Below are 55,578 nucleotides of genomic sequence, written 5' to 3'. Positions count from 1 at the left end.
GAAGTCGTGCGCACGGCGACGGAACGCCCGCGATGCTGCGTCGATGAGGTGCCGCGACGGCGATGGACGGCTTTTGAGCCATGGGGGCAAAGGCCAGGACCAAACGGCGCGTTTGGCCGAAAGCGCAAAGACCGGCTGCTGGAGGTCCTTGCAAAGAAAAAGAGCGTTCCTCAGGCCGGCGCGGCATAAGGGGAACGCTCATTTCTTTCTTTTTAAAAACCGCTCACGGACGGCAGAGCAGCTTGACCTTGAAGCCCATGTCTTTCAGCTTTTCTGCAAGGCGCGGGCCGTTCTGGTCGGTGCCCTCCATGTAGCCCGCGTAGTGATAGGGCACCACCACACCGGGCTTGTGGTCCATGGCCGCCAGCTGGTCGGGGATCTGGTCCATGTAGTGCAGCATGTTGTAAAGCCCGTCGCAGGGCACGAACAGCACGTCGCACGCCACATCGCTGAGCACGTCGGTGTCGCCCGCCACATAATAGGAAAAACCACCCATCTCCAGCAGCGCGCCGAAGCCAAAGCCCAAAGGATGGTTCTTGTTCTCGGCGGCCAGCGGGGTGAGCACCACGCCGCACTCGAACACCAGGTCCGGGGCCGCGGGGGTCAGCAGGCTGATGTAGGCCGGGTTCACGCCCATCTCTCCCGTGAGCCAGTCGGCCACCGGCGCGGTCACCGCGAAGCAGGTGTCCGGCCCCGCCGCCTTGCGCAGGTCATCGGGGGAGAAGTGGTCGGAATGGCTGTGGGTCACCACGATGAGGTCCGCGTCGTGGGGGGCTTTCTCCAACTGGAAGGGGTCTGTGTACACCACCGGGCCGCCGGGCACGCGAAAGCGCACCATGCCGTGGCGCACCAGATCCACACAGTCGAGGGCATCCATCATAAAAACTCCTTTCGGGGCGGTTGGCCTTGTAAGACGGCCGTTTTTGGATTATAATAAAACAGTATCCACCCTTCGCCGCACTTTTGCGGCGGGGTATTCCGCTTGACCTTATTGTAACACGGCGCGCGGGTTTGTCAAAGCCCACCGCCTTACGGAGGAAAACTATGAAGCGCAAAAACCGTTTTCTGGCGCTGGCGCTTGCCATGGTGCTGGCGCTGAGCCTGCTGCCCGGCTGCGGCGGCAGCGAAGAAGAGCCTGAGGCCACCACCAAGAACGAAGCCCAGCTGGGCGGCAGCATCACCTGGCCCGAGGAAGGGCTGGACACGTCCGCCACTCTGGCCTCCACCATCGTGGGCGACACTCTCTACATGGTGTTCAACGGCGTGCAGGCCCGCACCAGCGGCTACTTCACCCCCGCGGGAGACACCATCACCATCACCAGCAGCGCCACCACCACCAGCGAGACCCGCTTTGCCTACCGCGTGACCCTCTGGAAGGAGACCTACGGCGGCCGCGAATATGTGGACGGCGGCATCATGTACTTCACCGCCGACGGCGAGTGCCGCACCGGCACCTTCACCGGCCTGGAGGCGGGCACCCGCTACAAGATCGGCCTTGCCTACGACGGCGGCAGCCACTACATGAGCGGCGGCGTGACCATCGCCGGCCTGGCCCAGGCGGACGCGCTGGATGACGAGGACACCTCGGCAGCGTAAATAAAAAAGCGAACGGCCCGGAGCCTGCAAAACGCAGGCCCCGGGCCTTTTTTTCATCTTCCGCGGGGAGGCTCACTCCGCCCCGACGATGTCCCGGATGACCTTGCCCGCCAGGATGAGCCCCGCCGCCCCCGGCACAAAGCTCACGCTGCCGGGGGTCTGGCGCCGGGGCGCGCCGCCGCGCTGAGGGCCCGGTCCCTCGTTGGCGGCAAACTCCGCCGCGGGGGCCAGAGGCTGCTCGGGGGAATAGACCACCGGCACGTTCTTGAGGCCGCGGGCGCGGCACTCCCGCCGCATCACTCGCGCCAGGGGGCAGCCCTCGGTCTTTTCCAGCACCGAGAGGCGCAGCAGCTCCGGGTGCAGCTTGTTGCCGGTGCCCATGCAGCTGATCACCGGCACCCCCGCCGCCCGGGCCCGGGCGATGATCTCAAGCTTGGCGGTCACGGTGTCCACCGCGTCCACCACATAGTCCGCCCCCTCCAGCGGCACCTGGTCCGCCGTCTCGGGGGTGTAGAACAGCGCCTTCTCCACCACCTTGCAGGCGGGGTTGATGGCCAGCACCCGCTGCGCCGCCGCCTGGGTCTTGGGCATGCCCACCGTGGTGGTGAGGGCGATGATCTGGCGGTTCAGGTTGCTCTCGGCCACCCGGTCGTCGTCCACCAGGGTGAGCGCGCCCACCCCGGCCCGGGCCAGCGCCTCGGCCACATAGCCGCCCACGCCTCCCAGGCCGAACAGCACCACGTGGGCGCGGCGAAGTTTTTCCACTCCCGCCTCGCCCAGCAGCATGGCGGTGCGGCTCTCAAAGGCAGTGGACATAAAAAGCCTCCTTGTTCAAGGGATGAAAAGGCCGTGCGCGGGCGCACCGCGCACGGCGCTTTGTGTTTTCAGACTCAGCGCTGGAAGGTGATGGCCAGGGTGGTGTCCCACTTCTCGCCGGGGGCCAGGGCCGCGGCGCAGGGCTTCTCGGCCCAGTCGCCGGAGGCGTCCGCCTTGTCCTGCAGGCTGCGCCAGGGCTCCACGCAGAGGAAGTGGAGCTTCGGGTCGCCCACCGAGCTCCAGATCAGGGTGTAGGGATAGCCCTCGATGTCAAAGGTGATGCGGCGGCCGGTGTCCTTTTCCACCAGGCACAGGGTCTTGGCGGAAAGGCCGCCCATGCAGATGGAGTCGTTGTCGAACATGCGGTCGTTCATGGGGATGACCTGGCTGTTCTCCATCATCGGATGGGTGCCGCCGGTGAGGTAGCCCGCCTCCACATCCTGCACGATGGGGGTCTGGGGCGCGTCGAAGCGCAGCTCGTAGTCCTCGGTGGTGTGCTCAGCGTCAAAGGGCAGGTTAAAACCGGGGTGATAGCCGATGCCGAAGCGCAGCTCCTTGCTGCCGGGGTTGGTCACCGCCAGGGTGTGGCGCAGGGTGCGGCCTTCCAGAGCGTAGGTGCTCTCCAGAACGAAGTCGAAGGGGAACAGCGCCAGGGTCTCGGCGCTGCTGGCAAGGCGGAAGCGCAGGGCCGTGCCGTTGCAGCCCAGGAACTCATGCTCCAGGTCGCGGGCAAAGCCGTGCTGCCCGCCGGCGTAGGTCTTGCCCTCCACCGTGAAGCTGCCGTTCACCAGCTTGCCGCAGTAGGGGAACAGGATGGGCGCGCGCCGGGGCCACACGGCGGGGTCGCCCTGCCAGAGCATCTCCGCGCCGGAGGCCTTGTCCACCACGCTGGCCAGCTCGGCGCCGAGGCTGTCCACCTCCACGCGCAAAAATTCATTTTCCACAGTGTATCGCATTTTTTTCGGCTCCTTTCAATGGGAAGACTTTGTTGCAATCAGTATAATACACTTTGCCCCAAAAGCCAAGAGGAACGGCCCGCCGCCCCGGTGAATAAGGTGGGTCAGCCGCCCTTCCATCTTGAAGAAAAGGAGCATCAGCCTATGTGCAACGGAACCCTGCGGGTGCAGACCTACGCGGCGCGGGAGAGCGCGCCGGTGGGCAATGTGCGCATCCGCCTGCGCAGCGCCGACAGCCAGTCGGCACAGGAAATGGAATTTTACACCGACGGCGAGGGCAACGCCCTGGATCTGGAACTGCCCGCGCCGCCCGCCTCCCTCTCGCTGGACGAGAACGCCACTCAGCGGCCCTACAGCGTGTGGGACCTGACGGCGGACAAGGAGGGCTATCAGACCCTGACGCTGGAGGGCCTGCAGCTGTTCGCGGGTCAGATGACGCTGGCGGAGCTGGAGATGCGCCCTATGCAGCGCCTGGGCGCGCCCGCCCCTCTGCCGGACAGCTTTGAAACGCCGCCCCATCAGCTTTACAGCCCCGGCAGCGAAGCGCCCAGCAGCGCGCCGGTGCAGTTCTGCGAGCCCGCCCCGGCGGTGCTCACCGCGCCCATCATCCCCGAGACCATCACGGTGCACCTGGGCAAGCCGGCGGCCAGCGCCCAGAACGTGACGGTGAGCTTCCGCAAATACATCGCCAACGTGGCCTCCAGCGAGGTGTATCCCACCTGGCCGGAGCAGGCGCTGCGGGCCAACATCCACGCCCAGATCAGCCTGGCCCTGAACCGCATCTTCACCGAGTGGTACCCCAGCAAGGGCTACAACTTCAACATCACCAACTCCACCAGCTACGACCAGTACTACGTCCACGGGCGGGAGATCTTTGAGCCGATGGAGCGCATCACCGACGACATCTTCAACACCTATGTGCGCCGCGAAGGCACCATCGAGCCCTACTACACCGAGTACTGCGACGGCAAGACCGTGAGCTGCCCGGGCATGAAGCAGTGGGGCACCGTGGACCGGGCCAACGAGGGCAAGAACGCCCTGCAGATCCTGCGCTACTACTACGGCAACAACATCGAGATCGTGCGCACCAACAACATCCAGGGCATTCCCCAGAGCTACCCCGGCACCGCCCTGCGCCGGGGCGATTCCGGCGAGGACGTGCGCATCATCCAGCGCCAGCTGACCCGCATCGCCAAGAACTACCCCGCCTTCGGCAAGCCCGGCACCGACGGCGTGTTCGGCGCGGCCACCGAGGCCTCGGTGAAGGCCTTCCAGAAGCACTTCAACCTCATCGCCGACGGCGTGGTGGGCCGCTCCACCTGGTATAAGATCAGCTACATCTACGTCAGCGTGAAGAAGCTGGCGGAGCTGACCAGCGAGGGCGAGGAGCCCACCGGCAGCCAGGACACCATCACCGGCAGCGGCTATCCCGGCACGCCTCTGCGCCGGGGCGACCGGGGCACCAGCGTGGAGCAGGTGCAGTTCTGGCTGCAGCAGCTGGCGGAGTTCGACCCTGACCTGCGCAGCCTTGCGGTGGACGGCATCTTCGGCTCCGGCACCGAGGCTGCGGTCAAGGCATTCCAGGAGAAAAACGGCCTTGCTGCCGACGGCGTGGTGGGCCGCATGACCTGGGACGCCATCTGGAGCCAGTACCAGAGCCTGCAGAGCGACATCAACCAGTCGAACAACGGCTATCCCGGCAGCCCGCTGCGCCTGGGCAGCCGGGGCGACGCGGTGCGCAAGGTGCAGTTCTGGCTGCGCATCGCCGCCACCAACTACTCCTCCATCCCCAGCCCGGCGGTGGACGGCATCTTCGGCTCCGGCACCGAGACCGCGGTGAAGGCCTTCCAGCGGGAGTTCGGCCTCACCGCCGACGGCGTGGTGGGCCCCGCCACCTGGCAGAAGCTCTATGAGATCTACGCCGACGTGACCAACCAGCTGCTGGCCCCGAACCAGCGCCCGGGCGTCTACCCCGGCACGCCGCTGCGCCTGGGCAGCACCGGGCGGGCCGTGCGGGAGGCTCAGTTCTATCTTGTGCTGATGAGCGCCTATTACTCCTCCATCCCCCGCATCAACATCGACGGCGAGTTCGGCCCCGCCACCGAGACGGCGGTGAAGGCATTCCAGAAGCTGTTCGGCCTCACCCAGGACGGCGTCATCGGCCCCGCCACCTGGGAGAAGCTCTACCAGCAGAGCCAGACCCTGCGCACCCGCGACGGGCTGGTCCACGCCTACCGCCTGCTGCCCTGGCCGGGCTTCGCGCTGGCCCAGGGCGCCATGGGCAGCGACGTGGCCTGGATGCAGTTTTTGCTGGAGTACATCGGCTACTTCTACGACCAGGTCCAGTCCCCCGGCGGCATCGACGGGGTGTTCGGCTCCAAGACCAGGGACTCGCTGGAGAGCTTCCAGCGCGAGTTCAGCCTGCCGGTCACCGGCACGGCGGACGAGACCACCTGGAACGCCCTCACCGCCACCTTCTTCAGCCTGGCGGCGGCGGGCAGCGAGCAGACCGCCTTGGCCGCCGGCCCGGAGTATCCCGGCTATGTGATGAAGCTGGGCAGCGCGGGCGACGCGGTGATGCAGCTGCAGCAGCTGATGAACCAGGTGGCGGTGCTCTACTGCGCGGCAGAATTCGTGCCGGTGGACGGCGTGTTCGGCGAGACCACCGACCAGGCGGTGCGCCTGTTCCAGGAGGGCCTGGGCCTGCCGGTCACCGGCGTGGTGGACGAGGAGACCTGGCAGCGCATCTACGAACTGCTCAACCCGCCCATCCCCGCGTCCTGCGCAAACTGCGCCAAGTAACGAAAGGAGAGAATCAGCATGCCCAAAGTATTTGTCTACGACTCGTTTGAAAACCGCATGATGACCTACAACCTGAACGAGAGCGACTCCATGCCCTTCTCCACCGGTACCACCCTGCGGGTGCGGGAGTTCCGGGGCAGCTCCTCCAGCCCCACCCTGTGGACCACCACCGCCGCCATGGAGGCCTGGAACCTCACCCGCCGCAGCTACGGCAAGGGCATCCACGTGGGCTACGCCTTCAAGCGCATCTGGGAGGGCGGCCACGGCACCGCCAGCCAGCACTACGCCGGCGTGGCCTTCGACGTGGGCCAGGGCCAGGGCTCCACCGCCCGCAACGCCATCTGGAAGGCGGCCAAGAACACCGGCGCCTGGGGCTATGTGGAGCCTCAGAGCATGACCCCCACCTGGGTCCACTTCGACCGCCGCTACGGCAAGCCCGCCTGCTCCGGCACCACCTCCGGCTATCCCACCCTGCGCCGGGGCGCCGTGAGCACCTACGTGCTGGTGCTGCAGGACGCGCTGAACGCCCTGGGCTACTCCACCCGTACGCTGGACGGCAAGTTCGGCCCCAACACCGAGAGCGCCCTGCGGGGCTTCCAGCGCTCGGTGGGCCTGTCGGTGGACGGCATCTGCGGCTGCAACACCTGGAAAAAGCTCACCGCCGCGGTGGTGGGCATCGGGCGCACCCGCACCGTCATCGACTGACCGCCCGCAAACACGCAAAAGCCCCCGGGGCAGCCGTCAGGCCGCCCCGGGGGCTTTTCTTGTCTCGGGCTCAGGCGTTGAACACGTATTTGTCCAGCCGGTCGAAGGCTTCCTGCACCCGGCTGAGAGGCAGGGCCAGATTGATGCGCAGGTGGCAGGGGCCGTGGAACGCCCGGCCGTCCTGCACCGCCACGCCCACGTCCCAGCAGGCCTTCTCCACCTCGTCGATGGTCTTGCCGTGGGCCTTGCACCATTCGGTGCAGTCCACGAACAGCATGTAGGTGCCCTGGGGATGGAAGGTCTCCACGCCCTCAAAGTGCTCTTTGATGTAGCCGCAGGCGAAGTCCACGTTGCCGGTGAGCACCTGGCGCAGCTCCTCCAGCCACTCGCAGCCCTCGGGCTGGTAGGCGGCGACAAGCGCGTGCATGCTGAGCACGTTCATGCTGTTGTAGTGGCTCAGGCTGGATTCCTTCCGCACCCGGTCCCGCAGGCGCTTGTTGTAGATGATGTGGTAGCTGCCCACAAGGCCCGCCAGATTGAAGGTCTTGCTGGGGGCGTACATCGCCACGGTGTTCTGCCGCGCCCACTCGCTCACCGACTGGGTGGGGATGTGCTTGCTGCCCTCCAGGATGATGTCGCTCCAGATCTCGTCGGACACCACGGTCACGTCGTACTTCTCGAACAGGGCCATGGCCTGTTCCAGCTCCCGGCGCTCCCACACCCGGCCGCAGGGGTTGTGGGGCGAGCAGAGGATGGCGGCATGGATGTTCTGGGTGCGCAGCTTTTCCTCCATGTCTTCAAAGTCCATCCGCCACACGCCCGCCTCGTCCCGCTTCAGGGGGCTGAGCACCATGTTGTAGCCGTTGTTGGTGAGGGCGCTGGTGAAGCCCACGTAGGTGGGGGAGTGGAGCAGCACCTTGCCGCCCCGGGAGCAGGCCACGTTCAGCGCGCTGATCACGCCGCCCAGCACGCCGTTCTCGTAGCCGATGCACTCCCGGGTCAGCCCGGTCACGCCGTTGCGGTTTTTCTGCCAGGCGATGATGGAATCAAAGTATTCATCGGTGGGGTCAAAGTAGCCGTAAGCCGGGTGCTGCGCCCGGCGGATAAGCGCCTCGGGCACGGTGGGCACGGTGGCAAAGTTCATGTCCGCCACCCACATGGGGATGGCGTCGAAACCCGCCTTGGGCGCGGCGGGGGCAAACCCGTTCGGCTTGCCCAGACCGTCCACCGCGATGGCGTCCTTCCCGTGGCGGTCCATAATGGAAGTGAAATCGTACTTCATATTCTGATGTTCCTTTCCGAAAAATGAAAGAATTGCTTTGCCCCCATTTTACTCCATCCCGGCGGCAGCTGCAATGCTGCCGAAGACGGGCGGGGAGAGAAGGTGTTCCGCACCTGCGGGGCAGTGCGGCCGGGACGGAAAGCGCGGCCCCTCTTGCGGTGCCCGGCGCGGCCATCGGCGGGCGCAGCCGCCTTGGCCTTGCCGACCGCTGCGCCAAAAGATTCTTGCTGCACCTGCCGCGGCGGCGGGGCGAGAAGCGAACTCTGTTTCAAATGCTTCCAGGGCAGTGCGGCCGGGACGGAAAGCGCGGTCCCTCTTGCGGTGCCCGGCGCGGCCATCGGCGGGCGCAGCCGCCTTGGCCTTGCCGACCGCTGCGCCAAAAAATCCTCCCTGCATCCGCCGCAGGCGGCGGTCGGATTTTTTGCCCGCGCCTTTCGGCGCTCGGGTCCAAATCCCGGCGAACAAAGTGAAAAGCCCCGCACTTTCGTGCGGGGCCCAACCGGGGCCCCCGCAAAAATTTGCGAAGCAAAGTTTTGTGGGGAAAAGGAGCCGCAGCAGAATGAGCGCGCGGCGATTTTTGCAAAAAGAATCGCCGCAAGCGATATACCGCTTGCGGCGACGTGGCGGAGAAGGAGGGATTTGAACCCTCGCGCCGGTTTCCCGACCTACGCCCTTAGCAGGGGCGCCTCTTCGACCTCTTGAGTACTTCTCCAGAGCAAAGTTTGTGAAAGGTGATTCAGTTGTAAATGGCGGAGAGGGTGGGATTCGAACCCACGGCCCTTGCGGGTCACCGGTTTTCAAGACCGGCTCCTTAAACCACTCGGACACCTCTCCATAGTGGCCGCCTTGCGCGTTCGATGGCGCGCTATATATATTATCATACTTTGCGGGACCTGTCAAGAGATTTTGACCGTGTCATAGCCAAAAAGACATGGAAAAAGCGGGCGGCTGTTCTGCCTGCCCGCTTTGCTGCGTTTGACACCGTATCCTTCGGCGGTTCAGGCCGCCCGCAGGCTGCCGGATTTTTTGGAAAATCCAACCGCAGGGCTGGTGTGCCGCCGCACCCGCCGCGCCCGGCGGGCAGGCTGCGTACCCAAACGATAAAAGCCCCGCGCGGCCAGCGCACATGCCGCCAACCCCAGCAGCAACAGCGCCGAAAGCCCGCCCTCAATGAGGGCCCCGGCCAGCATCACGACGCCCAGCCCCGCAAAAATAGCCAGCATCATGCACATCGTCTCTTTCATATCGATTCCCTCCATTTTGCCGCACAGCGCGAAGGTTCGTCTCTGTGACTTTATTCTATAACAACCAATGGTTGTTGTCAAGCGAAAATAACAACTTTTTTTACATTTTTCTTTACAAAAACATCCTGCGGTTGTATAATGGTCCCATACAGGAAAGGAGCGGAATGGCCATGTTCCCACAGCGTTTAAAAGAACTGAGAAAGCGCAGCGGCTTCAGCCAGAAAAGCCTGTCGGTCCAGCTGGGCGTCAGCCAGCAGGCGGTGGGCAAATGGGAGACCGGCCGCTCCTCGCCGGACCCCGACACCCTGGCGCGCCTTGCGGCGCTGCTGGGCACCTCCATCGACGATCTGATGGGCCTGGCCGCGGTCGCTCCGGCTGCCGCCGCCCAGCGTTTTTTCGGCGGCTACGAAGAGAGCCCCATCCCCGTGGTGGGCACCGTGCGCGCCGGTTTCGGCGCTCTGGCCTTTGAGGAAGACTACGGCGTGGAGTATGCCCGCGTGAAGGACCCCGCCAGCTATTTCTATCTGGTGGTCAAGGGCGACAGCATGGAGCCCCGCATCAGCGACGGGGACCTGGCTCTGGTGCATCGTCAGCCCACGCTGGAAAACGGCGACCTGGGCGTGATGGTTTACGGCGACGAGGGCGAGGGCACTTTGAAGAAGTACGTCCTGCGGGGCAATGCCGTGGTGCTTCAGCCCTTCAATCCTGCCTACGAGCCCAAAGTGCTGCGGGGCGAAGAGCTTGACAAACTTTTCATCGCCGGCAAGGTGGTGGAGACCAAAGCCAAGTGGTGATCTTCCCGCCACATCTGCATCTTACCAGACAAAAAGGCCGATAATCCGGCCTTTCAACGAAAGAGGGCCTTTTTTTGCCACAAACACAGTTGTATCTCATCCGGCACGGCCAGACCGACTGGAACCTGCGCGCGATGCTGCAGGGGCGCACCGACATCCCTCTGAACGAGACGGGCCGCCGTCAGGCGATGGAGGCCCGGGAGCGTCTGGCCGGCGTGCATTTTGATGCGGTGTATTCCAGCCCGCTGCGACGTGCGATGGACACCGCGCAGCTGGTCAGCGGCTGGCCGGGGGAGAAGATCTGCCCGGACGAGCGCCTCACCGAAATCGCCTTTGGCCCCTACGAGGGCAAAGACCCCCACACCTTGGGCCCGGCGTTTGCTTGCTTTTTCACCGACCCCGAGGCCTACCGTCCGCCGCAAGGGGCGGAGAGCCTGCAAAGCGCGTTGGAACGTACCGGCGATTTTCTCGCCTTCGCCGCCGAAAAGCATCCGGGCCAGACTCTGCTGGTGGCGGGGCACGGCGCGGCGCTCCATGCCATGCTCACAGCGGCGCTGGCGAATCCGTTGGACCAGTTCTGGTCCGTCAATCTGGACAATTGCCGGGTGGCGGTGCTCACCCGGGACGAGAGCGCCCCAGGCGGCTGGCGGCTGACAGCGAGCGACGGCACAGGCGCCGGCGCATACCTGAAAAAGTATCTGGGCTGAAGCCTGTGCGAAATATCGCGTCATCACGCAAAAAAATCCTTGACAACCCCGGCACTGTGTGATATATTAATAAAGCGCCCTCAAAAGAGGACGCTGATATCGCGGGATGGAGCAGTCTGGTAGCTCGTCGGGCTCATAACCCGAAGGTCGGTGGTTCAAATCCGCCTCCCGCAACCAAGTTGCCTTAACAAAAAAGATATAAGGCCGAAAAACCCCGTAAACAAGCCGTTTACGGGGTTTTTTCGTGCCCAAAATTAAGCTCCAGATTGAAAGATATTTTTCACCTATTTCGGGCTTTGGTGAGGACTTGAACTAACGACTACCGATTTTGCGACTAATTTTGACTGATTTGGATCGCTTTTTTCGAATTTTGACCCGGAGAAATTGTAAACAAATTATGAATTTTTCAAAATAAACTCAGGTGGCTGGTTAATTCTACCCGATTCGCTCCCGATCACCCCCTTTTTTGAGAAAAATATTGTAGAAAAAATTGGCTTCTTTTTGTTTAGGATGCCGAAATATAAGTTTTTTTGCGTCTGTTTTGGATTTGTCCAAGCAGGCGCTTTTTTTATTTCCCGAAGACAGCATCACATATGGGCAGAAATTCCTCATCACACCCAGGGGGGAGTGCGTCTTTTACCTGCTCTCGAAACAGTGGGGTGCTGCTCCCCCCTCTCACACTCTCCCCCCAAGTAACACTTACCTGCTGGGAAGAAGATATCAATGCTTACAGAATGCACTCTTCCAGTCCCCAGCAATGCAACTATCAATGCCGAAATGGAAGTCATCGCCTTTCCCAGCCGGTGATTTCCCTGAATAACCGAACCAGAAGGAGGAACGAAATGTCGATTAAATTCAAAAACAAAGAACATGAGAAATTCTATGAACAGTGCCTCGGACGAACCGGCAGTCTTGATCCTTACCACAAGGCTTTTTTCTACACCATGGGCATCAGCGGCGATACCCGGAATCACATTGAGGATGTTTTCGATTTTCGGGACGATGTGATCAGGCCGGAGGGGCTGAACAAAGGTTGGCAGACCAGCGGCAGTATGTCTTTGACCCGACTGGCCTTCAACTTGTGGAACGGCTGGAACAGCGACAATGGTGCAACCCCTTACGATTTGTTCGGCAATTCGGATGCGGCCTACATGATAGAAGCGGTTCGGCTTCGGTACCCAGGGTACTTCAAGGAACCCCAGTCCCTTAGTATGAGTCGGTCCAGATAAGATGGGAAGGGGCCGAAAGAAAAAACTCAGGAATAAAGGCAAAGGCCAGAAAGGACTTGAAACTATGATCATGGGCATTGATCACGGGTATGGCCAATTTACGGCGCTGGCAGAGCGAAATAAAGCCCGTACAGAAGCTTCAGAAGGATGGACAGCAATGATTACCAAAGAGACCTTTTGTGCGGCGTTGGGCCAGATTATGGAGCAACGGGAGATCGACGAGAAGGTCGGCGCGGCGCTCGAATCTGTAGGTGACGGTCACTTTGTATTTGGATGTAAGAACCGATACCTGACTGCGCTCCTTCTAGTTTTGAAAGAGGCTGTCAACGACCAGTATGATTACATCGACTGGTGGCTATATGATGCCTCTCCAGACTATAAAGTCTGGACTGACGATGGAACAAAAGAATGGTGCCTAAAAGAACCAGGAGCCTTATATGACTTCATTGTTGCCGGCACTTGAAAAGAAGGTGAAAAACAAAATGAATCAAGCGGAAACCCTGCGGCAACTCCTGAAAGAAATCGAGGAACTGCTGGAACGTAACATAAACGAAGACGGCGAGTGCCAATTCAGTTATCTCAAGGAAAAGATTGTACTTGAGATGGCCAAGGAAATAATCACAGACGGAGTTCCCGACCCTCCGATGTGCTTTACATCTTGCTGAATGAAGAACATCATAGATGGGAAAGGATGATTGCGAATATCGGATGAAGTGCTGAAGCAAGTGGTCTTTGATTCGGGCGATTGGGCCTCGATGCGTGAATTGTGTAAGAATCACGAGCAGTACCCTGTACCGCTCCTTGGGAAAACATCAATCGGAGAGGATATCATTATTGAGGTTCTATCCGATCGTATCATTACGGAAGTCTACCAAGAAAACGGCTGGGTGCGAAAAAACTTCTATTACCCTGAAGAATGTACTACCGAAGAACTCTTCCAAGGGAAGTGGAAGCAGAGTCAGCAGCCCAGCAAAAAAAGGGCTCGTGGAGAACTGAATGGGAGTCAAGTTCTGAACGATCCGGCGAGATCGAATGAAACTTGACTCCCATTTTTTATTGTCATATCAAGGCTTTCCGGCATTTGGCCTCCTGCGACACAAATATTCAAACTTTCTCATTTTTGATCACAAACAGCTTCAAGCCCCCTTATTTGAACCGGCTGCCGCAACGGATTCAGCCGGCATTCTTTTCATAAAAGGCCTTCTCCGCTTCATCTGGTGTTTTGTACTGGTTGGCGCGATGAGGACGCCTTTTGTTGTAGAACTTCATATATTCGGAAACCCTTTTCTTGAATTCGTTTTCAGACCGGTAGGAGCTCCGGTACAGTTCTTCCTGCTTCAGAGTGGAGAAGAAGGACTCCATTATCCCGGTGTTTCGATTAACCCTGCGTACCACTTCCCTTATGCTGTCGTAGCAATAACTTCCTCTCAGCGTGCCGACACAGCCCGTCCGGTATGCTCATAATACACAAGAACCGCAGTTCCATTTCCTGTCTGGCTCATCATCGTATAGTCATCTGCTGATATTTCCACACGGGTCCTTAATCCCTGAGAATCCGTCCCCATCAGATAATAATGATGCGAAAAAATGCTGGTATGCGCTTGTGTTTCACTTACTTCTATATCTGTCAGCGTGACCGTCTTCGTACCCGACGCCAGATCAGCGGCAAAATCCTTCGTAAACCACATGCAGACTGCCGCACAGAAAACCGCGATGATCACTCCTGCTGTTTTGTTACTTTTTTCCCCTGTTTTCCAGTTATGTATGACCCGCACGACCACATAGATGCACACGATCCATATGACGGATATATTGCAGAATTCATCCAGTAACACCAGCTCTCCTGTCTTAGGCAGAAGCAGACCGGCAACTATGACCGCCAGTACAAGAACACAGAGAATGATCTCATATTTTGTTATTTTTCTTCTCACTTTGCTCATGATTCGGTTCCTTCCATTAGACTTACAAGATCATTTCTCCATGAAAATTCCTTTGCATAATCAATGCATGCTTTCCCAAAATTGTCTTTTTCATAGATATTTGAACCGTGATCTATTAAATATTGATATACCGGCATAGCCGTCTCTGTCGGCAGCTTTACAACAGTAATCGCATAATTAAGTGGAATTGCCCCATATTTGTCTTTGGCGTTTATGTCCACCCCAGCCTCAACCAGCAGCTGAGTTACTTTTAATATGTACTGTGGGTCGGGCCTCATAACCGAAAAGTAAAATATATGCAGTGCATTTCTTTGATCTTTTGGACTTTTAAAGTTAACATCCGCCCCCTCAGATATTAAAAATCGAATCATCTTTATTTTTTCGTCTGTGTTGTGGTCATTGACAAACAGTAACTGAAACAAACTTAATCCTGTATACTTATGGAATAGATTCGGATCACCTGTATAAAACTTCCGGAAGTCCGAATAAGTTGCGTCTCTTACCGCATCAAAAATGTCTGCAATCCTCATAAATCTCACTCCTAAAATCACTCAATCTTGCTCAATAACTTTATCGTCCGTTTCCTGCAAATATCTTTCTGTATCGAAATGTGATTCAAGAATGTTTTTCAAGAATTCAGTTTCTACAACTCTGTCATTCTCATAAGATCACAAGTTCTTTCGGGATATATCTTCCATTGATCCGGAGCCAGCAGGCACTTTCAGCAAAATCTGTCCGCCGCAGCGATCCTGACTTTAACTCGGTGATCGTCTCAAAATTTTCACATTCGAGCAGCTCCTCCTGCTCTTTTTTTGTAAGCCGCCGGTTCAAAGCGGGCAGACACTGATATGTAGTTCTGTAATATCCAAGCAGGCGCGACAGCGAAAGGACTGCGCCCGCCAATGCAAGAACACACGCTGCCAGCGACGGAATATTCTCCGGACGCGCCAGTATCCCGGCGAAGCCTGCGAGCGCCAGCACTCCCCATGCACACAGGGCAAGGTTTTTCTTTATGGGGTATCCTCTCCGCCATTCTGTTTTTCTCAACTGTTTCATTATTTTCCCTCTGACAGCTTCGCAATTTTATCTATCTCAAAGAGTATAGGACTTTGATAATCCGTCGTTTCGTCAGCAAAACACCGCGCTAGGCTGTTCCAGTGGATATCCGGGAGTTCATTAACATTATCGCAGGATATGATCTGCAGCATAACGTCGTATATTTTTTTGATTATTCCCGAATACTGTAACTGCGTACTATAATCGGAACGGAGTATCTGTATGACTTTTTCACAATGCTGTTTTATCTCTTCCATGTGCTTTGGCGAACCTCATCTAACCACTTCATAAAAATCTCGCTTGAATCTGTCCCCGTCTTTGCGGAACAGATACTTTCATACTTATATTCCGTGTCTATTTTACCGCTTTTACAGTCATAAATCATTCTTAATTCCGTGGGGACAGGTTTTTCGTAATGTATGCATATTTGTCTTATCTTCTCAAGATCCGCTTCCCCAAGATCCAGAAAATCCCATATCGCGTCCGGATCGGCAGCTATATTATTTGTTGTTCTTATCTGACCATCAATCTTGAAAAATGCATTGAACGAAATACTGCTTTCTTCGATAGAGCCATAGGCATAAACTTTATCAGTCCTATTCCCCGCAAATTCGACACATAGTGAAATAATCCGTGACTGCGCATCCATAAATTCATCTTCAAACACTCTATCCATAGCGTCCCCCTTTGAAACAAAACTCTTTTTTAACTTCCGCTGTATTCTCCTGACAGAAGCATTTCTTTCACTTCATCGTATTCGTCCGGCAGCGCCTGCGACAACAAGCCGGACGCTTCTACACGGAAGACCGTTCCGTCATCATATAATACAGCCAGCACCATATGCTGGGGATCTGTAATTTCCTCTTCACCCGTTCCGGATTCCCAGCCAAAAACACCATACTTGTCTAACGCCTCAATGATCTGCTGTCCGTCCGCATAATATCCGCCCTGTATCTGGTAGAGGTCATCAAAGAGATACGCGTCCGACGTTTGATACCTTTTTCTGTCCGGCAGATCATAATATACACATTCTGTACTTGTATTCTTATTTTCCATAAAAGCTACAGCATATACATTTTCTGTAAAATCAGATGTGCGTTCTTCTATGCCGTCTTCAATGAGATAACTTACATCATACATGCCGAATTTGCGTTCCGGTTCGTATTCTTCCAGGAGCAAAGGTATGTTGAGCGTATCCACATCTTCTGTCGTGATGTCAAAATCCTCAATAAACTGTTCCAGATCAACTTTGCTGTACTGTTCTTTTGTAAGTCCTGCCGCCCGGATCAGTTCTTCCGGAGTGATCAGCCTCTGTTCCGAATACGTCTCTTCCCCGGTTTCTGTCACATAGATACCCGGTTTCTGATCCAGACTCCAGAGAAATTCATCCTTGTTAAAAGTTTCTTCCGTAGTGATCTCTATCGCAGTAAGCCCTTCTTTATCCGGTTCTTCTCTGTAAAAAGGAATATAAATATATGCGATTTCATATTGTGCTTCATCTGTAATAACCGAATAGTGCCCTCTCAATTCCCGCCATGTTATTTTTCCGTGTTCACTTTTTTCATGGGAACTTGCATTTCCTTTCCAGCTTTTACATTCGCCCTGAAAAAACTCTATGAATTCTTCCGCCTGTTCCGTTAAGTTTAGCGTACTGTCCCCGGCATACTGCGAAAATAATCCCGTCAGCGCTTTTGCATCTTCCTTCTCTGCGCACCCGATAATGTTTTCTATCATTTCATCCGCCAATTCTTTATCAGAACGATATGCATTGGATGATCCCCGCCTGAAAACGATGCATCCGCTCAAACTGCATACAAGGGCGCAGCATACGATAAGCAGTAATACCTTCCTCATAAATTCTCTTCCTTTCAGCTAATATACGGTCACTTTCCCGCTCCCGGATATCGCGCACTCCGCCTCTTCGGTATAGATATCTTCCCGGAGCTTATCCTCATAATCAGATCTGCCAATCTGTTTCCACGCTTCAGACTCTGCCATGCGCAGATAGATCCCGGCCGGCACGCCCTGACAGTTCTCCGTCAGCCAGTCCGGCACAGCCTCCAGAAACGCCTCGTACTGTTCTGAACACAGGGCGTCGTCCATAAAAATATACGTCACGGCGGAAACCTCGTTCAGTATCGCTTCTTCTTCTGCCGCGCCGCTGCCGCCGTTCTTTATCTCCGTGTATATCTTTATCCCTTCGGAAGGCAGATACTGCTCTGCAAATGCGCGTACCTGCTCTTCATAGGCGGGGCGCATCAGGATCGCCCCGTAATCGTCTTCATACCGGTACATGCCGTTTTCATATGTGCGGTACACTGTCACAACATCCGATTCACCGCCCTGTTCCGGATACCCCTTTAGGTGTTCCTGCTCGACGGCGTCTCCCGGCGCGTAGGATATATAATAAAACTGCTGCTCATATTTCCCTTCGATCCAGTCCAGCATCTGCACGACAGAAGCAACAACCCCTTTCTGGGTATCGCTCAGGTCCTCATAAGGCCCGGTAAGGCCTGTCATGTCCATAACCTCTTTCTGTCTGGCTTTGAGCCATGCGCCATCGTCATAGCTTGCCTGCCATTCATCCGGTCCGAAGGTGATGCTCCCGTCCGGAAATGTGCCTTCACCGACAGTCAGCCCCGTATGGCAGTTCACGATCTTTGCGCTGACACTCCAGTTTGGATCCCCTGTTTCCATGATTCCGGTCAGGACATCCGATGCCGTGATCGTCAACAGCATCTTTGCCTGTAGAATACCGTCGATATTCTCGTCGATATGATATATGAAACGGCTGTGATCGGTATCCGCCTCTACATAATAGCCCTGTTCGTCTTTCTCCATATCTTCCAGCACATCGTCAATGGACCCGGCGTACATCTCTATAAGTTCTTCTTTCTGCGTCGGCGTCACTTCCAGAATTAGATCATCCCCGTCACGCCTTACATCGGTACAGTAATCTTCAAAAGCCTCCATGTTGTCCTCGATATCTGTATTGGCAAACTTAAATATCGAGGCAGGTATCCAGGCCTCTTTCATGAACGCATGGCAAACCAGGCGCACTTTCCTGGAAAGTTTTGCGACATCCGCGTTGACACCAGTTTCAGCCTTTTCCCTGCGAAAAGCAGGTCCCGCACCGGCCCCAAAGCCGGGTGCCAAGGTTTTCCTTCCGGATGTCCGTCACCTGCCGAAATACTGGTGCGCCCCGGATGCAGGCCCCCACAAAATAGAGAGCGCCGCATCTGCGGCACCGCACATAGTGGCAAACGGTATAATGCTGCTCGGCATCCAGCACCGCATCGGTATCCTCCAGTGGGCAGTCACCGGCAAACAGTTCCATACAGCCTTGCCGCTCCAGTTCCATGAGCCTGCGAAGGATCTGGTCATATTGGCGGTAGGAATCGTTGAGAGGCTCTTTCGTCTGTGCCGCCAGCGGGCCGCAGATGGGGCAGATGAGATTCTCCTTTTCCATCGGTATCCCTCCTTACTTTATGATCTCCTGTTCCAGATTCATAGTATCACGGTTCGCGTGAAATATCATCTCGACATTTTACGGATTTGAAATATCTTTTTTGTTAAGCCATGCCATATTGTCTTAACAAAAAAGATATAAGACCGAAACAGCCCGTAAACAAGCCGTTTACGGGCTGTTTTCGTGCCACAAAACAGGTGCAATTTAAAAAGATATATTTCGCCCTTTTCGGCCTTTGGTAGAATATTTCAAATCGTCAGGCATTCTGTTTGATGTAAGAGGAATCCCTGAGGTAGGGGGTTCAGTTTTTCGATCTGTTCCTTCAGGCCCATGCTGTATTTCCTCCTTCGCTGAATTTTGTTCCGCGCCCCCGGCGGGAAAGCGCGCGCTCCGCAATGCTTTTTTCATTGTAGCACTGCACTGTGCAAAAGCCAAGGCTCCAAGGCGCGGCGCCGCCGCGTTTTGGCCCCTTTTCTGCGTGCCGCCCCCTGCGCTGAAAGCGGAAATAAAGTTGACAATTCAACATTCCGAGGCTATACTGTAGAAGTTGCGTTTTCAATTTCTTTGAAACAAGGAGGGGAGCGGTCCCATGGTGGAACGGTTCGAGCGGTTTTCGGTGGCCATTGCGGAGATCAACCGCTGCTGGCACAAGCTGGCAGGGGAGGAGATGAAGGCCTACGGCCTCAAGGGAGCCCACGCCACCTATCTGGTCATCATCGGGCGCTACCCTCAGGGCATCACGGTGCCGGAGTTGTGCGAACAGTGCGCGAAGGACAAGTCCGACGCATCCCGCATGCTGGCCATTCTGGAAGAGAAGGGCCTGGTGCGCAAGGAGGGCCCCCACAAGAGCGGCTACGGCGGCACCATCCACCTCACCGAGGCGGGCCGGCAGGCGGCGGAGCACGTGCGCCGGCGGGCGGGCCGGGCGGTGGAGGTGGCCGGCAAGGACCTGACCGACGCCCAGCGGGAAGCCTTTTACGGCGCGCTGGATTCCATCATCGGCAACCTCCGGGTGCTCACCAAAGAAGGCATCCCCGAATAAGCGGCAAGACTGAAAGGAGACAAAGGCATGAACGAACGCTACGAAGCCCTGTTCACCCCCTGGAAGATCGGCAATGTGGAGATAAAGAACCGCATCGTCCTGTGCCCCATGGGCGGCACCTCCCTCTTTGGCTGGATGGAGCCCAACCACTTTGACAAGGAGGCCGCCAACTTCTTTCTGGAGCGGGCGAAGAACAACGTGGGCCTTATCATCCCCGGCATCGCCCCCATCCGGGACACTCTGGGCGGGCGCTGGCTCTACCAGAACAAGAAGATGTTCCGGGAACTGAAAGACTTCATGGAAGAGATCCACGCCACCGGCGCGAAGCTGTTCGTGCAGCTCACCGCGGGCATGGGCCGGGCCTGGGGTATCTCCGACGAGGTGCTGCCCATCCACAAGAACCCGGTGCTGAAGGTGCTGGCAAAGCCCATCCTGGACACCGACTATCAGCTGGCCAGCCCCAGTCCGCTGCCCTCCCGCTGGGCGGAGGGGGTCACCTGCCCTGAGATGACCCTGGCCCAGATCGAGGAAATTATTGAGGCCTTTGCCAAAACGGCGGCCCTCTGCAAGGAGGCCGGGGTGGACGGCGTGGAGGTGCACGCGGTGCACGAGGGCTATCTGCTGGACCAGTTCGCCTTGAAGTACACCAACCACCGCACCGACAACTACGGCGGCAGCTTTGAGAACCGCTACCGCTTCGCCGTGGACATCGTCAAGGCCATCAAGGGCGTCTGCGGTCAGGAGTATCCCGTCTCCATCCGCTACAGCGCCGTCTCCAAGGTGAAGGACTTCTGCTACGGCGCGATGCCCGGCGAGGAGTACGAGGAGATCGGCCGCGACCTGGAGGAAGGCCGTCTGGCCGCAAAGTACCTGCAGGACGCGGGCTACGACATGCTGGACGCGGACAACGGCACCTACGATTCCTGGTACTGGTCCCATCCGCCCATGTACATGCCGCTGAACTGCAACCTGGAGGACGTGGCCGCCATCCGTGAGGCGGTGGACATCCCGGTGGTGTGCGCCGGCCGCATGGAGCCGGAGGACGCCGCCCGGGCCATCGAGGCGGGCCGCATCGACGCCATGGGCGTAGCCCGGCAGTTTCTGGCGGACGGCGAGTGGGTCACAAAGCTGCTGGAGGACCGGCTGGAAGAGGTGCGCCCCTGCATCTGCTGCCACAACGGCTGCTTCAACCTGTCCCACTTCAAGGGCCACGCCAACGCCCAGTCCCTGCCGGACACCCGGGGCATGTCCCGCTGCGCGCTGGACCCCCGCACCATGCAGTCCCGCAAATACCGCATCGAGCCCGCCGCCCGCCCCAAGAAAATCGCGGTCATCGGCGGCGGCATCGGCGGCATGGAGACCGCGCTGGTCTGCGCCAAGCGGGGCCACAGCGTCACCCTCTATGAAAAGAGCGGCCAGCTGGGCGGCGTGTTCAACGCCGCCGCCGCCCCCTCCTTCAAGGAGAAGGACCGCCAGCTGCTGGCCTGGTACGCCCGGGAGGTGGCAAACTGCCCCGGCCTGACCCTGCGCATGAACACCGAGGTGAAGGACATCGCCTCCCTGCACGCCGACGAGGTGGTGGTGGCCACCGGCTCGGTGCCGGTGCAGCTGCCGGTGCCCGGCGCGGACAAGGCCGTGGAGGCGGTGGACTACCTGCTGGGCCGCAAGAGCGTGGGCCAGAAGGTGGTCATCGTGGGCGGCGGTCTCACCGGCTGCGAAATCGCCTATGACCTCTACCTCCAGGGCAAGGAGCCGGTGGTCGTGGAGATGAAGAACGACCTCATCGCTGTGGCCGGTGTGTGCCTTGCCAACGCCAGCTACCTGCGGGACTTCTTCCGCACCAACAAGGTGCCGGTGCATCTGGAGAGCACCGTGGCCGAAATTCGGGAAAACGGCGTGACCGTCACCGGCAAAAACGGCGAAAAGCAGGACATCCCGGCGGACTCCGTCATCCTGTCGGCGGGTTACCGCCCCGCGCCGCTGGCGGCCAAAGGCCGGCACGTGCACATCGTGGGCGACGCCGCCAGGGTGGGCAACCTGCGCACCGTCATCTGGCGCGCCTGGGACGTGGCCATGAAGCTGTGAGGGAGGAACAAACATGAAACTGACACAGGAACAGCAGGCCCTTTTGAACGGCGAAAAGGGCCAGACCATGGCCAAGGTGATGAAGACCCTGGTCATGTACGGCGAAATTTTCGGGGCCGAGAAGATGGTGCCGGTCACCAGCCGCTACAACCATCTGGTCACCTCCTTCGGCCTCAAGGCCCTGGGCCCGGTCTACGACCTGATGGACCAGCTCATCGCCGCGGGGGCGGTGTCCGGCCAGAAGTTCTCGGCGGACCCCCGGCCCCTGGACCCCAAGGTGCCCGCCAACTTCTTGCAGAACCTGGTCTTCAAGAAGTTCATGTACAGCAAGCAGGGCTTCTACGAGGGCCAGCTGAAGGCCCTGGGCCTGAAGGACGAGGATGCCTTCAGCTGCGCCTGCTACCTGGACGAACAGGGCAACCGCCCCGCCCAGGGCGAGGTGCTCAGCTGGGCCGAATCTTCGGCGGTGGTCTACGCAAACTCGGTGCTGGGCGCGCGGTGCAACCGCAACTCCGGCATCATGGACCTGATGGGCTCCATCGCCGGCTTCGTGCCATCCTTCGGCCTGCTCACCGACGAGGGCCGTAAGGCCACCTGGGTGGTGAAGGTCCAGACCACCGAGAAGCCCGAGGCCCAGCTGCTGGGCTCCGCCATCGGCATGAAGGTGATGGAGGACGTGCCCTATGTGGTGGGTCTGGACCGCTGGCTGGGCAATGAGCTGGACGATTCCGCCTGCGCCTATCTGAAGGACTTCGGCGCGGCAACTGCCTCCAACGGCGCGGTGGGCCTCTACCACATCGACGGCCTCACCCCCGAGGCAAAGCAGCAGGGCAAAGACCTCATCCTCCCCGGCGCGAAGGAGTACGTCATCGACGACGCGGAGCTGCGCCGGGTGAAGGAGAACTACCCCCTGGTGTGGAAAAACCCCGACGCAAAGCCCAAGCTCTGCTTCGTGGGCTGCCCCCACCTGAGCCTGCAGCAGCTGAAGGACTGGACGGACGCGCTGGAAGAGGGCCTCAAGGCGGCGGGCCGCAAAAAGCTGGCGGTGCCCACCGTGTTCACCACCGCCCCCGGCGTGAAAAAGGCCTTTGAGGCCACCGGGTACGCCGCCCGCTTTGCGGCCACCGGGGCCATCCTCTCCTGCATCTGCCCGCTGATGTACATGAACAACCCCCTGTGCGGGCCCATGCCGGTCATCACCTGCTCCAACAAGCTGCGCACCTACACCACCGCCCGCTACTACACCGAGGCGGAAATCCTGGACATCATCACGAAAGGAGCGGCAGGCAAATGAAAGAATTCCACGGACGCGTGGTGGCTCCCGGCTGCGTGAGCGCACCCGCCCTCGTCTCCCACGGGGGGCTGAACACCCTGGCCTCCTTCCAGAAGGCCCTGCAGTTCGGCGACAAGACCGCCACCTGCGGCGACCAGAACAACCCCGACCTCTACGGCAAGCCCATGGCGGGCAAGGCCCTGTGCCTGCCCCAGACCATCGGCTCCACCACCGGCGGGCTGGTGCTCTACTGCGCTTGCTCCATGAACCGCCAGCCGGCCTGCCTGCTGTTCTCCAACCCCATCGACTCGCTGGCCGCCGCCGGCTCGGTGCTGGCCGCCGTCTGGCTGGAGAATGTGCAGATGCCGGTCATCGACTGCCTGGGCGAGGAGTTTCTGGACTTTGTGCAGGACGGAATGACCATCACCGTGAAGGAAGACGGCACGGTGCAGGTGGGCGGGCCCGCTTCCTGAGGGCGGCAAACCGTTATTTTGCCGGGAAGCGGCGCCCCAAATTCGGCGAACCGCCGAAAACCGCCGCCCCGGCCCGGGGACGCCCGGCGGCCCTCTTGACAACCCAAAACGGGCAGGGTATAGTGGACCTTGCAGCACAGCGCATACTCAGAAAGGAGGCGGGCAGAATGACCGAAAAGCGTTTCAGTGAACATGCGAGATCTCTGAAAAGCCGGAACGGACTGTCCGCGCCTTCGCCCTGCCCTGCGTGAGGGGCAGGCTTTTGCGGGATGAACGCAGCGCCTCCGGCCTTTGTGCCGGGGGCGTTTTTCTTTGGGAAAAGGGAGGGAACGGTTTGAAACGAACGAAACGGGCGCTCATCTGGCGCTTTTTGCGGCCGTATCTGTGGCTCTTCGCGCTAACGCTGGCGTTTTCCATGGGCAACACGGTGCTCTCTTCGCTCACGCCCCAGGTGGTGCGGGTGGCGGTGGACTCCATCCTGGGCGGAGAGCCGCTGCCCAAGGTGGTAACGGCCCTTGCGCCCCCGGCGCTGCTGGCCGCCGGGCCCATGACCCGGCTGCTGGCGGCGGCGGGCTTTCTGCTGGCGGTGGCGGTGCTGGCCGGCCTTTGCACCTACGGCAGCCGCATGGGCACGGCAAACGCCTCCGAGAACTTTGTCAAGTCCCTGCGGGACGAACTCTACCGCCACATCCAGCGCCTGCCCTACGCCTGGCATGTGCGCCACAGCACCGGCGAGATCATCCAGCGCTGCACCTCCGACGTGGAGGTGGTGCGCAACTTCGTCACCAACCAGCTGCTGGAGGTGTTCCGGGTCGTCTTTCTGGTGGGCTTCTCGCTGGCGGTGATGCTGTCGATGAACGGCAGGATGACCCTCATCGCCGCGGGCTTTCTGCCGGTCATCCTGCTCTACTCGGTGCTTTTCTATTCGAAAATCGCGCGGCGCTTTCTGACGGCGGACGAGGCCGAGGGTGAACTGTCCGCCACGGTGCAGGAGAATCTGGCGGGCGTGCGGGTGGTGCGCGCCTTCGGCCGGGAGGCCTTTGAGGTGGAGCGCTTTGACAAAAAGAACGAGCGGTTCGCCTCGCTGTGGATCCGCCTGGGACGGCTGCTCAGCGCCTACTGGGGCGTGGGCGACTTCATCACCGGCCTTCAGATCCTCACCGTCATCTCGGTGGGCGTGGTGCAGACGGTGAACGGGGCCATCACCCTGGGCGAGTTTCTGGCCTTTGTGTCCTATAATCAGTCGCTGGTCTGGCCGGTGCGCGGCCTCGGGCGCATCCTCTCGGAGATGAGCAAGGCGGGCGTGTCCATCGAGCGGCTGGCCTACATCCTGGACTCCCGGCCGGAGCAGGAGCCGGCGAGCGCCCAGACCCCGCCCATGGACAGAGACATCGTGTTCGAGCACGTCTCCTTCGCCTACGGCGGGCAGCCGGTGCTGCGGGACGTGAGCTTCACCATCCCCGCCGGCAGGACCTTTGCGGTGCTGGGGGCCACGGGCAGCGGCAAATCCACCATGATGCACCTGCTGGACCGGCTTTATGACCTGCCGCCGGGGTGCGGGCGAATCACCGTGGGCGGCGTGGACATTCAGAACATCAGCCGCCCCTGGCTGCGGCGGAACATCGGCATCGTGCTGCAGGAGCCCTTCCTCTTCTCCCGCACCATCCGGGAGAACATCGCCGCCGTGCGCCCCGGCGCGCCGCTGGAGGAGGTGCGCCGCCACGCCGGCACGGCCCACGTGGACGAGGCCATCCTGGAATTTGCCGACGGCTACGACACCATTGTGGGCGAGCGGGGCGTGACCCTTTCGGGCGGGCAGAAGCAGCGGGTGGCCATCGCGCGCACCCTGATGCAGGACGCGCCCATCCTCATTTTTGACGACTCCCTCTCCGCCGTGGACGCGGAGACCGACGCGCAGATTCGCGCCTCGCTCCATCAGGCCAAGGGCGCGGCCACGGTCATCCTCATCTCCCACCGCATCACCACCCTCATGCAGGCGGACCTCATCCTGGTGCTGCAGGAGGGAAGGGTGGCGGAGCTGGGCAGCCACGAGGAGCTGATGGCGAAAAACGGCCTTTACCGCGAAATTTACGACCTGCAGATGACCGGGGAGGACCGGGACCTTCTGCTTTCGGAGGAAGGAGGGGAGAGCCATGGGGTTTGACGAACAGGAATACACAAGATCCTTCGACATCCGCTCCTGGAAAAAGCTGCTGCCCTTCCTGCGGCCCTACCGGGGCCTGGTGGCCGTGGTGCTGGTGCTGAACGTTTTCTGCGCCGTCATCGACATCGCCCTGCCGCTGTTCCAGCGGTACGCCATCGACGAATTCATCGAGACGGGGGATGTGGACGGCCTGCCGGGCTTCGCCCTCTTCTACGGCTGCGTCATCGGCCTGCAGGCGCTGGCGGTCATCCTGTTCACCCGGCGGTCCATGCGCATCGAGATGCAGCTGGGCCGCGACATGAAGCGCGCCTGCTTCGTGCACCTGCAGACCCTCTCCCTCTCTTATTATAATGTCACCCCCGTGGGCTATCTGCTCTCCCGCATCATGAGCGACACCAACCGCATCGCCGCCATCATCGCCTGGAACATGGTGGACGTTCTGTGGGCCGTGTTCTACGTGCTGGGCGTGTTCGCCATCATGTTCGCGCTGGACCCCGGCCTTGCGGCGGCGGTCATCCTCATCGTGCCGGTGATGGCGCTGCTCACCGCCTGGTTCCAGGACCGCATCCTGCGCTGGAACCGCCGGGTGCGCAAGATGAACTCCCGCATCACCAGCGCCTACAACGAGGGCATCATGGGCGCGCGCACCTCCAAGACCCTGGTCATCGAGGAGCAGAACAGCCGCGAGTTCGAGGCGGTCACCCAGGACATGCGCCTGTCGTCGGTGCGGGCGGCGCGGCTCTCGGCGGTCTACATCCCGCTGGTGATGTTCTTCAGCTCGCTGACCACGGCCATCGTGCTGGCCCGGGGCGGCGCGCTGGCGCTGGAGCACCTGATGCTCATCGGAACGCTGTCGGCCTTCACCTCCTACGCGGTGGGCATCTTCGAGCCCATCCAGCAGATCGCCCGCAACATCGCGGACATCCTGGCCCTGCAGGCGAACATCGAGCGGGTGATGGGCCTGCTGGAACAGCAGCCCCTCATCACCGACACGCCCGAAGTCATCGAAAAATACGGCACCGTCTTTGAGCCGAAGCGGGAGAACTGGGAGCCCATCCGGGGCGACATCGAGTTCCGGGACGTCTCCTTCCGCTACCCGGACGGCAGCGAGGACGTGCTCTCCCACTTCAATCTGAAGATACCCGCCGGCTCCACCATCGCCATCGTGGGCGAGACGGGCGCGGGCAAAAGCACCCTGGTCAACCTGGCCTGCCGCTTCTTCGAACCCACCTCCGGCCAAGTGCTCATCGACGGAAAGGACTACCGCGAGCGCAGCCAGCTCTGGCTGCACAGCAGCATCGGCTATGTGCTGCAAAGCCCGCACCTTTTTTCCGGCACGGTGATGGAGAACATCCGCTACGGCCGCCTGGACGCCAGCGACGAGGAGGTCATCGCGGCGGCAAAGGCCGTCTCGGCGGACCAGGTGGCCATGAAGCTGGAAAAGGGCTACGCCAGCGACGTGGGCGAGGGCGGCGACCGCCTTTCCACCGGAGAAAAGCAGCTCATCTCCTTCGCCCGGGCGGTTCTGGCGGACCCGCGCATCTTCGTGCTGGACGAGGCCACCAGCTCCATCGACACCAAGACCGAGCGCCTCATCCAGGAAGCGACGGAGCTTCTGCTCAAGGGCCGCACCTCCTTCCTCATCGCCCACCGCCTGTCCACCATCCGCCGCGCCGACCTCATCCTGGTGGTGCGGGACGGCGCCATTGTGGAACAGGGCACCCACGACGAGCTCATCCGCAAAAAAGGCTATTACCGCGACCTCTACCGCCGGCAGTTCGAGCAGGAGCAGATGCAGAGGATGTGAGGCGCACCCGGGCTTGCAAAACACCGAAAGGCCGCAGGTCATCCTGCGGCCTTTTTTTGCGCTCCCGGCGCAGAAATTTTTTCAACCGCTTGCAAACAGGCGGGAAACAGTGTATCATGATAAATAAATAACAGGTGTTATTTATAACCGGGGAAAGGGGAGGGACCCATGCCGCGAAAACGCATTTTTCGGGAGGACATTCTGAACGCCGCGGTCGGGCTTGTGCGGGAAGAAGGGCCGGCGGCGCTTTCGGTGCGCAACATCGCAAAAAAACTGGGCTGCTCCACCCAGCCGGTCTATTCCGAGTTTGAAAGCATGGAGACCCTGCGGGAAGAGCTGACGGCCAGCGTCCGGGAGCGCTGCCTCCGGGAGGACGCCGGCAGCTACAAGCAGGTGGCCCTTTCCTTCCTGCAGTTTGCCCGGCGGGAAAAGAACCTGTTCCAGCTGGTCTATCTGCGCCGTCGGGTGGAGGGGGAAAAACTCTTTGAGGATCCCAACGAAGCGCAGACCATCCGCAAGCTGGAGCTGAACCTGGAACTTCCCGAAGGGCAGGCGGCGGAAATGCACCGCAGGATGCAGTATTACTGCTACTCCATGGCGGTGATGATGGCCACAGGATATCTGGATTTCAGCGAAGAAGAGATAAGCCGGGAACTCACCGAGTATTACCGCATCATTTTGAGCTATTATAAGCAGACGAAAAGTGAAGAGGAACTTCAGCACTGGCTGGACCGCTCACGGAATCTGCTGGTATAAAGGAGGCACACTATGGCAGCAAACGGCAAACATGCCTATGACGTGGTGGTCATAGGCGCAGGCAACGGCGGATTGGTGGCCGCCATCCGCGTTTTGCAGGCGGGATATTCCTGCCTGCTGGTGGAAAAGCACAACCTGCCCGGCGGCTTTGCCACCAGCTTCAAGCGGGGGCGCTTTGAATTTGAGGCCAGCCTGCACGAACTGAACGACTTCGGCTCGCCGGAAGAGCCCGGCGATGTGCGCAAGCTGTTCCGCGACCTGGGCGTGGAGGACAAGATCGACTGGGTGCGCATCCCCGAGGCCTATCACCTCATCACCACCGACAAAAAATACGACTGCGTGATGCCCTTCGGCCAGCAGGCCTTCATCGACAAGATGGAGCAGTATGTGCCCGGGTCCCGCCGGTCCATGACGGATTTCTTTGCCCTGTGCAACGAGGTGCGGGATGCCCAGACCTACTCCAACTCGGTGAACGGCAACACCGACTCCGCCTACATGAAGAAGACCTTCCCCAACTTCGTCAAGGCCGGCAGCTACTCGGTGAACGAAGTGCTGGACGCCCTGAAGATGCCCCCCAAAGCCAAGGACATCCTCAACGCCTACTGGTGCTATCTGGGCGTGGACTGCGACCGCATGAGCTTTTTGCACTACGGCTCCATGGTCATCCGCTACATCACCCGGGACGCCTGGATGCCCAAGATGCGCTCCCACGAGATCAGCCTGGCGCTGGACGCCCGCATCCGGGAACTGGGGGGCGGCATCTGGTACCAGACCGAGGCCGAGACCATCCTGGCAAACGACGACGGCAGCATCCGCGGCGTGCAGCTTTCCGGCGGCAAGGTGGTGGAGACCCGCCACGTCATCGCCAACTGCTCGCCCCATCTGGTGTATGGCAAAATGCTGGAAAAGAAGGCCGTCACCGAGCAGATGGTGCGTGCCGCCAACAGCCGCACCTTCGCCGGCCGCGGCTTCACGCTGTTCCTGGGGCTGAACAAGTCCGCCCAGGAGCTGGGCATCACCAGCCACAACTACTTCATCTACGACACCGCCGACACCGTCAAGCAGTATGACCTGATGAAAAAGGTGAGCACCAACCATGTGCAGGCCACGGTCTGCCTGAACAACGCCTGGCCCGAGTGCTCGCCCGAGGGCACCTGCATGATGTACTTCACCACCATGTTCATGTCCGACGACTGGGGCAACGTGTCCGAGACGGAGTACTTCAAGAAAAAGGACGAGGTCGCGGAAGATATGATCCGCGTTTTCGAGCGGGAGACCGGCTGCCGCATCCGCGACGCCATCGAGGAGATCTCGGTGGCCTCTCCCACCACCTATGCCCGCTACTGCGGCCACCCCGAAGGCGTGATCTACGGCTATGAGACCGCCGGGTGGGACAGCCTGATGCCCCGCATGATGATGATGAAAGAGGACGCCCTGCTCAACCCCGGCATCCGCTTCGCGGGCGGCTACGCCATGCGCTCCAGCGGGTATTCCAGCGCCTACATTTCCGGCGACCTTTCCGGCCGGCAGACCGTGGGCGACTTGAAAAAGGAGGCACAGGGAGAATGAATTTCAAAAAACAGCCCTTTGGCTTTATGGACATGCTGCGGTTCAAAAAGATGGTCCCCACCCGCCGCAGGATGCTGGCGGAAGGGGAGAACAAACCCCTGCCCCAGGAGTACCGCACCAACACCCTGGCGAAAAAGCTCCATCCCGGCTATATGCAGGTGGAACTGACCGCCGCGCGCCCCCTCACCGATACCATCCGGGAGCTGACCTTCAAACGGGTGGACGCCCAGGAATTCCCCTTCTTCCGCGCGGGGCAGTATGTCTCCCTGCAGGTGAAGATCGGCGGCAGCCTGGTCAGCCGTCCCTATTCCATCGTTTCCACGCCCCGTCAGGCGCTGGAGAACAAGCTGGTGCTGGCGGTGGAAGACGCGGGCTTTGTGTCCGGCTATCTGTGCAAAACGGCGGCCGTGGGCGACCGGTTCGTCATGACCGAACCCTCCGGCGAATTCCACTATGAGACCCTGCGGGACAGCCGGAACATCGTCTGCGTTGCCGGCGGCAGCGGCATCACCCCCTTTGTGTCCATGGCGGGCAGCCTTGCGGACGGGGATGAGGATTACTCCATGACCCTGTTCTACGGCGCGCGCACGGCGGCCCGGCTGGCCTACAAAGCCGAACTGGAGGAGCTGGCCGCCCGCTGCGACAGGCTGAAGGTGGTGTACGTCCTCAGCGAAGAGGAGCAGCCCGGCTGCGAGAAAGGCTTTGTGTCGGCGGAACTGATGAAGAAATATGCCGATCTGACCGCCAGCACCTTCTTCTTGTGCGGACCCAAGGCCATGTACGATTTCATCGGCAGGGAGCTTGCGCCCCTGCAGCTGCCGCTGAAGGCTCTGCACCGGGACGCCACCTGCTGCGGCGACCTGCCCCTGGAGCAGCCCGCCGAGTTCCGCCTCACCGTCCACATGCGGGACGAGGTGTTCGTGATCCCCGCGAAGGAGAACGAGACCCTGCTCACCGCCATGGAGCGGGCCGGCCTCAACGCGCCCAACAAGTGCCGCGCCGGCGGCTGCGGCTTCTGCCACAGCAAGTGGATCGCCGGCGGTTACCGGGTGGCGGAGGGCCGCGACGGCCGCCGGGAAGCGGACCGCAAGTTCGGCTTCATCCACCCCTGCGTCACCTATCCCACGGGGGATATGGAGATCGACGTTCCCGTGGCCTATTGAGCCCGGCGCGAAACGGCATCGGAAAAAAGCCGCAGGTCTTCCTGCGGCTTTTTTGGTATAATGAAAGAAGCACGGAGGGCGGCAGCGCCCCCGGAATGGGGAGAGACGCATGGAGCACATCACACTGAACAACGGCGCGCCCATGCCCATGGTGGGCCTGGGCACCTGGCAGCTGCGGGGCCAGGCGGGGGAGCGGGCCATTCTGGACGCGCTGGAACTGGGCTACCGCCTGCTGGACACCGCCCGCATGTACGAGAACGAGGACATCGTGGGCAGCGCCGCGAAAAAGAGCGGCCTGCCCCGGCGGGAGGTCTTCATCACCACCAAGCTGTTCACCCCCAGCGCCGGCTACCGGAAGGCGAAGGAGGACATCGCCCGCTCGCTGGAGGCGCTGCAGACCGACTACATCGACCTTTTGCTCATCCACGAGCCCTACGAGGCCGCGCCGGAGATGTACCTGGCGATGGAGGAGGCCTGCGCGGCGGGGCTGGTGCGGGCGGTGGGCCTTTCCAACTTCAGCGGGGAGGAGTATCTGCGCTTTCTCAAACACTGCCGGGTCACGCCGGCGGTGGACCAGGTGGAATCCCATGTGTATCACCCGCAGCTGGCGCTGAAAAAGCTGCTGGAGGAAAAGGGCACGCGGATGCAGGCCTGGGCCTCCTTCACCGAGGGGCGGCGGAACATCTTCGCCGAGCCAGCGCTGGCCGAGGCGGGCCGCCGCCACGGCAAGACCGCCGCCCAGACGGCCCTGCGCTATCTGGTGGAAAAGGGCATCCCGGTGCTGCCCAAGTCCGCCCATCGGGAGCGGCTGCGGGAGAACCTGGACATCTTTGATTTTTCCCTCACCGACGAAGAGCGCCGTGCCATCGCCGCCCTGGACGAGGGGCGCTCCCTGTTCGGCTGGTTCTGACTCGCGAATCAAAAAAGCAGGCCCCGGAGCCATCGGCTCCGGGGCCTGCGCGTTTTTCAGCTTTCCGCCAGGGTGGTGAGGGTGTCGCCAGCGATGCGGTACACCGTCCAGTCGGACATGGGCTCCGCGCCCAGTGAGAGATAGAAGTCGATGCTGGGCCGGTTCCAGTCCAGGCACCACCATTCCAGCCGCCCGCAGCCCCGCTCCACGGCGATCTGCGCCAGCTTTTTCAGGATGGCTTTGCCGTAGCCCTGGCCCCGGTATTCCGGCTTCACATACAGGTCCTCGAGATAAAGCCCCGCCCGGCCCAGGAAGGTGGAGAAGTTGTGGAAGAAGAGGGCAAAGCCCGCCTCTGTGCCATCGGCCATCACAAAGATGACCTCCGCCTTCTGCTTGTCGAAAAGCCATTCCTCCAGCGTGGCCTCGTCGGCCACCACCTCGTCCAGCATCTTTTCGTAGTCGGCAAGCTCCTTGATGAATTGCAGGATGAGGGGCGTGTCCTCCCGCCGTGCATACCGAAAATCAGGCGCGCTGTTCATGTTCACTGTCCTCCCTTGTTTTGCTCAATGCCCGAACACCGCCGCGTACAGCGCGTCCTGCTGGGGCAGATGGGTCACATAGCCCACCGGCACTTTGCCGCCGGTGGCCTCGATGACGCGGCGGGCGCCCTCTTCGCCAAAGGCGCCGCACAGTTCGACGCACTCCATCCCCGCCGCGCAGAGCTCCCGCGCGGCCTCGCAGGCCTGTTCCAGGTCCGCAACGCCCACCATGCGGGCGCTGCCGCCGTGGATGGCCGCCCGGTCCTGCCGGGGGTCGAAGTCTCCCATGATGATGAATGCAAAGGTCATCCCGTTACCTCCCGCGGCTCAATCGCCGCTCACCACCGGGCGCTCCGGCTGTGCCAGCGCCCGGTTTTTGTTTTCCCAATAGCGCAAAAAGCGCCCCGCGCCCCGGCGGGGGCCCGCCTGCTCTGCCGCGGGGGCCCACTTTGCAAAGAAGGCCGCGGCCTCCTCCCCGGCGCGGCGGGTCCGCTCCTCCCCGGCGGGCAGGGCCAGGCAGCTCGCTTCCAGAGCGTTCCGCTCGGCGTAAAACTCCGGCGGCGGGGTGCGGCCCACCCAGGCACGGGCGAAGGCTTCCCGCTGCCGCCACCAGCGGGCGGCCTCTTCCGCCCGGCCCGCGGCGAACACCGGGGCCTGAAGCTCGGCCCCGAACTCCCAGGGCACAAAGAGGGAGAGGCAGGGGGTGGAGCTGCCGGTGAGCCAGACGGTGACGCGCTCGCCCAGTTCCACCACCATGGACGAGGTGGTGTGGTCGCCCACAAGGCCGCCGGCGTGCATGCAGACGCCGGCCACGTCGCCCTTGGTCAGCGGGGAAGAACCCGCCCGGTGGGTGCGCAGGGCGGCCATCATGTCCGCCGCGCTTTCGGCCTTCGCGGCCAGGGGCGCGGTCTGGGCAAGGCGCTGCTTCGAGCCGGAAAAATGGGAGTAAACCGGCTCGCGGAAGCGCCCGGCAAAATCGAAGGGCGCGCCGGTGCTGTATTCATCGCCCTCCGCGCCGATGGAAAGACGGTTGGAGATGCTGCCGGCGCTCACCTTGCGGCGGACCCATTTTTTGCCCGCCGTCTCCACCAGCCAGACCTCCCGGCGGTCCAGGATGAGGAAGGCGTTGTCGTAGAAAAAGCTGTGGTCATAGCCGCAGTCGCCTCCCTGGCCGTACTGCTCCAGCAGCCGGGGGATGAGCCCGGCCGCCTGCCCGGCGCTGGCCGAGCGCTCCAGCGCGAGGCGCACCAGGTCCATGCCGGTGAGGCCGGCGGAGGCGTAGCGGCCCTTGGTGAACACCGCCTCGTTGCCGATGCACACCCCGTGCTCGTTCACGCCCATCTCCGCGCCCCACATCCAGGCGGGGCGGCTGAGCAGGGTGGCGTAGGTGTGGGGCGCCTGCTCAATGGTCAGGTAAGTGGCCCGCAGCTCCTTTTCCCGGTGGTCCCGGGCAGGCCGGTATTCGATGACCTGGGGTTCGTTGGGGCTGCGGTCGCTGTTTTTTGCAAACAGAGCCAGCCCCTCGTTCACCACCCGGCCCAGGGTATCGCACATGAACGGTCCCTCCCTTGCGCCGCGCGGTCGGCGGCGCATATTTTTTCTTCATTATACGCTTTGCGGCGCAAGGGGGCAAGGCTCTGCCGCCCGCGCAAAAAAGACTGCAAACCCGCTCCGGAAGATGGTTTGCGGCCTGTTTGGCCAGCGCTTTCAAAACGGACGAAATGACCTTTTTTGAGTTTTTTTGTAAAAACCTGCGATTTCCTGTTGACTTTACCGAGTTAAATTGATAAAATGCAAACATGATTGCACGATGTTGTGTAATTGATTGCTTTCTTGCGAGGCAAAAATTCAATAGAGAGGGGAATCATCATGAAAAAGAAAGTGTTATCAATGCTGATGGCCGCGGTCATGGCGCTGAGCCTGGCGGCCTGCGGCGGCGGCACGACCGGCTCCGGCACGGCCAGCACCGGCGCGTCCGAAGCGGGCGGGGAGAAGGTGCTGCTGGTCGGCCTGGGCGGCGACCCCACCAGCTTCAACCCGGACGCCAACACCGACGACAATGCCTATCACGTGGCCTGCAACCTCTACAGTGGCCTGCTGACGCTGAACAACAACGAAGAGATCATCCCCGATCTGGCCGAGAGCTGGGAGATCTCGGAGGACAACCTCACCTACACCTTCCACCTGCGCCAGGGCGTGAAGTGGCACGACGGCGAGCCCTTCACCTCCGCGGACGTGAAGTTCACCTACGAAAAGATCATTGAGGAGAACGGCTATCTGGCCGGCGATCTGGCCGTGGTGGACACCATGGAGTGCCCCGATGACAACACCTTCGTCATCACCCTGAAAGAGCCCAGCGCGCCCTTCCTGTCCAGCCTTGCGTGGTACAACAACAGCATCCTGCCCCAGCACCTGTTCGACACCGACGAGGATTGGACCACCTGCGCCGCCGCCACCACCGCGCCCGTGGGCACCGGCCCCTTCAAGTTCGTCAGCGAGCAGAGCGGCGTGAGCATCACCCTGGAGAAGAACCCCGACTACTTCGGCGGCGAGCCCTCCATCGACAAGGTCATCTACGTCATCAGCACCGACACCGACACCGCCTATCAGGCATTCATGAACGGCGAGCTGGACTATCTGACCGACGTGCCCGCCTCCAGCGTGGCCGCTCTGGAAGCCGACTCCAACTACAAGGTGGGCTGCCTGTCCGCCGGCCGCCGCTTCCAGCTGTGCTTCAACATGAACGGCGAGTACACCTCTGACCTGGCGGTGCGTCAGGCCGTGGCCAAGGCTCTGGACCGGGAGGAGATCTCCACCAAGGGCACCAACGGCCTGCAGGCTCCCGCCTACGGCTTCTATCCGCCCTTCCTTGACTGGGCCTACAACGCCGACGCCGACATCGGCGAGCAGGATGTGGAGGGCGCCATCCAGCTGCTGGAGGACGCCGGCTACACCAAGGACGCCGACGGCTACTACCTGCACCTGTCCTTCCTGGTGTTCACCGGCGGCACCTACGCCGACTGCGCCAAGGTCATCAAGAGCCAGCTGGCTGCCATCGGCATCGACGCCACCATCGAGGAGCTGGAAGAAGGCGCCTGGGTGGAGAAGGTCTTTGCCGGCAACTATGACATGTGCATGATGGCCGGCTTCCAGGGCCCCGACCCCGACAACATGACCAACCGCGTGGGCACCGGCGGCGGCCTGAATGTCTCCTTCTACTCCAACACCGAAGTGGACGACCTGCTGGCCAAGGCCCGCGTCATCACCGACGAGACCCAGCGCGGCGAGTACTACAAGGAAGTGCAGACCATCCTCAGCCAGGATCTGCCCATCCTGCCCCTGGTGGAGTACGCCGGCTACTATGCCTGCCCCTCCTACATCTCGGGCCTGCCCTACATCGACACCGATGTGGATGACATCAACGCCTACAACTTCAGCAAGGTGACCATCAACAAGTAAGTGTAAACCGAAAGGGAGCACAAAGGCCGGAGCGCCGTTTCACACGGCGCTCCGGCTCATATGCTCCCTTTTTCACAAGGGGAAAAGCCATGGGAAAATATTTCATCAAGCGCATCTTCACCGCGCTCATCGTGGTGCTGGTGGTGGTGGGCCTGAACTTCGTCATCATCCGGCTGGCGCCGGGCGACCCCGCCACCATCATGGCGGGCTTCGATAACCCCAGTGAGGAGTTCAAGGCGGCCATCACCGCCAAATACAACCTGGACAAGCCCATCCCGGTGCAGTTCATCACCTACCTGAGCCGCCTGGTGCGGGGCGACTTGGGCGAGTCTTACTACAACAACGCCTCGGTGGTGTCCCTCATCGGCGAGCGCTTCGGCGCGTCGCTGCTGCTGTCGGGCACCAGCGCGGTGCTGGCCTTTGTGCTGGGCACCTCCCTGGGCCTTGTGGCCGGCCAGCGCACCGGCGGCATCGCCGACCGCACCTTCTCCACCGGGGCCTATATCTGCAACTCCATGCCCTCCTTCTGGCTGGGCATGATGCTCATTCTGGTGTTCGCCTCCAAGCTGGGCTGGCTGCCCACCCAGGGCATGTATGACATGCGCCTTGGCGCCACCGGCTTCGCCCGGGTGGTGGACGTGGCCCGGCACATGGTGCTGCCGGTGGCCACCCTCACCCTCATCCAGATCCCGGCCTACTTCCGCATCACCAAGTCCTCGGTGTGCCAGGTGCTCACCGACGACTACATCACCACCTTCCGCATCACCGGCATGAGCGAGGGAAAGATCTTCCGCAAATATGTGCTCAAGAACGCCATCCTGCCGGTGGTCACCGTGTTCGGCATCAACCTGGCCTATGTGGTGTCCGGCTCCACCCTGGTGGAGACGGTGTTCTCCTGGCCGGGCATCGGCATCATGATGTTCAACGCCATCAGCAACCGCGACTACAACGTGCTCATGGGCGTTTACATCATCCTGGCGGTGTCGGTGGCGGCGGTGATGATCCTGGTGGATCTGGTCTACGCCAAGCTGGACCCCCGGATCCACTACGAATGAGGTGCGCGCCATGAAAAAGAAAAACTTTCTCACCATTTTTGCCGGCTATGTGCGCATCAGCCCCAAGCTTTTGTGGGGCCTGGTGTTCTTCGCGGTCATCCTGCTGCTGGCGGTGCTGGCCCCGGTGCTTTCGCCCTACGACCCCTATTACCTCAGCGACGACCTTCTGGTGGCCCCCTCACCGGCGGCCACCTGCTGGGCACCACCTACATGGGCGAGGACGTGCTGAGCATGATCCTCTACGGCGGGCGCACCTCGCTGAAGATCGGCATCATCGCGGCGGCCCTGTCCGGTGCCATCGGCGTGGTGCTGGGTGCGCTGGCGGGCTTCTTCGGCGGCATTGCCGACAAGCTGCTCACCGAGGTCACCAACATCTTTCTGATGATCCCGTCCTTCTTCCTCATCCTCATCGTGGTGGCCATGTTCGGCAGCAGCATGTTCAACGTCATGGTCATCATCGCCCTCACCAGCTGGCCCAGCAACGCCCGCATGATGCGCGCCCAGGTCATGTCGCTGAAAGAGCGCACCTACGTCAAGAGCGCCCAGACCATCGGCGAATCCAAAGGGCGCATCCTCTTCCACTACATCGTGCCCAACGGCATCTATCCCATCATCGCCAACACCACCATGAACGTGGCCCAGGCCATCCTCACCGAGGCCAGCCTGAGCTTTCTGGGCCTGGGCGACCCCAACGTGGTCAGCTGGGGCCAGATGATCATGTCCGGCAAGTCCTATCTGGTGAACGGGTGGTGGATCTCGCTGTTCGCCGGCCTTGCCATCATGCTGGTGGTCATCGTGTTCTACATGATCGGCGACGGGCTGAACTACGCCATGAATCCCAAGCTCCAGAGCAGAAAGTAGGAAAAGGCATGAACAAACTGAACATAGAAGACCTGAGCGTGGTCTACCACGGCAAGGAAAAACAGGTCCGGGCGGTGGATCACGTCTCCTTCTCGGTGGACGCGGGCGACAGCCTGGGCATCATCGGCGAGTCCGGCTCGGGCAAATCCACCATGATCCACGCCCTTCTGCGCCTTCTGCCGGAAAAGACCGGCGAGACCCAGGGGCACATCTGGTTCGACGACACCGACCTGCTCACCTGCGACGAAAAGACCCTGCGCAAGCTGCGCTGGAAGGAGATCGCGGTGGTGTTCCAGCGCTCGATGAACAGCCTCAGCCAGATCCACACCATCGGCGAGCAGTTCGAGGACGTCTACCGGGTGCACGAGCCCCGGGCCGCCAAGGCGCAGATGAAAGAGATCATCTGCGGGCTGTTCGAAAAGGTGAACCTGAACCCCCGCATCTACAACATGTATCCCTTCGAGCTGTCCGGCGGCATGCAGCAGCGGCTGAACATCGCGCTGAGCATCATGTTCAGCCCGGCGCTGCTCATCATGGACGAGGCCACCACCGCCCTGGACGTGGTGACCCAGGGGCAGATTTTGGACGAGCTGATGGAGATGGAAAAGACCATGTCCATCACCCGGCTGATGATCACCCACGACCTCTCGGTGGTGGCCACCAGCTGCAAAAAGATTCTGGTGCTCTACGCCGGGCGGCTGATGGAGTTCGGCACGGTGGAGGACATCCTCAAGAACCCCCAGCACCCCTACACCCAGGGCCTCATCGCCTCCTTCCCGTCGCTCTACGGCGAAAAGACGGCCCTCAAGTCCATCCCCGGCATCCTGCCGGACATGTCCAAGGAGTGCCCCGGGTGCATCTTCGCGCTCCGCTGCCCCTACGCCGACGAGCGCTGCTATGCCCAGCGCCCGGCGGACGTGGAGCTGGGAGGCATCCACCGGGCAGCCTGCCACCGCTGCAAAGGAGGAGCAAATGGATAACCGGCAAAACGCCCTGATCGAAGTGGAAGGGCTGAAAAAATTCTACAAAAACCGCGGCACCGGCGGCCTGTTCAAAAAGAAGAAGATGGTGCAGGCGGTGGGCGGCGTCAGCTTTGAGATACGCAAGGGCGAGATCTTCGGCGTCATCGGCGAGTCCGGCTGCGGCAAGTCCACCATGGGCCGCACCCTGGTGAATCTGGAAGCGCCCACCGCGGGCGACGTGCGCATCAACGGCGAGAGCGCCCGGGCCATCCTGCAAAAGGACCCCAAGGCCTTTCACCAGATGGTGCAGATGGTGTTCCAGAACCCCTTCGACACCTTTCTGCCCACCGAGACCATCGAGCAGATCATGCTGCGCCCGCTGGAGATAAACGGCCTGGGCGGCAGCGAAGAGGAACGCCGCCGGCGCATCGTGCAGCTGCTGGAGGACGGCGGCCTGTCTCCGGCGGAGGATTTTCTGGGGCGCTATCCCCATGAGCTCTCCGGCGGCCAGCTGCAGCGCATCTCCATTCTGCGGGCCATGAGCGTCAACCCCCTGTTCCTGGTGGTGGACGAGCCGGTCTCCATGCTGGACGTGTCGGTCCGGGCGGACATCATCAACATGCTGCTGGATCTGACCAAAAAGTACCAGACCTCCATCCTGTTCATCAGCCACGACATCGCGGTCATCCGCTATGTGGCCAGCCGCACCGCGGTGATGTATCTGGGGCGCATCGTGGAGATGGGCGACACCGACGCCCTCATCCAGCATCCCATGCACCCCTACACCCAGGCGCTGGTGTCCAACTGCGCCTCCATCGACATCGACAGCCACGTGGAGAAGATCCATGTGGAGGGCGAGCCGCCCTCCCCGGTGGACCCGGGCCCCGGCTGCTACTTTGCCGACCGCTGCCCCCGCGCCTGCGAAAAGTGCAGGCAGGAATACCCGCAGGAGACCCGCCTGCCCGACGGGCGTGTGGTCGCCTGCCATCTTGTGAATGAGGGAGTGATCCAATGAACTTTGACATGGAATCCATCCTGGCCCGCGTGCCGGATTATCAGGAGTTCTACACCGTGGACGAGCTGAACCAGCATTCCTTCCAGCTGGCGAAGGAGTACCCCGATGTGGTGGAGCTGTTCGAGGCGGGCCGCTCCAAGGAGGGCCGGCCCATCTACTGCCTGAAGATCGGCCAGGGCAGCAAAAACGCCCTGCTCTACGGCACGCCCCACCCCAACGAGCCCATCGGCAGCATGATGCTGGACGCCCTCAGCCGCATTCTGGCCGAGGACGAGCAGCTGCGCAAGGAGCTGGACTACACCTTCTACATCGTCAAGTCCAGCGACGTGGACGGCCTGGCCAAAAACGAGGGCTGGCTGAAAGGCCCCTTCACCATCACCCAGTACCAGCACAACTTCTTCCGCCCCGCCTTTGACCAGCAGGTGGAATGGTCCTTCCCCTTCGACTACAAGACCTACCACTTCGACGCCCCCACCCCCGAGACCCGGTGCATCATGGGCCTCATCGACAAGACCCAGCCCGCCTTCATCTACTCGCTGCACAACTGCGGCTTCGGCGGCTGCTACTGGTATCTCTCCAGCGGCGACGAGGAACTGTATAAGAGATTCCTCACCGTGCCCGCCAAATACGGCGTGGACCTGAATCTGGGCGAGCCGGAAATGCCCTACTGCAAGGGCCTGTACGACGCGGTGTACGAGATGACCGGCGCCAAGGACAACTACGACTATCTGGAAAAGTTCATGCCGGACACCCCCACCGCCTCCCTGATGAGCGGCGGCGGATGCAGCTATGAGTACGCCAACCGGGATGGCGGCAGCACCCAGATTTTGGTCACCGAGATGCCCTACTACGTGGACGAGCGGGTCTCCGACACCAGCCTCACCAGCCGCAGCCGCCGCCAGGTCATTCTGGAGAGCTGCGCCGTGGCCCAGGAGTACTTCAGCGCCTGGAAGCCGGTGTTCGACCGGCTGGAAAAATTCTTCTCCGCCGACAACCAGTTCTATCTGGCCGTGCGGGAGCGGGTGGGCATGGAGAGCCACTCCGCCGCCAAGATGGAGTGGGCCCGCTCCGACCCGGAGATGGAAAAGCCCGCCACCGTCTGCCAGGAGTTCGACAACCTGCTCACCACCCGTTTTTACTCCAACCTCAGCATCGTGCTGCTGCGCCGCGCCTGCCAGGAGGAGCTGAAAAAGCCGGACCTTGCCCCCGAAGTGCGCGGCCAGCTGGAAAAAGCTGCCGATTCCCTGTATAATAAGGAGTGTGAGAATCTGGCGGCGATGGAAAAGCTCTTCCACTACAAGGCCATCCCCATCGCCCATCTGGTCAAGGTGCAGCTGGAGTGCGGTCTGCTCTACGCGGACTATGTGCACGGAATGAATTGAACGCGGGCCGCCCGGCGGGCCCCGCGCTGGGGGAAACTATGGAAAAAGAGGCTTTTCTGCGCCTGCCCGAGGCAAAGCGGGAGCTGCTGCTGAAAAAGGGGAAGGAGGCCTATGTCCGCTATCCCTTCGAGGACATCACCATCCGCTTTTTAACGGGGGAGCTGGGCATCGACCTGACCACCTTCTACCGCTACTTCGAGAGCCGGGACGACCTGCTCATCTATGCCTACCGGGACCTCATCGGGCGCACCCGCTATGAGGACTACGCGCTGGTCTACCGCTTTGTCAACGTCTACGACGACGCGCTGGACAACGACTTCTTCGCCGCCTGCATGCGCATCGGCAACGCCCACCGGGAGATACGGGACCGGCTTTTGCAGGTGGAGCAGGACATCCTCTATCCCATCATCAGCCGCAAGCTGCGGGCGGAAAAGTACGCCGGCCGGGTGCGGCGGGACGTGGACGAGGACCTGGCGGCCTATCTCTTCGCCTCCATCTCCTTCAACCTGTTCAACTACTTCGACCAGTGCGGCATCACCGACCCGGTGCTGCAGGCCAACATGAAGGAGTATGTCTATTTCCGTTTCTTCCAGAACGGCATCGGCGTGCAGGACAGCGCCGAATGAAAACAACAAAAAAGAGCCCCCGGCCGGCCGCGTTTCGCAGCTGGCCGGGGGCTCTTTGTCTGCCGAAGGTCAGGTCTTTTTGATGAGGCGGGGCTTTTCGCCGGAGCGCCCGCTCTGCGCCAGGGAGGCGTTCAGCCGTTCCAGCGCGGCGGTGAAGGCCGCCAGCTGTTCGTCGCTCACGCCCTCCAGGTCCCGGAAAAAGCCGCCGAACATCGCCAGCCCCACGGTGGAGGTCTGCTGGCGGTAGAGGTCCACTCCGTCGGGGGAGGGCCGCAGGATGATGTTCTTGCGGTTGGTCTCGGTCTGGTATTTGTCCACCAGGCCCTGCTCGCAGAGATACTTGGTGATCTTGGAGAAGGTGCTCTGGGGAATGCCCAGCCGCTCGGAGATGTGGTTCATGCAGGAGTCGTCGTCCTGATGCTCCAGAATGTATTCAAAGACCTGCCATTCCTGCGTCGTCAGGCTCAGCTCATCGGAGAGCCGCACGGTGCGCCCGGCGGTGCGCTGCACCACATTGGTGTGCTTCACAAGGGCGGCCACCAGCGGCCGGTACCGGCCCATCCATTCAGTTCCCACGGGATAAACGCCTCCTTTGCCCGCGTGATGTTCCACGGTAAGATGATACTATCACAGCGGCAAAGGAGATGTCAATGCGGGGGATGCGGCGCGTCAGGTCACAGAACGGCCATGCCCACCGACAGGATGACGATGTGCAGCACCAGCATCATGGCAAGGGGCTTCCAGATGTATTTCACCCAGGTGGTGTACTCGATGCGGCAGATGGCGATGGCGCCCATCAGGGTGCCGCTGGTGGGGTGATGCCGTTCACCAGCGCGCAGGCGCCGCTGAGCACGCACACCATGATCTCGGGCACAAGGCCCAGGTTCTGGGCCAGGGGCCCCATGATGGGCATGGACACGGTGGCCAGACCCGAAGAGGAGGGGATGAGCACCGACAGCAGCAGATACACCACATAGGAGCAGCCGGTGAACAGCAGGGAAGAGGTGCCCTGCAGCGCCTCGGAGGCCTTTTCCAGGATGTACATGTCCAGGCCGGTGTTGCTCATGATGACCGACACGCCGCGGGAGACCGCGATGACCAGCGCCACGCCGATCAGATCGCCCGCGCCCGTCAGGAAGGAGTTCACGATGTCCCGCTCTTTCAGGCCGCAGACAAGGCCGATCACGATGCCCATCAGCAAAAACCAGGCGGTCAGCTCGCTGAAGTACCAGTCGCCCAGGTTCTTGCGGGTCAAAAAGCCGGTGTGGTCAAACAGGTGGATGCCGAAGGAGCTCCAGGGCACCATGCCCACGATCATCACAACGAAGGAAAGGCCGAACAGCACCATCACGATCTTCTGGCGCAGGGTGAAAACAGAGTCGGCCTCCGGCTTCTTTTCGCCGCCGTACTCCTTCTCCACCTCGGCCCACTCCTCGCTGGTCAGCAGCGAGGCGGCCTTGTTCCCCTTCACCTTGTGGGCATAGCGCAGCACAAAGGTCACGCCCACGATATAGCACAGGATCCACGAAAGGCCGCCCACCAGAATGATGACGGTCTGGTTGGTCTCTATGCCCGCGGCGTTCAGCGCCGCCACGCTGGCGGAGATGCTGAAAGGGTTCACCGTGGAGCCCAGCACGCCGGCGGTGGAGCCCAGCAGGATGGTGGAGGCCGCGGTGAGGGAGTCAAAGCCCGCCGCCACCATGGTGGAGGTCACCAGGGCGTAGAAGGCGATGGTCTCCTCCGCCATGCCGTAGGTGGTGCCGCCCAGGCTGATGAGGAACATCAGGACCGGGATCATCCAGGTCTCTTTTCCGTTCAGCTTTTTCGCAACGGCGGTGATGCCCGCGTTCAGCGCGCCGGTCTTCATCACCACGCCCAGAAAGCCGCCCAGAATGAGCACGAACAGGGCAACGCCCATCGCGCTGGCAAAACCGTCGATGGGGGCCATGATCACGTCGGCCGCCGTGGCAGGAGTGATGGCCGGGATGAACCGGGTGATGATGGCGACCACGATGGTGAGCAGGATCAGCACCGTGAACGCGGTGGGCATGCGAAATTGCTTCTTTTGCTTTTTCACAAGAATTGCTCCTTTCGATCATTCGGGGGGGGCCTTTTCCGCGCCGGGCGAAGAAGGCGGTTGACAGCGGGAGAAAAATTTTGTAGAATTAGTTCATCGAATTGATTCTATGAACAGATTCTATCACGTGAGTTCGGAAAAAACAACCCTTTTCAACAAAAAGTTTCCGCGCCGTGAAAAAAGGCGCGGAGCACATCCGCTGGGAGGCGAAGCTGTGATGAACAAACTGTTGGAACGCGCAAAAGAACTGCAGCCGGAGCTGGTGGAAAACCGCCGCTGGCTGCACAGCCACGCGGAGGTGGGCTTTGAGCTGACCGAGACCTGCGCCTTTGTGGAAGAAAAGCTGCGGGAGCTGGGCTATGAGCCCCGGCGCATGAGCAAAGCGGGCGTTGTGGCCACCCTGGGCAAGCCGGGCGGCAAGACCATCCTGCTGCGGGCGGACATGGACGCCCTGCCCATGAAGGAGGAGTCCGGCCTTGCCTTTGCCGCCAAGGGCGACGCGGCCCACACCTGCGGCCACGACCTGCACACCGCCATGCTGCTGGGCGCGGCGAAGCTGCTGAAGGAGCACGAGAGCGAGCTGAACGGCTGCGTGAAGCTGATGTTCCAGCCGGACGAGGAGGGCACCAACCCCCTGGGCTTTTCCGGCAGCCAGGCCATGCTGGAGGACGGCATCCTGGAGGACCCCCATGTGGACGCGGCCTTCTCCATGCACATCTGGTCCAACGCGCCCTACACCGCGGGCACCTTCTTCTCCCGCAAGGGGGCGCTGATGTCCTCCTGCGACACTGTCACCGTCACCGTGACCGGCAAGGGCACCCACGGCAGCATGCCCCAGGACGGCGTGGACCCCATCAACGCCGGGGTGCACATCTATCAGGCCTTTGAGAACCTTCTGGCCCGGGAGATCCCGCCCTTCGAGCAGTGCACCCTGACCATCGGCCAGTTCCAGAGCGGCTCCGCCGCCAACGTTCTGCCCGAGACCGCCCAGCTGGTGGGCACCCTGCGCACCGTCTCCGAGGACACCCGCGCCCGGATGAAACAGCGCATCGAGGCCATCTGCGCCGGCGTGGGCCAGGCCTTCGGCGTGCAGGTGAAGGTCACCTTCACCCAGGGCATCCCCTGCGTGTACAACGCGCCCGCCTTCACCGAAAGCGTGATGGAATGCGTCGAAGAACTCACCGGCCGGCCGGTGGGGGACATGGAGGTGCCGCTCACCGGCTCCGACGACTGGAGCGAAATTTCCCAGAAGGCGGACTCCTGTTACATGCTGCTCTCCGCCGGCACCGCCGAGGAGGGCTATCCCTGGGCCCATCACAACTCCAAAGTCACCTTCAACGAGGACGTGATGCACAAGGGCGCCGCGGCCTTCTGCGCCGTTGCGCTGGACTGGCTGCGCAAAAACGGCTGACCGTTTCGCCCCGGCATGAACAGGGCCCGCCGGCTCTCTCTGAAAAGGGAGCGCCGGCGGGCCTTTTCCGCGGGGCGGTTGAGAACGGGGCGGGAACTTGTTATAATGAACGAAAGCACGCTGTGAGCAAACGAGGTGGCGCCGATGGAAAAGAAAATGACCAAGCGAGCCCTGCAGGCCCAGGAAACGAAACAGAAGATCTACCGCTGCGGCACGGAGCTCTTCCGCAAACACGGCTACCAGAACGTGAGCGTGGAGCAGATCGCCCAGGCGGCGGGGGTGGGCATCGGAACGCTGTATCACTACTACCCCTCCAAGGCCGACCTCTACGGCGAGATGTTCATCCGCGCCGACGATTTCTTCCGCGCCTTCGAGGAGCCCGGGGTGCTGGAACAGCCGCCGGAAGAAGTGCTGCTGGAATACTTCCGCCAGTATGCCCGGCTGAACGAGGGCATGGGCATGGAATATGTGCAGCTGCTGGCGATCCCCAAAAACCGGGAGATCTTTCAGGGCAACGAGAACTTTGAGCTGATTTTGGAAAAGCTGCTGGCCGGCTATCAGAGCGACGGCCGGGCCAGCCGCCGCCGCACGGCGGCCCAGTGGCGCGGGTATCTGATGACCTGCGCCCGGGGCGTGGTCTTTGACTGGGTCATCCACAACGCCCCGGACTACGACCTCACCGCCCGGATGGACTTCGTGATGGGCGAAGTGATCAAGCCGCTGCTGCAAACAGAGGAATGAAAAAGGAACGCCCCGGCGGGGCGTTCCTTTTTTTGTTCGGTATTGAGCGGGCGCTCACAGCGCGTCCATGTCCCGGCTGGCCACAAGGTCGGCTCCGGTGCCCAGCAGGTCGGGCAGGATGACCTGGCCCCGGCGCACCGGCGCGGTCAGGCGCACCTTGGCCACCTCGGCCATGGCGTCCATCAAAAGGCCCTTGGGGATGGCCCGGCTGGTCTTGACGGGGATGCGGGGATAAAGCCCGCCCTCCACGCAGACGGTGGTGGTGAGCACGCGGGTGGGGTTGCGCAGTTCGTTCTGGCCGTACTCCGCGCCCTTGGGGCAGGAGTTGCCGGTGACGGCCCAGCCGTTTTCCTCGTCCACCTTCAGGTGGCAGCCCTTGGGGCAGACGATGCAGATCAGTTCTTTCATCGCGTCACACCTCCCGGATGCTCAGGGTCAGGGGACCCCGTGCCAATTTCAAAAGCTGGGGCGGCAGCGCCACCTGCTCCATCTCGCCGGGAGCCATGTGCTCCCGCTTGAAGCGGGCGATGGTCTTGCCGTCGGCGTCGGTGGCCAGGATCTGGGCGTCCCTGGTCACCCGGTTCACCCGGAAGAACACCTGGGCGGGTTTTTCCAGCGCGTCCAGCCGCAGGTGCTGGGGCACGGTGTAGCTCACGCCGTCGCCGTTTTTCAGCTCCAGCGCCTCGCCCGCCGCGTGCTTGCCCTGCACCCAGGCGGCGGCCGCCGCGCCCGCCCGCTCGCTCTCGGCGGAGACATAGTCCACCAGATCGTGGACGTGCACCACGTTTCCGCAGGCGAAGATGCCGGGCACGCCGGTCTCCATGTTTTCAAACACCACCGCGCCGCTGGTGCGGCGGTCCATGGCGATGCCCGCCTGCCGCGTCAGCTCGTTCTCGGGGATGAGGCCCACGCTCAAAAGCACGGTGTCGCAGTCGAACACCATCTCGGTGCCGGGGATGGGCCGCCGGTCGGGGCCCACCTGGCTCACCGTCACCTGCTCCACCCGCTCGTGGCCCTTGATGTCGGTGATGGTGTGGGAGAGATAGAGGGGGATGCCGTAGTCCTCCAGGCACTGGACGATGTTGCGGGTGAGCCCCCCGGAGTAGGGCATCAGCTCCACGCAGGCCAGCACCTTGGCCCCTTCCAGGGTCATGCGGCGGGCCATGATGAGGCCGATGTCGCCGCTGCCCAGGATGACCACCCGGCGGCCCACCATGTAGCCCTCCATGTTGAGGAAGCGCTGGGCCGCCCCGGCGGTGAACACGCCGGCGCACCGCTCGCCGGGGGTGCTGATGGCGCCCCGGGTGCGCTCCCGGCAGCCCATGGCCAGCACGATGGTCTTTGTCTCCAGCACCATGTAGCCGTCGGCGCCGTTGATGGCGTGCACCTGATGGGGCGCGCCGTCCCCGCCCGGCACCACCTGAAGCACCATGGTGTCCAGCTTGACCTGCACGCCGGTGGCCTTCAGCATGTCGATGTAGCGCCCGGCGTACTCCGGGCCGGTGAGCTCTTCCTTGAAGCGCTGCAAACCGAAGCCGTTGTGGATGCACTGGTTCAGAATGCCGCCCAGTTCCTTGTCTCGCTCCAGCACGAGGATGTTCTTCACGCCCTCGTCCCAGGCTTTGCAGGCGGCGGCGAGGCCCGCAGGGCCGCCGCCCACCACGATCAGATCATACATTTGCGTTCCCTCCCGTCTTGGTCCTGCCCGTCAGGATGGTGCTGCCCGCCTGTTCCAGCAGCACTTCGGCCTGGTCGATGCCAAGCTCCCGGGCGATGATCTCCTGCACCCGCGGGCCGCAGAAGCCGCCCTGGCAGCGGCCCATGCCCGCGTTGCACCGGCGCTTGACGCCGTTGATGGACCGGGGCGGGATGGGGCTGTGCAGCGCCGCCACGATCTCCCCTTCGGTGATGGTCTCGCACCGGCAGACCACCCGGCCGTAGCGGGGGTCCTTGCGGATGAGCTCGTTCTTCTCCTCGGCGGAGAGGTTCTTGAACACGATGTGCTCCCGCTTATCCACAAAATCCGGGTCCGACTCCAGGGCAAGGCCGTCGGCGGCCAGCATCTCGGCCGCCAGTTTGGCGATGGCCGGCGCGCTGGAAAGGCCCGGGCTCTTGATGCCCGCAAGGTCGATGAAGCCGGGGTGAGCCTTGCTCTCCTCGATGATGAAGTCGCTGCGGGTGGTGTTGGCCCGCAGGCCGGCGAAGTTGCGGATGTTCTGCCGCCACTCCACGCCCGGCACGCTGCGGGCGGCCTTGGTGCGCACCTCGGCCATGCCGGCGGCGGTGTTGCCCAGGTCCAGCCGGTCCTCCATGCCCTGGGCGTTGGGGCCGCAGATGAGGTTGCCGTGGATGGTGGGGGCCACCAGCACGCCCTTGCCCTCCGGGCCGGGGCACTGGAAGATGACCCGGCTCACACGGTCGTGCTCGGATTTGTCCAGCAGGTAGTATTCGCCCCGGCTGGGCAGGGTGTGCCAGTCGTTGGGCTCCAGCATCTCGTGCACCCGGTCGGCGTCCACGCCGGCGGCGTTCAGCACGAAGCGGGCGGCCACGTCGCCGGCGGGCGTGTGCAGCACAAAGCCCGCGCCGGTGTCTTCAATGCCGGTGACCGGGCAGTCCCGCCGCAGCTCCACGCCGCCGCGCACCGCGGTCTCGGCCATGGCGATGGCAAAGCCCCAGGGGTCGATGATGCCGGCGCTGGGCGCCAAAAGCGCGCCGCACACTTCCTCCGAAAGCCCCGGCTCCATCGCCCGGGCCTCCTCGCCGGAGAGCAGCCGCAGCCCGGGCACGCCGTTTTTGCAGCCCCGGTCGTAAAGGGTGCGCAGGGTGGGCAGCTGCTCGGGGCTGAAGGCCACCACCAGCGAGCCCACCCGCTTGAAGGGCACCTGCAGCTTTTCGCAGATCTCGCCGGTGAGGCGGTTGCCCTCCACGTTCAGCCGGGCCATCAGGGTGCCGGGCTCCGGGTCGTAGCCCGCGTGGATGATGGCGCTGTTGGCCTTGGTGGTGCCGGCGGCGATGTCCGCCGCGGCCTCCAGCACTGCCACCCGCAACCTGTAGCGGGCCAGCTCATAGGCCGCCGACGCGCCCACCACGCCGCAGCCGATGATGACTACATCGTACATAGAAAAATACCTCCCAAACCGAATATGCCCACCGCCGAAAGGTGATTCCGGCGAAAAGAAACAAAAAAAGAGCAAAGCAAACACGTCCCGCAGGGCGGGAAACGGGCTGCTTTACTCTCAAACACGAAGCAGTTGTTCATTTGACATTGTGATTATAGCAAACATGGGGCAGAACATGCAATAGGCCGGCCGGATTTCAGCGAAACGATGGTCTTTGAGCCTGTGAGATGCGCGTTTTGCACAAAAGATTGACAATAATTTCTCAATCCGGTTCACAGCTTTAATGTAATAAAAGGCGGGGCGCAGATGCACAAAAACATTATCCGAATTGTCGAAAATATATCTAAGTTGACAAATATTGTTTCTTAGTGTACGATAAAGACGCTTTCAAAAAGCGCCGAAGTATGGGAGACGGGCGCAAAGGCAGCTGCTGCCTTTGCGCCCTTTTTTGGTATAGGGACTACAAAGCAAAGGGGGGAAACAAAGCATTTGGGGGCAGACCCGCCAAGGAACTCAAGCAACAACAGGAGGAGTCACAATGGAAACGACCAAGAAAAAAATCTTTGATCTCAGCACGGCTTTGGGCTGTAAGCGGGTGCTGGCGGTGCTGGTGGCTGTAATCTTGCTCTGCAGCCTGTTTGCCCAGCTCATCTTCACCGACGGCGGCCGCATCAAGGTGGAGGACATCGCCATCGACGCCCGCGGCGCAACGCTGGAGGGCGAACTGTACTACCCTGTGGGCACCACCGACGAAGACAAATACCCGGCGGTGGTCATCGTGCCGGGCGCGGGCGTTATCTATGCGCAAATGCGCAGCTTTGCCGAAGAGCTGGCCAAGCGCAACTATGTGGTGTTCAACATCAACGCCTACGGCTCCGGCGCCAGCGAGACGCCGGTCTACAACGAGAACGACCAGGGCATTCTGGAATACAACATCTTCGGCACCCCCATGGGCTGCCTGGACGCGGTGGATTTTGTCCGCACCCTGCAGTTCGTGGATCAGGAGAACATCGGCGTGATGGGACACTCCCAGGGGTCCCGCCGCTCGGGTTACGCGGCGCTGATGGACTGCGGCTACTACACCCTGAACGACATCCTGCTCACCGTGCTGAACGAGAAGCTGGGGGTGGAGATCAGCGCCGAAGACATTGAGAAAAACGCCGACGACATCGCCGCCGAGCGGCTGGACGCCAGCGGCCTGAACGCCTACAACATCCTCAAGGAACAGGAGACCGAAAACTATAACACCATGATCCGCAGCGCCTGCCTCATCGGCTCCACGGCGGAGTATGTCAACCCCACCGCCCAGGTCACGGTGGCGGGCCATGAGGTCACCCGCAGCTGCCAGGTCAACCTGTGCATCATCAACGGCACCTTCGACTACGGCTATGTGGGCTTCAACACCTCTGAAGACCTGAAAAACGCCTGGTACATCGCCCCCGACGAAGAGGTGGTGCAGGGCGCTTACTACAGCCTCAACGACGCCGAGGGCAAAAACGAGATCATCGGCACCTACCGGCAGGACACGGCGGCGAACAACCAGGCTCTGGCCGACGCCATCCAGAACCGCACTCTGCGCACGGTGTTGCTGACCAACGAGACCCACTCCAAGGAGTTCTTCTCCCGCCAGACCACCGCCATGACCATCGACTACTTCAACCAGACCCTGGGCGGCGATACCTCCCGCGCGGTCACTGACCCCGGCGAGACCAGCTTTATGTGGCGCGAGCTGATGAACTTCATCGCCCTGCTGGCCATGATCGGCACTCTGGTGCCCATCGTGCGTCTGATGGTGCTGACCAAGAAGTACCAGCCCTGCGCCGCGGACCGCGCCACCATGGCCGCTGCCCGCAACCAGAAGCTGGGCAACGTGCTGGTGATCGTGGGCACCATCCTGCTCAACGGCCTGGCCATGTACTTCGGCAATGCCCAGAAGGCTATCATCGCCTTCACTGCCAGTGATTTCTTCCCCCTGATGATCACCTGCTGGGCACCCATTTACTTCCTGCAGTGGCTGGCAGTGATGGGGGTCGTGCTGGTGGTGGCTTATGTGCTGGTCACCGGCAGTTTCGAAAGCGTGAAAAACTTCGTGAAGGAGATGTTCACCTGCGGCTTCAAGACCATCGTCAAAGACCTGGTCATTGCGCTGGTGTTCGTGGCCTGCGGCTATCTGTTCATGTCCATCACCCGGTATCTGTTCTATCAGGACTTCCGCCTGTGGATGGTCATGTTCTCGCCTCTCACGGCAGACCAGTGGCTCATCGTGGCGCGCTATGCGCTGCTGATCCTGCCCTTCATGTTCCTGACCAACCTTGCCACCAACTATCTGTCCGACATGACCATCGGCAAAAAGAGTCCTGCGCTGGATGTTGTCATCACCATCGCGCTGGCAGTGGCAGGTGTGTGGGCGCTGTGCGGCATCACCCACATCGTGGATTACGGCGGCTTCATGCCCGGCAAGTCGGTCACTTCTTTCCTGCTGACCTACGGCGCCGTGCTGTTCCTGCCCATCCTGACCTTTGTCAGCCGCAAAGCCTATCAGCTCACCAAAACCATCTGGGTGGGCACCTTTGTGAACACCCTGCTGATGGCCTGGCTGCTGGTCTGCGTGTCCGGCACAAACGGCAGCTATGTGCCCCAGACCTGGATCACCAACTTCCTGGGATGAGTTCGGACCTTTGTGTAACATTGATAGAAAAGAAACGCCTCCCTGGTGATTTATGACAAAAACGTGCACTGTCGCTTTACAACGATTGAATTATCTGTCATAATAAATATCGTCCGGTAGAGGAACGGAGCGGGGCGAACGAGAGTTCGCCCCGCTTTTGTGTACATGTTTATTTTTTGTCAATTCGGCGGGGCGCGGGCCCCGCAAAAGGGGGAGCCATGGAGGAAAGTCAAAGCAAAAAGCACCGCATGCTGGACTGCCCGGTCATCGCGGCGGTAAAGGACGAAGCGGGCCTGGCCGCCGCGCTGAAAAGCGAGTGCGAAGTGATCTTTCTGCTCTTCGGTTCGGTGGTGAACGTTGCGGACCTGGTGGAGCGGGTGCGGGGCGCGGGCAAGCTGGCCATCGTGCACATCGACCTGCTGGACGGGCTGAGCCAGCGGGAGGTGGCGGTGGACGGCCTCACCCGCATGTGCGCGCCGGACGGCATCATCTCCACCCGGCCCGCTCTGGTGCGCCGGGCGCGGCATCTGGGGCTGCTCACGGTGCAGCGGGCCTTCATTCTGGATTCGCTGGCCCTGTCCAACCTGCCGGCCCAGCTTTCGGTGGGCAAGCCGGATTTCATCGAAATTCTGCCGGGCATCATGCCTCGGGTCATCACCGAGATCACCCAGTCCACCGCCACACCGGTCATCGCCGGCGGGCTCATCAAGTACAAGGACGAAGTCATGGCCGCCATGCGGGCGGGTGCGGCGGCGGTGTCCACCACCTGCCCGGCGGTCTGGGAGATGTGAAACGAAACCGGCGGGCGCGGGCCCGGCGGAGAGCAGATAAAAAAGGAGGCGCCTCGCCGTGAAAAAGTACGTGATCGCCCTGGACCAGGGCACCACCAGCAGCCGCTGCATCCTGTTCGACGAACACCAGAACATCGTGCAGCTTGCCCAGAAGGAATTCACCCAGCACTACCCCAAGCCCGGCTGGGTGGAGCACGACCCCATGGAAATTTACTCCAGCCAGTACGGCGTGCTGATGGAGGTGCTGGCCCAGAGCGGTGTGGACGTGCGGGAGATCGCCGGCATCGGCATCACCAACCAGCGGGAGACCGCCATCGTCTGGGACAAGGAGACCGGCCGCCCGGTCTACAACGCCATCGTGTGGCAGTGCCGGCGCACCGCCGCCTTGTGCGAGACCCTCAAGGGGGACGCGGAGTTCACCGCCTATGTGAAGGACCACACGGGCCTTCTGGTGGACGCCTACTTCTCCGCCACCAAAATACAGTGGATTTTGGAAAACGTGCCCGGCGCGCGGGAAAAGGCCGAGGCGGGCAGGCTGCTGTTCGGCACCGTGGACACCTGGCTCATCTGGAAGCTCACCGGCGGCAGGGTGCACGTGACCGACTACACCAACGCCAGCCGCACTATGCTCTATAACATCAAGGACCTGTGCTGGGACGAGGCCATCTGCGCCCGGCTGGGCATCCCCATGAACATGCTGCCCGAGGTGAAGAGCTGCAGCGAGGTCTACGGCCATGTGAACATCCAGGGGGTGGAGGTGCCCATCGCGGGCATCGCCGGCGACCAGCAGGCCGCCCTCTTCGGCCAGACCTGCTTTGAGCCGGGCGAGGCCAAGAACACCTACGGCACCGGCTGTTTCCTTTTGATGAACACCGGCGAGCGGATGTACCAGAGCAAGAACGGCCTGCTCACCACCATCGCGGTGGGCATCGACGGCAAGGTGCAGTACGCGCTGGAGGGCAGCGTCTTTGTGGGCGGCGCGGTGGTCCAGTGGCTGCGGGACGAGCTGCACCTCATCACCGAAGCGTCGGACACCGAGTACTTCGCCACCAAGGTGAAGGATTCCGCCGGCGTTTATGTGGTGCCCGCCTTCACCGGCCTGGGCGCGCCCCACTGGGACATGTACGCCCGGGGCGCCATCCTGGGCCTGACCCGGGGCGCGGGGCGCAACCACATCATCCGGGCCAGCCTGGAGGCCATCGCCTACCAGACCGCCGACGTGCTGTGGGCCATGGAGCAGGACACCGGCATCCAGCTGCGGGAGCTGCGGGTGGACGGCGGCGCCTCCGCCAACAACTACCTGATGCAGTTCCAGGCGGACATCGTGGCTCGCACCATCCGCCGGCCCATGATCCGGGAGACCACCGCCCTGGGCGCGGCCTATCTGGCGGGTCTGGCCACCGGCGTGTGGTCCAGCCTGGACGACATCCGCCGCCAGTGGACGCTTGACAAGCTCTATGAGCCCGCCATGGAGGAGGAAAAGCGGCAAAAGCTGGTGGCCGGCTGGCACAAGGCCGTGCGCCGCGCCAAGGACTGGGTGGAAGACTGAACCTGTATATACACTTCTTCTCTTTGCCCCCGGCGGACCCGTTTCGGGCCGCCGGGGACTTTTTTCGCATAGCGGGCGGTTTTTGGGGAACACTGACACCATACCGCGCAAGACGCGAAAAAAAGGAGAGAGAACACCATGCCCATGACCAAAAAGGAACAGAGCCTTTTGAAGGACCTGCAAAACGAGGAAAAACTGTGCGCCGAGAAGTATTCCAAGGCCGCCGAGGCGGCCTGCGACCCGGCCCTCAAGACCATGCTGGGCCAGATCGCCAAGGCCGAGCAGAACCACTACGACACCGTGACCGACATGCTGGCGGGCAAGGTGCCCGCCCCGGCGGCCGCTCAGCCCAAGGCGGCCAAAGCCCAGACCCCGCCCCGCTCCACCGCCACCCGCGCGGGCAAGAAGCAGGACGCCTATCTGCTGGCGGACCTGCTGGCCACCGAGAAGTACGTGGCGGGGGTCTACAACACCTCGGTGTTCGAGTTCTGCGATGAGAAGAGCCGCCAGGTGCTCAGCGGCATCCAGCAGCAGGAGCAGCACCACGGCAAACAGCTGGCGGATTACATGCAGGCCAACGGCATGTACCGCTGACAAAAACAGGCAAAGGGTCCCGCGGCGCGCCGCGGGGCCCTTTTTCGCGCCGGCGGCTTTCACCGGGGCCTATGCAAACGGCGGCGCATCTGGTATACTTATTATAAAACCGAAGGCGCCCGGCTTTGCGGGCCGCGGCGCGGGGAGGAACGAACATGGATCCGATGTTTTTTGAGACGCTCTACAACGAGCTGCACGAGGGCCTTGTGACCCTGGTGAACCTGTCGGTGGTGCTGCTGGAGTTCATCGGCGTGGGCGTCATCGTGGTGGCGGCTTTGCAGGGCATTTATAACTATGTGCGCCGCGACCCCCTGACCCGCCTCAAGCTGGCCAAGGGCATGGCCATGGGCCTGGAGTTCAAGCTGGGCAGCGAGATCCTGCGCACGGTGGTGGTGCGCGAATTCACCGAGATCGGGCTGGTGGCCGCCATCATCGTGCTGCGGGCGGCGCTGACCTTCCTCATCCACTGGGAGATCAAGACCGAGGAATCCCAGATGGAGCAGGAGCTGGAACGGCGGCAGGCGGAGATACAGGACATCACCGAAGAGGCCGAGGAAAAGCGGGCCGCGCAGGAAAAATAAAAAAATTTCGTCCCTCCGCATTGACGCGGGGGGACGAATCGGTTATAATAGCAAAAGCGCCCTGCCGGGCAGCCACCGCGAGGTACTCCCCGGCGGCTCAGCACGGGACACGGCGCAGTTCTCAAATCGACAGGACGCGGCCGGCCCCGATCAACGGGATGTAGCGCAGTTCGGTAGCGCGCCTGCTTTGGGAGCAGGATGCCGCAGGTTCAAATCCTGTCATCCCGACCATAAGCGGCTTTAGCTCATCTGGTAGAGCGCCACCTTGCCAAGGTGGAGGTAGCGAGTTCGAGCCTCGTAAGCCGCTCCA

54 protein-coding genes, 5 tRNA genes and 1 pseudogene are annotated in these 55,578 nt (G+C 61.4%); 37 read left to right on the top strand and 23 right to left on the bottom strand.

The window, feature by feature from the left end; all coding sequences use genetic code 11:
* Nucleotides 1-223: 223 nt before the first annotated feature.
* Nucleotides 224-880 (bottom strand): MBL fold metallo-hydrolase, encoded by a 657-nt coding sequence (locus tag ACMI1Q_RS07820; protein ID WP_330058177.1) that lies wholly within the window; start codon nt 878-880, stop codon nt 224-226.
* Nucleotides 881-1,044: 164 nt separating this feature from the next.
* Between ACMI1Q_RS07820 and ACMI1Q_RS07815 the strand changes: the two genes are divergently transcribed.
* Nucleotides 1,045-1,596: a hypothetical protein gene (locus tag ACMI1Q_RS07815; protein ID WP_419503365.1), complete on the top strand. Its 552-nt coding sequence runs from the start codon at nt 1,045-1,047 to the stop codon at nt 1,594-1,596.
* 72 nt (nt 1,597-1,668) lie between these two features.
* Here the strand turns inward: ACMI1Q_RS07815 and ACMI1Q_RS07810 are convergent, their stop codons facing one another.
* Nucleotides 1,669-2,412 carry a tRNA threonylcarbamoyladenosine dehydratase gene (locus ACMI1Q_RS07810; protein WP_394981256.1) on the bottom strand — a complete coding sequence of 248 codons (744 nt, stop codon included), beginning with the start codon at nt 2,410-2,412 and terminating at the stop codon, nt 1,669-1,671.
* Nucleotides 2,413-2,486: 74 nt separating this feature from the next.
* Nucleotides 2,487-3,368, bottom strand: a complete 882-nt coding sequence (locus ACMI1Q_RS07805; RefSeq protein WP_419503364.1) for an aldose 1-epimerase family protein — start codon at nt 3,366-3,368, stop codon at nt 2,487-2,489.
* A 144-nt stretch (nt 3,369-3,512) separates the two neighbouring features.
* Here ACMI1Q_RS07805 and ACMI1Q_RS07800 point away from each other — a divergent pair, with 144 nt between their 5' ends.
* Entirely contained in the window at nt 3,513-6,170 is a 2,658-nt protein-coding gene (locus ACMI1Q_RS07800) for a peptidoglycan-binding protein (protein WP_419503363.1), read from the top strand.
* Nucleotides 6,171-6,188: 18 nt separating this feature from the next.
* Nucleotides 6,189-6,875 (top strand): peptidoglycan-binding domain-containing protein, encoded by a 687-nt coding sequence (locus ACMI1Q_RS07795; RefSeq protein ID WP_330058188.1) that lies wholly within the window; start codon nt 6,189-6,191, stop codon nt 6,873-6,875.
* A 70-nt stretch (nt 6,876-6,945) separates the two neighbouring features.
* Here the strand turns inward: ACMI1Q_RS07795 and ACMI1Q_RS07790 are convergent, their stop codons facing one another.
* The 4 genes from ACMI1Q_RS07790 to ACMI1Q_RS07775 form a co-directional block, all read right to left on the bottom strand.
* On the bottom strand, nt 6,946-8,157 hold the full coding sequence (locus tag ACMI1Q_RS07790; RefSeq protein WP_419503362.1) for a MalY/PatB family protein: 1,212 nt from the start codon (nt 8,155-8,157) through the stop codon (nt 6,946-6,948).
* 621 nt (nt 8,158-8,778) lie between these two features.
* Nucleotides 8,779-8,869 (bottom strand) — tRNA-Ser (locus ACMI1Q_RS07785).
* A 35-nt stretch (nt 8,870-8,904) separates the two neighbouring features.
* Nucleotides 8,905-8,991 (bottom strand) — tRNA-Ser (locus tag ACMI1Q_RS07780).
* Nucleotides 8,992-9,155: 164 nt separating this feature from the next.
* Nucleotides 9,156-9,401, bottom strand: a complete 246-nt coding sequence (locus tag ACMI1Q_RS07775; protein WP_419503361.1) for a hypothetical protein — start codon at nt 9,399-9,401, stop codon at nt 9,156-9,158.
* A 170-nt stretch (nt 9,402-9,571) separates the two neighbouring features.
* Between ACMI1Q_RS07775 and ACMI1Q_RS07770 the strand changes: the two genes are divergently transcribed.
* The 7 genes from ACMI1Q_RS07770 to ACMI1Q_RS07740 all read left to right on the top strand — a co-directional run bounded on the left by ACMI1Q_RS07770 (nt 9,572) and on the right by ACMI1Q_RS07740 (nt 13,174).
* The gene (locus tag ACMI1Q_RS07770; RefSeq protein WP_330058194.1) at nt 9,572-10,195 is read left to right on the top strand and encodes a LexA family protein; all 624 of its coding nucleotides are present in this window, start codon (nt 9,572-9,574) and stop codon (nt 10,193-10,195) included.
* A gap of 89 nt (nt 10,196-10,284) precedes the next feature.
* On the top strand, nt 10,285-10,902 hold the full coding sequence (locus tag ACMI1Q_RS07765; RefSeq protein ID WP_419069013.1) for a histidine phosphatase family protein: 618 nt from the start codon (nt 10,285-10,287) through the stop codon (nt 10,900-10,902).
* A 100-nt stretch (nt 10,903-11,002) separates the two neighbouring features.
* A tRNA-Met gene (locus ACMI1Q_RS07760) sits at nt 11,003-11,079 on the top strand.
* Nucleotides 11,080-11,744: 665 nt separating this feature from the next.
* Nucleotides 11,745-12,131: a DUF6075 family protein gene (locus ACMI1Q_RS07755; protein WP_419503360.1), complete on the top strand. Its 387-nt coding sequence runs from the start codon at nt 11,745-11,747 to the stop codon at nt 12,129-12,131.
* 64 nt (nt 12,132-12,195) lie between these two features.
* The gene (locus tag ACMI1Q_RS07750; protein ID WP_419503359.1) at nt 12,196-12,594 is read left to right on the top strand and encodes a hypothetical protein; all 399 of its coding nucleotides are present in this window, start codon (nt 12,196-12,198) and stop codon (nt 12,592-12,594) included.
* Entirely contained in the window at nt 12,569-12,796 is a 228-nt protein-coding gene (locus tag ACMI1Q_RS07745; RefSeq protein ID WP_346667961.1) for a hypothetical protein, read from the top strand. Before ACMI1Q_RS07750 ends, ACMI1Q_RS07745 begins: the two co-directional genes overlap by 26 nt.
* Nucleotides 12,797-12,844: 48 nt before the next feature.
* A complete protein-coding gene (locus tag ACMI1Q_RS07740) occupies nt 12,845-13,174 on the top strand; it encodes a hypothetical protein (protein ID WP_419503358.1) in 330 nt (109 codons plus the stop codon).
* Nucleotides 13,175-13,304: 130 nt separating this feature from the next.
* On the opposite strand, the gene ACMI1Q_RS07735 is transcribed toward ACMI1Q_RS07740, so the two are convergent.
* The 8 genes from ACMI1Q_RS07735 to ACMI1Q_RS07700 all read right to left on the bottom strand — a co-directional run bounded on the left by ACMI1Q_RS07735 (nt 13,305) and on the right by ACMI1Q_RS07700 (nt 18,596).
* Nucleotides 13,305-13,493: an integrase core domain-containing protein gene (locus ACMI1Q_RS07735; RefSeq protein ID WP_419503357.1), complete on the bottom strand. Its 189-nt coding sequence runs from the start codon at nt 13,491-13,493 to the stop codon at nt 13,305-13,307.
* A 65-nt stretch (nt 13,494-13,558) separates the two neighbouring features.
* Complete coding sequence (locus ACMI1Q_RS07730; protein WP_070087484.1) at nt 13,559-14,071, bottom strand: hypothetical protein; 513 nt, start codon at nt 14,069-14,071, stop codon at nt 13,559-13,561.
* Nucleotides 14,068-14,601, bottom strand: a complete 534-nt coding sequence (locus ACMI1Q_RS07725; RefSeq protein ID WP_419503356.1) for a hypothetical protein — start codon at nt 14,599-14,601, stop codon at nt 14,068-14,070. Before ACMI1Q_RS07725 ends, ACMI1Q_RS07730 begins: the two co-directional genes overlap by 4 nt.
* A gap of 130 nt (nt 14,602-14,731) precedes the next feature.
* Nucleotides 14,732-15,127 (bottom strand): hypothetical protein, encoded by a 396-nt coding sequence (locus ACMI1Q_RS07720; RefSeq protein ID WP_419503355.1) that lies wholly within the window; start codon nt 15,125-15,127, stop codon nt 14,732-14,734.
* 244 nt (nt 15,128-15,371) lie between these two features.
* A complete protein-coding gene (locus ACMI1Q_RS07715; RefSeq protein WP_419503354.1) occupies nt 15,372-15,803 on the bottom strand; it encodes a hypothetical protein in 432 nt (143 codons plus the stop codon).
* Nucleotides 15,804-15,832: 29 nt separating this feature from the next.
* Nucleotides 15,833-16,981 carry a DUF5104 domain-containing protein gene (locus ACMI1Q_RS07710; protein WP_087308268.1) on the bottom strand — a complete coding sequence of 383 codons (1,149 nt, stop codon included), beginning with the start codon at nt 16,979-16,981 and terminating at the stop codon, nt 15,833-15,835.
* 18 nt (nt 16,982-16,999) lie between these two features.
* The gene (locus ACMI1Q_RS07705; RefSeq protein ID WP_419503353.1) at nt 17,000-18,163 is read right to left on the bottom strand and encodes a hypothetical protein; all 1,164 of its coding nucleotides are present in this window, start codon (nt 18,161-18,163) and stop codon (nt 17,000-17,002) included.
* A gap of 64 nt (nt 18,164-18,227) precedes the next feature.
* Entirely contained in the window at nt 18,228-18,596 is a 369-nt protein-coding gene (locus tag ACMI1Q_RS07700; RefSeq protein WP_419503352.1) for a hypothetical protein, read from the bottom strand.
* A 589-nt stretch (nt 18,597-19,185) separates the two neighbouring features.
* Between ACMI1Q_RS07700 and ACMI1Q_RS07695 the strand changes: the two genes are divergently transcribed.
* The 10 genes from ACMI1Q_RS07695 to ACMI1Q_RS07650 all read left to right on the top strand — a co-directional run bounded on the left by ACMI1Q_RS07695 (nt 19,186) and on the right by ACMI1Q_RS07650 (nt 31,838).
* Nucleotides 19,186-19,638: a MarR family winged helix-turn-helix transcriptional regulator gene (locus tag ACMI1Q_RS07695; protein ID WP_330058231.1), complete on the top strand. Its 453-nt coding sequence runs from the start codon at nt 19,186-19,188 to the stop codon at nt 19,636-19,638.
* A 27-nt stretch (nt 19,639-19,665) separates the two neighbouring features.
* Nucleotides 19,666-21,723, top strand: a complete 2,058-nt coding sequence (locus ACMI1Q_RS07690; RefSeq protein ID WP_419503351.1) for an FAD-dependent oxidoreductase — start codon at nt 19,666-19,668, stop codon at nt 21,721-21,723.
* A gap of 13 nt (nt 21,724-21,736) precedes the next feature.
* Nucleotides 21,737-23,017 carry an aconitase X gene (locus tag ACMI1Q_RS07685; protein ID WP_419503350.1) on the top strand — a complete coding sequence of 427 codons (1,281 nt, stop codon included), beginning with the start codon at nt 21,737-21,739 and terminating at the stop codon, nt 23,015-23,017.
* On the top strand, nt 23,014-23,469 hold the full coding sequence (locus ACMI1Q_RS07680; RefSeq protein WP_419503349.1) for an aconitase X swivel domain-containing protein: 456 nt from the start codon (nt 23,014-23,016) through the stop codon (nt 23,467-23,469). The genes ACMI1Q_RS07685 and ACMI1Q_RS07680 overlap by 4 nt, the downstream gene beginning before the upstream one ends.
* Nucleotides 23,470-23,803: 334 nt before the next feature.
* A complete protein-coding gene (locus ACMI1Q_RS07675) occupies nt 23,804-25,633 on the top strand; it encodes an ABC transporter ATP-binding protein (protein WP_419503348.1) in 1,830 nt (609 codons plus the stop codon).
* On the top strand, nt 25,623-27,440 hold the full coding sequence (locus ACMI1Q_RS07670; protein ID WP_419503347.1) for an ABC transporter ATP-binding protein: 1,818 nt from the start codon (nt 25,623-25,625) through the stop codon (nt 27,438-27,440). Before ACMI1Q_RS07675 ends, ACMI1Q_RS07670 begins: the two co-directional genes overlap by 11 nt.
* 168 nt (nt 27,441-27,608) lie before the next feature.
* Nucleotides 27,609-28,196: a TetR family transcriptional regulator gene (locus ACMI1Q_RS07665; RefSeq protein ID WP_177522547.1), complete on the top strand. Its 588-nt coding sequence runs from the start codon at nt 27,609-27,611 to the stop codon at nt 28,194-28,196.
* A gap of 12 nt (nt 28,197-28,208) precedes the next feature.
* Nucleotides 28,209-29,765 carry a phytoene desaturase family protein gene (locus ACMI1Q_RS07660; protein WP_419503346.1) on the top strand — a complete coding sequence of 519 codons (1,557 nt, stop codon included), beginning with the start codon at nt 28,209-28,211 and terminating at the stop codon, nt 29,763-29,765.
* Nucleotides 29,762-30,928 carry a 2Fe-2S iron-sulfur cluster-binding protein gene (locus tag ACMI1Q_RS07655; RefSeq protein ID WP_417025664.1) on the top strand — a complete coding sequence of 389 codons (1,167 nt, stop codon included), beginning with the start codon at nt 29,762-29,764 and terminating at the stop codon, nt 30,926-30,928. The genes ACMI1Q_RS07660 and ACMI1Q_RS07655 overlap by 4 nt, the downstream gene beginning before the upstream one ends.
* A 109-nt stretch (nt 30,929-31,037) precedes the next feature.
* Entirely contained in the window at nt 31,038-31,838 is an 801-nt protein-coding gene (locus tag ACMI1Q_RS07650) for an aldo/keto reductase (protein ID WP_419503345.1), read from the top strand.
* 56 nt (nt 31,839-31,894) lie between these two features.
* On the opposite strand, the gene ACMI1Q_RS07645 is transcribed toward ACMI1Q_RS07650, so the two are convergent.
* Genes ACMI1Q_RS07645 through ACMI1Q_RS07635 form a run of 3 tightly spaced genes read right to left on the bottom strand, consistent with a single transcriptional unit; the run spans nt 31,895 to nt 33,931 of the window.
* Nucleotides 31,895-32,377, bottom strand: coding sequence for an N-acetyltransferase family protein (locus ACMI1Q_RS07645; RefSeq protein WP_419503344.1), 483 nt, complete (start codon nt 32,375-32,377; stop codon nt 31,895-31,897).
* A 24-nt stretch (nt 32,378-32,401) separates the two neighbouring features.
* Nucleotides 32,402-32,686, bottom strand: a complete 285-nt coding sequence (locus ACMI1Q_RS07640; protein WP_419503343.1) for a DUF6506 family protein — start codon at nt 32,684-32,686, stop codon at nt 32,402-32,404.
* Nucleotides 32,687-32,704: 18 nt separating this feature from the next.
* Nucleotides 32,705-33,931 carry a C69 family dipeptidase gene (locus ACMI1Q_RS07635; protein ID WP_419503342.1) on the bottom strand — a complete coding sequence of 409 codons (1,227 nt, stop codon included), beginning with the start codon at nt 33,929-33,931 and terminating at the stop codon, nt 32,705-32,707.
* A 315-nt stretch (nt 33,932-34,246) separates the two neighbouring features.
* On the opposite strand from ACMI1Q_RS07635, the gene ACMI1Q_RS07630 reads away from it, so the two are divergent.
* From ACMI1Q_RS07630 to ACMI1Q_RS07595, 8 genes are all read left to right on the top strand, one after another.
* Nucleotides 34,247-35,836, top strand: a complete 1,590-nt coding sequence (locus ACMI1Q_RS07630) for an ABC transporter substrate-binding protein (protein WP_394980698.1) — start codon at nt 34,247-34,249, stop codon at nt 35,834-35,836.
* Between the two features lie 89 nt (nt 35,837-35,925).
* Nucleotides 35,926-36,891: an ABC transporter permease gene (locus ACMI1Q_RS07625; protein ID WP_394968549.1), complete on the top strand. Its 966-nt coding sequence runs from the start codon at nt 35,926-35,928 to the stop codon at nt 36,889-36,891.
* A 10-nt stretch (nt 36,892-36,901) separates the two neighbouring features.
* Nucleotides 36,902-37,120, top strand: coding sequence for a hypothetical protein (locus ACMI1Q_RS07620; RefSeq protein WP_419503341.1), 219 nt, complete (start codon nt 36,902-36,904; stop codon nt 37,118-37,120).
* Entirely contained in the window at nt 37,102-37,752 is a 651-nt protein-coding gene (locus tag ACMI1Q_RS07615) for an ABC transporter permease (RefSeq protein ID WP_419503340.1), read from the top strand. Before ACMI1Q_RS07620 ends, ACMI1Q_RS07615 begins: the two co-directional genes overlap by 19 nt.
* Nucleotides 37,753-37,760: 8 nt before the next feature.
* Complete coding sequence (locus tag ACMI1Q_RS07610; RefSeq protein ID WP_419503339.1) at nt 37,761-38,732, top strand: ABC transporter ATP-binding protein; 972 nt, start codon at nt 37,761-37,763, stop codon at nt 38,730-38,732.
* A complete protein-coding gene (locus tag ACMI1Q_RS07605; RefSeq protein ID WP_177522076.1) occupies nt 38,725-39,729 on the top strand; it encodes an oligopeptide/dipeptide ABC transporter ATP-binding protein in 1,005 nt (334 codons plus the stop codon). The genes ACMI1Q_RS07610 and ACMI1Q_RS07605 overlap by 8 nt, the downstream gene beginning before the upstream one ends.
* A complete protein-coding gene (locus ACMI1Q_RS07600) occupies nt 39,726-41,111 on the top strand; it encodes a M14 family zinc carboxypeptidase (protein ID WP_419503338.1) in 1,386 nt (461 codons plus the stop codon). Before ACMI1Q_RS07605 ends, ACMI1Q_RS07600 begins: the two co-directional genes overlap by 4 nt.
* Before the next feature lie 38 nt (nt 41,112-41,149).
* Entirely contained in the window at nt 41,150-41,737 is a 588-nt protein-coding gene (locus tag ACMI1Q_RS07595) for a TetR/AcrR family transcriptional regulator (protein ID WP_419503337.1), read from the top strand.
* Nucleotides 41,738-41,806: 69 nt separating this feature from the next.
* Here the strand turns inward: ACMI1Q_RS07595 and ACMI1Q_RS07590 are convergent, their stop codons facing one another.
* Nucleotides 41,807-42,313 carry a MarR family winged helix-turn-helix transcriptional regulator gene (locus ACMI1Q_RS07590; protein WP_419503336.1) on the bottom strand — a complete coding sequence of 169 codons (507 nt, stop codon included), beginning with the start codon at nt 42,311-42,313 and terminating at the stop codon, nt 41,807-41,809.
* 98 nt (nt 42,314-42,411) lie between these two features.
* Nucleotides 42,412-43,655 (bottom strand): annotated as a pseudogene (locus ACMI1Q_RS07585) (YfcC family protein).
* 376 nt (nt 43,656-44,031) lie between these two features.
* On the opposite strand from ACMI1Q_RS07585, the gene ACMI1Q_RS07580 reads away from it, so the two are divergent.
* Nucleotides 44,032-45,225, top strand: a complete 1,194-nt coding sequence (locus ACMI1Q_RS07580) for a M20 metallopeptidase family protein (protein WP_419503335.1) — start codon at nt 44,032-44,034, stop codon at nt 45,223-45,225.
* A gap of 156 nt (nt 45,226-45,381) precedes the next feature.
* Complete coding sequence (locus tag ACMI1Q_RS07575; RefSeq protein WP_419503334.1) at nt 45,382-45,966, top strand: TetR/AcrR family transcriptional regulator; 585 nt, start codon at nt 45,382-45,384, stop codon at nt 45,964-45,966.
* 54 nt (nt 45,967-46,020) lie between these two features.
* Here the strand turns inward: ACMI1Q_RS07575 and ACMI1Q_RS07570 are convergent, their stop codons facing one another.
* The 3 genes from ACMI1Q_RS07570 to ACMI1Q_RS07560 are packed head-to-tail and all read right to left on the bottom strand — an operon-like array spanning nt 46,021 to nt 49,085.
* On the bottom strand, nt 46,021-46,374 hold the full coding sequence (locus ACMI1Q_RS07570; protein WP_419503333.1) for a DUF1667 domain-containing protein: 354 nt from the start codon (nt 46,372-46,374) through the stop codon (nt 46,021-46,023).
* Nucleotides 46,375-46,378: 4 nt separating this feature from the next.
* Nucleotides 46,379-47,644 (bottom strand): NAD(P)/FAD-dependent oxidoreductase, encoded by a 1,266-nt coding sequence (locus ACMI1Q_RS07565; protein ID WP_417025777.1) that lies wholly within the window; start codon nt 47,642-47,644, stop codon nt 46,379-46,381.
* Complete coding sequence (locus tag ACMI1Q_RS07560; protein ID WP_419503332.1) at nt 47,637-49,085, bottom strand: NAD(P)/FAD-dependent oxidoreductase; 1,449 nt, start codon at nt 49,083-49,085, stop codon at nt 47,637-47,639. Before ACMI1Q_RS07560 ends, ACMI1Q_RS07565 begins: the two co-directional genes overlap by 8 nt.
* Before the next feature lie 538 nt (nt 49,086-49,623).
* Here ACMI1Q_RS07560 and ACMI1Q_RS07555 point away from each other — a divergent pair.
* The 7 genes from ACMI1Q_RS07555 (at nt 49,624) to ACMI1Q_RS07525 (ending at nt 55,578) form a co-directional block, all read left to right on the top strand.
* Entirely contained in the window at nt 49,624-51,753 is a 2,130-nt protein-coding gene (locus ACMI1Q_RS07555; RefSeq protein ID WP_419503331.1) for an alpha/beta hydrolase, read from the top strand.
* A gap of 218 nt (nt 51,754-51,971) precedes the next feature.
* Nucleotides 51,972-52,544 carry a glycerol-3-phosphate responsive antiterminator gene (locus ACMI1Q_RS07550; RefSeq protein WP_419503330.1) on the top strand — a complete coding sequence of 191 codons (573 nt, stop codon included), beginning with the start codon at nt 51,972-51,974 and terminating at the stop codon, nt 52,542-52,544.
* A 58-nt stretch (nt 52,545-52,602) separates the two neighbouring features.
* A complete protein-coding gene (gene glpK, locus ACMI1Q_RS07545; RefSeq protein ID WP_419503329.1) occupies nt 52,603-54,093 on the top strand; it encodes a glycerol kinase GlpK in 1,491 nt (496 codons plus the stop codon).
* A gap of 138 nt (nt 54,094-54,231) precedes the next feature.
* Nucleotides 54,232-54,687: a spore coat protein gene (locus ACMI1Q_RS07540; protein WP_419503328.1), complete on the top strand. Its 456-nt coding sequence runs from the start codon at nt 54,232-54,234 to the stop codon at nt 54,685-54,687.
* A 155-nt stretch (nt 54,688-54,842) separates the two neighbouring features.
* Nucleotides 54,843-55,268, top strand: coding sequence for a DUF1622 domain-containing protein (locus ACMI1Q_RS07535; RefSeq protein ID WP_419503327.1), 426 nt, complete (start codon nt 54,843-54,845; stop codon nt 55,266-55,268).
* 154 nt (nt 55,269-55,422) lie between these two features.
* Nucleotides 55,423-55,499: transfer RNA gene (locus ACMI1Q_RS07530), tRNA-Pro, on the top strand.
* A 3-nt stretch (nt 55,500-55,502) separates the two neighbouring features.
* A tRNA-Gly gene (locus ACMI1Q_RS07525) sits at nt 55,503-55,578 on the top strand.

Source organism: Candidatus Allofournierella excrementavium, from assembly GCF_048526665.1.
Lineage (GTDB): Bacteria > Bacillota > Clostridia > Oscillospirales > Ruminococcaceae > Allofournierella_A > Allofournierella_A excrementavium.
This window is presented reverse-complemented; position numbering and strand designations above follow the sequence as displayed.

Coding starts and splice junctions, on each gene's coding strand:
- ACMI1Q_RS07820 (WP_330058177.1), bottom strand. CDS start 880: ATGATGGATGCCCTCGACTGTGTGGATCTGGTGCGCCACGGCATGGTG.
- ACMI1Q_RS07815 (WP_419503365.1), top strand. CDS start 1,045: ATGAAGCGCAAAAACCGTTTTCTGGCGCTGGCGCTTGCCATGGTGCTG.
- ACMI1Q_RS07810 (WP_394981256.1), bottom strand. CDS start 2,412: ATGTCCACTGCCTTTGAGAGCCGCACCGCCATGCTGCTGGGCGAGGCG.
- ACMI1Q_RS07805 (WP_419503364.1), bottom strand. CDS start 3,368: ATGCGATACACTGTGGAAAATGAATTTTTGCGCGTGGAGGTGGACAGC.
- ACMI1Q_RS07800 (WP_419503363.1), top strand. CDS start 3,513: ATGTGCAACGGAACCCTGCGGGTGCAGACCTACGCGGCGCGGGAGAGC.
- ACMI1Q_RS07795 (WP_330058188.1), top strand. CDS start 6,189: ATGCCCAAAGTATTTGTCTACGACTCGTTTGAAAACCGCATGATGACC.
- ACMI1Q_RS07790 (WP_419503362.1), bottom strand. CDS start 8,157: ATGAAGTACGATTTCACTTCCATTATGGACCGCCACGGGAAGGACGCC.
- ACMI1Q_RS07775 (WP_419503361.1), bottom strand. CDS start 9,401: ATGAAAGAGACGATGTGCATGATGCTGGCTATTTTTGCGGGGCTGGGC.
- ACMI1Q_RS07770 (WP_330058194.1), top strand. CDS start 9,572: ATGTTCCCACAGCGTTTAAAAGAACTGAGAAAGCGCAGCGGCTTCAGC.
- ACMI1Q_RS07755 (WP_419503360.1), top strand. CDS start 11,745: ATGTCGATTAAATTCAAAAACAAAGAACATGAGAAATTCTATGAACAG.
- ACMI1Q_RS07750 (WP_419503359.1), top strand. CDS start 12,196: ATGATCATGGGCATTGATCACGGGTATGGCCAATTTACGGCGCTGGCA.
- ACMI1Q_RS07745 (WP_346667961.1), top strand. CDS start 12,569: ATGACTTCATTGTTGCCGGCACTTGAAAAGAAGGTGAAAAACAAAATG.
- ACMI1Q_RS07735 (WP_419503357.1), bottom strand. CDS start 13,493: ATGGAGTCCTTCTTCTCCACTCTGAAGCAGGAAGAACTGTACCGGAGC.
- ACMI1Q_RS07730 (WP_070087484.1), bottom strand. CDS start 14,071: ATGAGCAAAGTGAGAAGAAAAATAACAAAATATGAGATCATTCTCTGT.
- ACMI1Q_RS07725 (WP_419503356.1), bottom strand. CDS start 14,601: ATGAGGATTGCAGACATTTTTGATGCGGTAAGAGACGCAACTTATTCG.
- ACMI1Q_RS07720 (WP_419503355.1), bottom strand. CDS start 15,127: ATGAAACAGTTGAGAAAAACAGAATGGCGGAGAGGATACCCCATAAAG.
- ACMI1Q_RS07715 (WP_419503354.1), bottom strand. CDS start 15,803: ATGGATAGAGTGTTTGAAGATGAATTTATGGATGCGCAGTCACGGATT.
- ACMI1Q_RS07710 (WP_087308268.1), bottom strand. CDS start 16,981: ATGAGGAAGGTATTACTGCTTATCGTATGCTGCGCCCTTGTATGCAGT.
- ACMI1Q_RS07705 (WP_419503353.1), bottom strand. CDS start 18,163: ATGAAAGAGGCCTGGATACCTGCCTCGATATTTAAGTTTGCCAATACA.
- ACMI1Q_RS07700 (WP_419503352.1), bottom strand. CDS start 18,596: ATGGAAAAGGAGAATCTCATCTGCCCCATCTGCGGCCCGCTGGCGGCA.
- ACMI1Q_RS07695 (WP_330058231.1), top strand. CDS start 19,186: ATGGTGGAACGGTTCGAGCGGTTTTCGGTGGCCATTGCGGAGATCAAC.
- ACMI1Q_RS07690 (WP_419503351.1), top strand. CDS start 19,666: ATGAACGAACGCTACGAAGCCCTGTTCACCCCCTGGAAGATCGGCAAT.
- ACMI1Q_RS07685 (WP_419503350.1), top strand. CDS start 21,737: ATGAAACTGACACAGGAACAGCAGGCCCTTTTGAACGGCGAAAAGGGC.
- ACMI1Q_RS07680 (WP_419503349.1), top strand. CDS start 23,014: ATGAAAGAATTCCACGGACGCGTGGTGGCTCCCGGCTGCGTGAGCGCA.
- ACMI1Q_RS07670 (WP_419503347.1), top strand. CDS start 25,623: ATGGGGTTTGACGAACAGGAATACACAAGATCCTTCGACATCCGCTCC.
- ACMI1Q_RS07665 (WP_177522547.1), top strand. CDS start 27,609: ATGCCGCGAAAACGCATTTTTCGGGAGGACATTCTGAACGCCGCGGTC.
- ACMI1Q_RS07660 (WP_419503346.1), top strand. CDS start 28,209: ATGGCAGCAAACGGCAAACATGCCTATGACGTGGTGGTCATAGGCGCA.
- ACMI1Q_RS07655 (WP_417025664.1), top strand. CDS start 29,762: ATGAATTTCAAAAAACAGCCCTTTGGCTTTATGGACATGCTGCGGTTC.
- ACMI1Q_RS07650 (WP_419503345.1), top strand. CDS start 31,038: ATGGAGCACATCACACTGAACAACGGCGCGCCCATGCCCATGGTGGGC.
- ACMI1Q_RS07645 (WP_419503344.1), bottom strand. CDS start 32,377: ATGAACAGCGCGCCTGATTTTCGGTATGCACGGCGGGAGGACACGCCC.
- ACMI1Q_RS07640 (WP_419503343.1), bottom strand. CDS start 32,686: ATGACCTTTGCATTCATCATCATGGGAGACTTCGACCCCCGGCAGGAC.
- ACMI1Q_RS07635 (WP_419503342.1), bottom strand. CDS start 33,931: ATGTGCGATACCCTGGGCCGGGTGGTGAACGAGGGGCTGGCTCTGTTT.
- ACMI1Q_RS07630 (WP_394980698.1), top strand. CDS start 34,247: ATGAAAAAGAAAGTGTTATCAATGCTGATGGCCGCGGTCATGGCGCTG.
- ACMI1Q_RS07625 (WP_394968549.1), top strand. CDS start 35,926: ATGGGAAAATATTTCATCAAGCGCATCTTCACCGCGCTCATCGTGGTG.
- ACMI1Q_RS07620 (WP_419503341.1), top strand. CDS start 36,902: ATGAAAAAGAAAAACTTTCTCACCATTTTTGCCGGCTATGTGCGCATC.
- ACMI1Q_RS07615 (WP_419503340.1), top strand. CDS start 37,102: ATGGGCGAGGACGTGCTGAGCATGATCCTCTACGGCGGGCGCACCTCG.
- ACMI1Q_RS07610 (WP_419503339.1), top strand. CDS start 37,761: ATGAACAAACTGAACATAGAAGACCTGAGCGTGGTCTACCACGGCAAG.
- ACMI1Q_RS07605 (WP_177522076.1), top strand. CDS start 38,725: ATGGATAACCGGCAAAACGCCCTGATCGAAGTGGAAGGGCTGAAAAAA.
- ACMI1Q_RS07600 (WP_419503338.1), top strand. CDS start 39,726: ATGAACTTTGACATGGAATCCATCCTGGCCCGCGTGCCGGATTATCAG.
- ACMI1Q_RS07595 (WP_419503337.1), top strand. CDS start 41,150: ATGGAAAAAGAGGCTTTTCTGCGCCTGCCCGAGGCAAAGCGGGAGCTG.
- ACMI1Q_RS07580 (WP_419503335.1), top strand. CDS start 44,032: ATGAACAAACTGTTGGAACGCGCAAAAGAACTGCAGCCGGAGCTGGTG.
- ACMI1Q_RS07575 (WP_419503334.1), top strand. CDS start 45,382: ATGACCAAGCGAGCCCTGCAGGCCCAGGAAACGAAACAGAAGATCTAC.
- ACMI1Q_RS07570 (WP_419503333.1), bottom strand. CDS start 46,374: ATGAAAGAACTGATCTGCATCGTCTGCCCCAAGGGCTGCCACCTGAAG.
- ACMI1Q_RS07565 (WP_417025777.1), bottom strand. CDS start 47,644: ATGTATGATCTGATCGTGGTGGGCGGCGGCCCTGCGGGCCTCGCCGCC.
- ACMI1Q_RS07560 (WP_419503332.1), bottom strand. CDS start 49,085: ATGTACGATGTAGTCATCATCGGCTGCGGCGTGGTGGGCGCGTCGGCG.
- ACMI1Q_RS07555 (WP_419503331.1), top strand. CDS start 49,624: ATGGAAACGACCAAGAAAAAAATCTTTGATCTCAGCACGGCTTTGGGC.
- ACMI1Q_RS07550 (WP_419503330.1), top strand. CDS start 51,972: ATGGAGGAAAGTCAAAGCAAAAAGCACCGCATGCTGGACTGCCCGGTC.
- ACMI1Q_RS07540 (WP_419503328.1), top strand. CDS start 54,232: ATGCCCATGACCAAAAAGGAACAGAGCCTTTTGAAGGACCTGCAAAAC.
- ACMI1Q_RS07535 (WP_419503327.1), top strand. CDS start 54,843: ATGGATCCGATGTTTTTTGAGACGCTCTACAACGAGCTGCACGAGGGC.